Below are 57,671 nucleotides of genomic sequence, written 5' to 3' on the forward strand. Positions count from 1 at the left end.
AGCTTGGCCATCCGGGCCAGCCGGGTGTCGGCGCCCACACCGGTGGCCCGGACCACCAGCCGTCCTCCGCAGTTGACGGTGGCTCCGGTGACCGGATCGCCCGGGGCGACCTCGGTGGGGACGGACTCCCCGGTCAGCAGCGAGGTGTCCACGGCCGAGCTGCCCTCGGCCACGACGCCGTCGGTGGCGATCTTCTCCCCGGGCCGGACCACCAGCAGGTCGCCGACGGCCAGCGCGGAGACCGGCACCCGTACCTCGCGGCCGTCGCGCAGCACCGCGGCGTCCTTGGCGCCCAGCGACAGCAGGGCGTGCAGCGCGGCGCCGGCCCGGCGCTTCGCCCTGGCCTCCAGGTAGCGGCCGAGCAGGATGAAGGCGGTGACCCCGGCCGCGGTCTCCAGGTAGAGCGTCGAGGAGGCGTCGCCCGCGCCGACCTCCAGGCTGAAGCCGTGGGTCATCCCCGGCATCCCGGCGGTGCCCAGGAACAGCGCCCAGGTGGACCAGCCGAAGGCGGCCAGGGTGCCGAGCGAGACCAGGGTGTCCATGGTCGCGGCGCCGTGGCGCAGATTGGTCCAGGCGGCGCGGTGGAACGGCCACCCCCCGTACGCCACCACCGGTCCGGTGAGCGCGAAGGAGAGCCACTGCCAGTTGCGGAACTGGAGCGCGGGGACCATGGCCAGCAGCACCACCGGCAGGCTGAGGGCGACGGTGACCAGCAGCCGCTGCCGCAGCGCGGCGAGCCCGTCGGGGGCGGCACCGGTGTCGCCGGCCGGATCGGGTCCGGCCTCGGGCTCCGGCCGCGGGGCCTCGGCGGTGTAGCCGGTGCGCTCGACCGTGGCGATCAGGTCGTCCACGGCCAGACTCGGGGCGTAGCTGATGCTGGCCCGCTCGGTGGCGTAGTTGACGGTGGCCTCGACGCCGTCCATGCGGTTGAGCTTCTTCTCGATCCGCGCGGCGCAGGAGGCACAGGTCATCCCGCCGATGGACAGCTCGACCCGGGTGCGGGGAGCGTCGTCGGCGACGGTTCGGGAGTCCGGCAGGCCTATGCCGGGCGTCGCGGTGCTCATGGTGCCCACTCTCCTCTCATGGGGTCCGGCCTCTCATGGGGTCCGGCCTCGCGGGATCGAGGCCCCGGGGCCTCGATCCCCGACCGGTGCTCAGGCCCGGCCGACCAGCTGGTAGCCCGCCTCGTCGACGGCGCTGCGCACGGCCTCGTCCTCCAGCGGCTGCTCGGAGGCGACGGTGACCGTGCCGGCCTTGGCGTCCGCGCTGACCTCGGTGACCCCGGGCAGGGCGCTGATCTCCTCGCTCACCGACTTCTCGCAGTGACCGCAGCTCATGCCCGAGACGGTGAAGACGGCAGTGGACATGTTGTTCCTCCATGAGTCGGTGCTGTGCTCTCTGACCTATCCAACACCATACCCCTAGGGGGTATTTCGACGCAGCGCTGGAAAGTTCGGAAATCCGGATCGGTCGCGGGCTTCCGGTACAGAGGGTAACCAGAGGGACACGATGTGACGGCTTCCGCCCCGGGAAACGCCGTCGGCCCGCCCCCGGGTGGGGACGGGCCGGGCGGGCTTGCGACGGAGGGTGACGGGGCGGCGGGCCGGACCGGCGGGCTCAGCCCAGCGGCAGCAGGTCGGGGCGCTTGGCCGAGACGGCGTCCCCGGAGGACTCGCCGCGGAGCCGGCGGCCGACCCAGGGGAGCAGGTGCTCGCGGGCCCAGTGCAGGTTCTCCCGGCGCAGTTCGGCCGGGGTGTGCACCGGGGTGGCCGGCCAGGGGGCGTCCGGGGCCTCGGCGGTGTCCAGGCCCAGGGCGCGGGCGGCCAGCAGGGCGACCCGCTGGTGGCCCTCGGGGGAGAGGTGCAGCCGGTCCTCGCTCCAGGCCTGCCGGTCCCGCAGCGTCCGCAGTGCCCAGATGTCGGTGACCGCGAGGTCGTTGCGGTCGGCGATGGCGCGCAGATGGGCGTTGTAGGTGGCGATCTTGCCGCGCAGGTGCTTGAGCACGGGGGTGTCGCGGGTGTCGAAGCCGGTGCAGATCAGCACGGTGCCGGCGGAGTCGCGCAGCCGCGCGGCGGCCGCCTCGAAGCGCTCGGCGACCTCGTCCGGGTCGCTGCCGGGCCGCAGGATGTCGTTGCCGCCGGCGGTGAAGCTGACCAGGTCGGGCTGCATCTGCTGGATCCGGGGCACCTGCTCCTCGACGATCTGGTCCAGCAGCCGGCCGCGCACCGCGAGGTTGGCGTAGCGGAAGTCGTAGGGGCCCTCGGGGGTGCGCGGGCGGCCCTCGGCGAGCAGCCGGGCCAGCCGGTCGGCCCAACCGGCGAATCCGCCCTCCGGATCGGGGTCGTTGAGGCCTTCGGTGAAGCTGTCCCCGAGGGCGACGTAGGAAGTGAACGCGGGAGTCTCAGTCTGCGCAGCCATGCCGAAAATACTTCACCACCTCAAGTGACCTACGCCACCGTAGGTGTGGCTTGACGGTGGTGATAAGGACCACGTAAAGGGCGGGAATAGTCGGGAGGGGGTGAAGGGGCCGGATTCTCCGGCCTCCTGCCTGGTCGGGTGGGTGAACACTATGTCCGCGTTCATCCGATATTCAGGTAGATTCGCCGTGTGACAGGGGATCAGCCCGACCGGGCCGAGCAGCGCGGCGACGTGGGGACCTATGCGCTCGGCTACGACGCGGCCGCGCTGCTCAAGGCCAGCCTGTGGAAGCGGCTGCTGGCCCCCTGCCTGGTGATGACCCTGGTCTCGGCGCTGGACATCCTGGCGGGCGACAACACCTACCTCGCCTCGCTGCTGTCCGTGGTCCCCCCGCTGGCCGCACTGACGTTGTACCCGCTGGAACTGGTGCTGACCAGCGGTCTGGGCATGGCGCTGCTGGTGGCCCTGAGCCGCTACGACGGACTCGACCAGCCGTACGACCGGCGGCTCTTCTACGGCACCCTGGTCTCCTACCTCGCGCTGTCCGCCGCCAGCGTCTTCATCTCCTACTTCCGGATCGTCCGCACCCGGCACCTGGTCGCCATGAGCACCGTCGCCGAGGCCGCCCAGCTGGCACTGCTGCGCCCGCCCGGGCCGACCGTCGGCGACATCCGGCTGGCCGCACGCTATGTCTCCGCTGCCGACTCGGCGAAGATCGGCGGGGACCTGTACGGGGTGCTGGACACCCCGTTCGGGGTACGCGCGATCATCGGCGATGTGCGCGGCAAGGGGCTCGCCGCGGTGCAGTCCGCCGCCGTGGTGCTGGGCGCCTTCCGCGAGGCCGCGTACGACGAGGCGGAGCTGACCGGGGTGGCCCGGCGGCTGGAGGCCAGCGTGATGCGGCACGTGCCCTCCGGGGAGTTCATCACCGCGCTGCTGGTGGGCTTCGGCCAGCCCGACAGCGTCGAACTGCTGCACTGCGGGCACGTCCCGCCGCTGCTGGTGCCCGGGAGCGGTACCCCGCGGCTGCTCGACCCGCCGGATCCCTGGGTGCCGCTGGGGCTGGCCCACCTCGCCCCCGGCGGCCCGCGGCCGTGGACGGTGCCCTTCGTCAAGGGCGATGTGCTGGTGCTGTGCACCGACGGGGTGGTGGAGGCCCGGCACCGGGGCGGCGGTGCGTTCTACCCGCTGGCGGAGCGCGCCCCCGCGCTGGTCTCCGAGAGCGGCGCCGACGTGGAGGCGGCCGTCGCCCGCATCTACGCCGACCTGCTCCGGCACGCCGGCGGGTCGCTGCGGGACGACGCCGCGCTGCTGCTGCTGGCCAGGGACGCGCAGGCACTGCCGGCCGACCCGTCACCCGGACGGTCGGCGTCCGAGTGCGAGGGGGATCCCCCGGCCTGACACTTGGGCGACAGGCGATCAAGGAGGAGTCGACATGTTCCAGCTCATTTGGATCATCATCGTGGGCGCCGTGCTGGGCGTCCTGGCGAAGATGCTTCTCCCCGGCAAGCAGGCCATCCCGTTCTGGCTCACGGTGCTCTGCGGCATCGTCGGCGCGCTGCTCGGCAACCTGGTCGCCTCCTGGATCGGAGTCCGCCACACCAGCGGCATCGACTGGATCCGGCACCTGCTGCAACTGGTCGGCGCCCTGGTGGTGGTGGGTGCGGGGGCGACCTTCTGGCCCCAGGTCAGGTCCAAGAACTGACCCTGCGTTCCACCGGGTCCCCCGGCAGGCCGACTCACGGTCTGCCGGGGGACCCGGCGCGCGGTTGGTGCGGAGGCGGGAATGCCGGAACACCTTAATCGTTGATGATGTCAAGTTGTTGCAGTACTCTCGACGGCATGAATCGCACCTCCGAGCCGTCCACCGCCGCCGTCCCGACCAAGGCGGACCTGATCGAGGAGTTCGCCGCCATCGGGGCCGCGTACTACCAGGACTTCGCCGCGGTCGCCGCACGGCACGGGCTGACGTCGGTGCAGGCCAAGGCGCTCGCGGTGCTGGTGCGCCGGCCGCTGCCGATGCGCGGGATCGCCGAGCAGCTGGTCTGCGACGCGTCCAATGTGACCGGGCTCGTCGACCGGCTGGAGGCGCGCGGGCTGGTCCGTCGCGAGGTGGGGGCCAGCGACCGGCGGATCAAGATCGTGGTCGCCACGGACGCGGGTGAAGCCGCGATTCGCGCGGTGCGGGCGGACATGCAGGCTACGCATGAGGCGCTGGATCTGCTCAGCGAGGAGGAGCGGAGCGTGCTGCACGAGTTGCTGACGCGGTTGCGGCCGGTGCTGGAGCAGGGCTGAGCGTGGGCTTTCGGGTGCGGCTCGTGCATGGCTTGTCGCGCAGTTCCCCGCGCCCCCAAACACCAGGGGCGCGGGGAACTGCGCGAACAACCCGCTACGGTCCGCACTCGAAAACGCTACCTGAGGGCCTCGATGGCCTTCAGGATGCGTTGCTCGGAGACCGTGTAGGGGGTGCCGAGCGGCTGAGCCCACAGGCTGACGCGTAGTTCCTCGATCATCCAGCGGATCTGCAGCACGCCCTCCTCGTCGCGACGGTCCGGCGGCAGCTGGGCCAGCAGCTCGGCGTAGGCGTCCTGCATCCGGATCACCGCCACCGTGCGGTCCCGGTCCCGGTGCGGATCGTCCGGGAGCTTGACCAGCCGGCGTTCGATCGCCTTGAGGTAGCGCAGCAGGTCCGGCAGCCGGCGCTGGCCGGTCGTGGCGACGAAGCCGGGGTGGATCAGCTCGGTCAGCTGGGCCCTGACGTCGGTGAGGCCGGTGAGCACCGCCAGGCTGTTGCTGATGCCCTTCAGACGCTCCGTCACCCGGTGGTTCACCGCCAGGATGTTGGCGACCTTGACCACGGTGTCGGCGGTGACGTCGTAGAGCTCGGCGCGGACCGAGTCCCGCAGCCGCTTGTAGGACTCCTCGTCCCAGGCCGGGCCGCCCGCGTCGGCGATCAGCCGGTCCGCGGCGGCGGTCAGGCAGTCGGCGAACAGGGCCTCGGTGCTGCCGTGCGGATTGGCCGCCAGCGCCAGCTTGGCGCCGTTGCCCAGCCGCGACTGGATCGCGTTGACGGGGGAGTTCACCCCGAGCAGCAGCAGCCTGCGGGTGCCGGCCAGCATCGCCCGCTGCTGGGCCCTGGACGTGTCCAGCAGCCGTACCGACACCGAGTCGCCGTCGTCGACCAGGGCCGGGAAGCCCTTGACTGTCTGCGCGCCGCGCTTCTGCTCGAAGGTGTACGGCAGCTCGCCGATGGTCCAGTCGGTCAGCCCGCGCTTCTCCAGGCCGCCGGCGGCCTCGGCGATGGCGGCCTGGGTGCGGCTGCGCAGGTCGAGCTTGAGCGCCTCCAGGTCCTTGGACTCGGCCAGCTTGCGGTTCTTCTCGTCCACCACCCGGAAGGTGATCCGCAGGTGGTCCGGGACCGCCTCGTAGTTCCAGCTCTCCCGGGGCACCGGGATCCCGCGCAGTTCGTGCAGCTGCCACTCCAGCAGTTCCACCAGCGGCTTGTCCTCGGTGGAGGGGGTCGACGGGTCGAGCTTCGCCAGGCCGCGCATCAGGTGCTTGGCGTAGTCCGGGGCCGGTACGAAGTTGCGGCGCAGCGCCTTGGGGAGCGACCGGATCAGCGCGGTGACCAGGTCCTCGCGCAGGCCCGGGATCTGCCAGTCGAAGCCGGTCGGCCGCACCTGGTTGAGCAGGGTCAGCGGGATGTGGACGGTCACGCCGTCCGCCTCCGCGCCGGGCTCGAACTGGTAGGTGAGCGGCAGCGCGATGTCGCCCTGGTGCCAGACGGACGGGTAGTCCCGCTCGGTGACCGTCGCCGCGTTGTCGTTGACCAGCAGGTCCGGGGTGAAGGTCAGCAGGTCGGGGCGGGTGCGGTGGGTCTTCTTCCACCAGCTGTCGAAGTGCGCCCCGGACACCACCTCGGAGCCGATCCGCTGGTCGTAGAAGTCGAACAGGGTCTCCTCGTCGACCAGGATGTCCCGGCGGCGGGCCCGGTTCTCCAGCTCCTCGACCTCGTCCAGCAGCTTGCGGTTGTCGTGGAAGAAGCGGTGGTGGGTGCGCCACTCGCCCTCGACCAGGGCCCGGCGGATGAACAGCTCCCGGGAGAGCTCCGGGTCGATGGAGCCGTAGCCGACCCGGCGCTGGGCGACCAGGGTCACCCCGTACAGGGTGACCTTCTCGAAGGCGACGACCTGGCCCCGGTCCTTCTCCCAGTGCGGTTCGCTGTAGCTGCGCTTGAGCAGGTGGGCGGCCTGCTCCTCGATCCACTCGGGCTCGACCTTGGCGGCGATCCGGGCCCAGAGGCGGGAGGTCTCCACCAGCTCGGCGGCGATCACCCAGCGCGGGGTCTTCTTGAAGAGGGCGCTGCCGGGGAAGATCGCGAACTTGGCGCTGCGGGCGCCGAAGTACTCCTGCTTCTCGGCGTCCTTGAGGCCGATGTGGGAGAGCAGCCCGGCCAGCAGCGAGCGGTGCACGGCGTCGCCGTCCACCTCGTCGGCGGGGTGGCCCAGCTCGATCTCCAGTGACCTGGCCACCTGGCGCAGCTGTGCGTCGATGTCCTGCCACTCGCGTATCCGCAGGTAGTTCAGGAACTCCGACTTGCACATCCGGCGGAACTGGCTGGAGGACAGAGCCTTCTGCTGGTCCTTCAGATAGCGCCAGAGGTTGAGGTAGGTGAGGAAGTCCGAGGTCGGGTCGGTGAACCGGGCGTGCAGCTGGTCGGCGTGCGCCCGCTTCTCCACCGGGCGCTCGCGCGGGTCCTGGATGGACAGCGCCGCGGTGATCACCATGACCTCGCGGACCACGCCGTGCTTCTCGGCCTCCAGCACCATCCGGGCCAGCCGGGGGTCCACCGGCAGCGCGGAGAGCTTGCGGCCGACCGGGGTGAGGGTGTTGACCCTGCCGCTGGTCTGCAGCGCGCCCAGCTCCTGGAGCAGGTCCACGCCGTCCTTGATGTTGCGCCGGTCCGGCGGCTCCAGGAACGGGAAGGCGCCGATGTCGCCCAGACCGGCCGCGGTCATCTGCAGGATGACCGAGGCGAGGTTGGTGCGCAGGATCTCCGGGTCGGTGAACTCGGGGCGGGAGAGGAAGTCCTCCTCCGAGTACAGCCGGATGCAGATGCCGTCCGAGGTGCGGCCGCAGCGGCCCTTGCGCTGGTTGGCGCTGGCCTGCGAGACCGCCTCGATGGGCAGCCGCTGGACCTTGGTGCGGTGGCTGTAGCGGGAGATGCGGGCGGTGCCGGGGTCGATCACGTAGCGGATGCCCGGGACGGTGAGCGAGGTCTCGGCGACATTGGTGGCCAGCACGATGCGGCGGCCGTTGTGCGGCTGGAAGACGCGGTGCTGCTCGGCGGAGGAGAGCCGGGCGTAGAGCGGCACGATCTCGGTGAACCTGAGGTTCTGCTTCTCCAGCGCGTCGGCGGTGTCGCGGATCTCGCGCTCGCCGGAGAGGAACACCAGGATGTCGCCCTGGCCCTCGCGGCCGAGCTCGTCGACGGCGTCGCAGATCGCCTGGACCTGGTCGCGGTCGCGGTCCGGGCCGTCCTCGGTCTCCTCGTCGCCCTCCTCGATCACCGGGCGGTAGCGGACCTCGACCGGGTAGGTGCGGCCGGAGACCTCGATGATCGGGGCGTCCTCGCCGCTGCGGGGGTCGGCGAAGTGGCGGGCGAAGCGCTCCGGGTCGATCGTCGCCGAAGTGATGACCAGCTTGAGGTCGGGGCGCTTGGGCAGCAGCTGCTTGAGGTAGCCGAGGATGAAGTCGATGTTGAGGCTGCGCTCGTGCGCCTCGTCGATGATCAGGGTGTCGTACTGGCGCAGCAGCCGGTCGTTCTGGATCTCGGCGAGCAGGATGCCGTCGGTCATCACCTTGACCGCGGTCTCTGGACCCACCTGGTCGGTGAAGCGGACCTTCCAGCCGACGGTCCGGCCCAGCTCGGTGCCCAGCTCCTCGGCCACGCGTTCGGCGACGGTGCGGGCGGCGATCCGGCGCGGCTGGGTGTGGCCGATCAGGCCGCGGACGCCGCGGCCCAGTTCCAGGCAGATCTTGGGGATCTGGGTGGTCTTCCCGGAGCCGGTCTCACCGGCGATGATCACGACCTGGTTGTCCCTGATCGCTTCGAGGATGTCCTCGCGGCGGGCGCTGACCGGCAGTGACTCGGGGTAGGTCGGCGTCGGCACCGAGGCGCGGCGGTTGGCGACGCGCAGTTCGGCGGCCTCGATCTCGGCGGCCACGGCGGCCTGGGCGCGTTCGCGCTTCTCGGGCTCTCGCTGCTTGCGCAGGCTCTCCAGCCGGCGGCCGAGCCGCTCCTCGTCGCGCAGGGTCAGCGCGGGGAGCTTGGCGATCAGTTCGGCGAGCGTGCCGGTGGCCAGCCCGGCGTCCCCGCGCGGGGCGTCGGCGCTCCGGCGCGGGCTCCGGGGCTCCCGGCGTGGAGCATCGCTCTCCCCGCGCGCGGCACCGACCTCCCTGCGCTGGGCGTTCCCGCCCTCCCTGTGCTGGGCGTTTCCGCCCTCGCTCCGGCGCCCGCCACCGCGCGAGCGCCCGCCGCGGGGACGGCGCGCGGGGGTGGCCGCGTCCGTGTCCGCGGGCGCGGCCACAGGCGCGCTCGGGGAGGGACTCGCGGGGGTGTCGGGATGTGCGGAATCGCCGGCCGGAGCGGCGGTGGAGGGGGCGACTGCGGAGGAGTCGACGGCGGCGGAGCTCTGCGGGGTACCCATTGCGCCCTCCAGCCTACGCAAGCGGCCCCCTCACCTGTCGACCCGATATCGCCGCAGCCCGTCGGGGTCCTGCTCCGCGCGGGTGAAGCCGCTGCGGGCCAGCACCCGTTGCGAGGCCGTGTTCTCCGGCGTGGTGAGGGCCAGCACGCTGCGGACGGCGGGGTGGGCGAAGGCGAAGGAGGTGAGCGCGTGCACGGCCTCGGTGGCGTGCCCGGCGCCGCGGGCCTCCGGGACCAGGTCGTAGCCGATCTCCACGGTCCCGTCCGCGCCGGGCGGTCCGTGGAAGCCGATGCTGCCGATGGCGTGTCCGTCCTCGCGCCGGATGATCGCGTAGAGGCCCCAGGGCGGACGGTGCCAGCCGACCTCGTCGGCCCGGGCGACCGCGCCCGCCATCGCCCTGGTCCCCTCGCCCGGCCCCTGCCCGAGCCACCACCATCCGCCGCCGCCCCCGAAGGCGAGGTCCAGCGCCGCGGTGGGGCTGACGGCGGGGAGGTGAAGTCGCAGGGTGCTGATCACCCGACCCAGTATGGTCCGTGCCCGGCCCCGGTACGGGGCGTGCAGGTCGGTCCCGGTACGGGTGGTGCCGGTCAGTCGCCGTTGACGCGGAGCAGCAGCTTGCCGGTGCTGCTGCGGCTCTCGACCAGGCGGTGCGCCTCGGCGGCCTGCTCCAGCGGGAACTCGGCGGTGACCGGGAGCCGGACGCCGTCCGCCGCGGCGAGGCCGAAAGCGGTCTCGGTGAGATCGCGCAGGGCCTGCGGGTCGGCGGCGGCCAGGCCCAGGATGCTGAACGCGGAGACCGACAGCGCCTTGGCGGCGAGGTCGGCGAAGCCGGCGCTCCAGGGCTCGGCGTCGCCGGCGTTGCCGTAGGAGACGGCCCTTCCGTAACGGGCGAGCGAGGCGACGCCGCGCCGCCAGGTGTCGCCGCCGACCGGGTCGAGCAGCAGGTCGACGCCGCGTCCGCCGGTGGCACGGGCCACCTGCTCGTCGAAGTCGGCGCCGACGAAGACCTCGTCGTAGCCGAAGTCCAGGGCGTACTTGGCCTTGTCGGGGTGCGAGACCACGCCGTAGACCCTGGCCGCCCCGGCGAGTCTGGCGACCTGCCCGAGCGCCGTGCCGACGCCGCCGGCCGCGCCCTGGACCAGCACCGTCTCGCCGGCGCGGAGCCGTCCGGCGTGGTGCACCAGGGCGTAGGCGGTGGGCAGTACCGAGGGCAGGGTCGCGGCGTCGCGCAGACCGAGCCCGTCCGGGACGGCGAAGGTGCGGGCGGCGTCGGCGACCACCGCCTCGGCGTAGCCGCCGGTGTCCAGCAGCGCGGCCACCTGCTGCCCCGGCCGGAAGCCGGTGACGCCTGCGCCGACGGCGCGGACCAGGCCGGACACCTCAAGACCCGGCACGAAGGGCAGGGTGGTGACCCGGTAGCCGACGGAACGGGCCTTGATCTCGGCGAAGTTGATCCCGGCGTAGGCGGTGTCGATGAGGACCTGCCCCGGTCCCGGTTCGGGCGCCGGAATCTCACGCAGGGTCAGGACCTCAGGTGCACCGAGCTGTTCTACGACGACTGCACGCATGGCATACCCCCGGAGGACGAACCAAAGTGTTCGATGATTTGCGAACAGTGATGAGTGTACGCGTTTGATCGAACACTTCAAGCGAATGCGGTCAGTCCTCGTCGTCCGGGTCGTCGTCGCTGCCGCCCTTGGCATCGAGGTAGCTGACGGCCACATGGGTGTCCAGCGGGAAGTGCACCGGGGTCGCGCCGAACACCAGGCGCCGGGCCTCCTCGCCGGCCTCGGCCACGGCCGCCCGCACCGCGTCGGCGAGCTGCGCCGGAGTGTGCACGATCACCTCGTCGTGCTGGAAGAAGACCAGCCGCGGATGGTCGCCGGGGACGTCCACCGGGATCGCCGCCAGCCGCCGGCGCAGACCGGCGATCAGGGCCAGGGCCCAGTCGGCGGCGCTGGCCTGGATGACGAAGTTGCGGGTGAAGCGCCCCCGGGAGCGGGCGTCGCGTGCGGCACTGCCGCCGCTGCCGTCGGAGGTGGTCCCGAATCCGGTCCCGGTCCCGAATCCGGCTCCGGTTCCGTCGAGGTCGCCGTCGTCGGTGCTGAAGGCGCCCGCCGTCCGGTCCAGCCAGCCGGCCGACGGCGGCGGACAGACCCGGCCGAGCCGGGAGTGGACCACCCCGCCCGCCTCGCCGGTCCGCGCCGCGGCCTCGACCAGGCCCATGGCCTGCGGGAAGCGCCGCCGCAGCACCGCGACCAGCTGGCCGGTCTCGCCCGTGGTCTGCCCGTACATCGCACCCAGCAGGCCCAGCTTGGCCCGGGCCCGGTCGCCCTTGAAGGCCTCGGCCGCCAGCCCGGCGTAGAGGTCCCCGGCGGCGCCGGCGCGGATCATGCCGGGGTCGTCGGACATGGCCGCCAGCACCCGGGGCTCCAGCTGGCCGGCGTCCGCGACCACCAGCCGCCAGCCCGGGTCGGCGACCACCGCGCCGCGCAGGATGCGCGGGATCTGCAGCGCCCCGCCGCCCCGGCTGGCCCAGCGGCCCGACACCACGCCGCCGACCACGTACTCCGGACGGAACCGGCCGTCGCGGACCCAGGCCTCGCGCCAGGCCCAGCCGTGCGCGGCGTGGATCCTGGACAGCTCCTTGTAGCGCAGCAGCAGCGGCGCGGCCGGGTGGTCCAGCTCGCGCAGCACCCAGTTGCGGGTGGAGGTCAGGCTGACGCCCTGTTCGGCGAAGGCCCGCAGCACCTGGCCCGGCGAGTCGGGGTTGAAGGGCTTGCCGCCGAAGAGCCGGTGTCCGCCGAGGGCCTCGTACAGGTCCTGGGCGAGCGCTGCCAGCTTGGCCGGCTGGGCCCCGCCGCGCGGGCGCGGACCCAGCAGGTCGTACAGCAGGTCGTCATGGACCCGGGCGCTCCAGGGCAGCCCGTCGAAACCCATCTCGGCCGCGACCAGGCCGCCCGCGGACTCGGCGGCGCAGAGCAGCCGGGTGCGGCCGGGGTCGGCGCTCGCGGCGATCCGGCGCTGCTGCTCGGCGTGCACGGCGACCAGGGCCTGCAGCGGGTCCGTGCCCGGGGGCAGCCGGGTGCGGTCCGGGGCGAACAGCGAGTCCTGGTCGCCGTCGGAGGCGGCCGGTCCCTCCGGCAGGTCGGCCGGGACCGGCAGTCCGTGCAGCCGGGCCCAGGCTGCGCCGAGGGAGCGCGGCTGCCCGTAGCGGTCCTCCTGGCCGAGGAGCAGCGGCTCGACCAGTTTCACGTCGTGGCAGCGGGCCAGCCGGCCCCCCGGCAGCCGGCGGTCCACCGGCTGACCCTTCGCCAGCCGGGGCAGCAGCCGTCCGTACACCTCGTCCGTCGCGGCCCAGACCCAGCGGGGGGAGTCGGTCGCCTCCAGGTCGGCCATCGCGGCGGCGAGGTCCGGTACCCGCGTCGGACCGGCCAGCGGGGTCCCGCTCTCGTCCAGCGGCTGCAGCCGACCGCCGGGGCCGTCCTGATCCGCCGCCACCGCGACCCGCTGCGCCGCCACCTGCCGTCCTCTCGTCACGCCCGCCCGGTCGTCGTCCGCCCGTCATGTCGTCATCACGTCGTCTGCGGAACGTACCACCGGGTACTGACAGGACCGGGGCCCGGCAGCGGACGCCACGTCAGTTCCGCCGCCAGTCAATGCGGACATATAGTACATATGGTCACTTAGGGTCTTTGTGGGCGCTCAGGCAAGCTGCCCGATTCGACTCCCCTAAGGCGGCCGCATCCATGGTGGACTGGCTCACAGACCACATCTTCAAGCCCTATCCAGAGCTGCTGATCTTCCTCACGGTGGCGCTCGGATTCCTGGTCGGGAAACTCCGCTGGAAGGCGATCGGCCTCGGAGCCGTCACCGGCTGCCTGATCGCCGGACTGTTCACCGGCTGGGCGACCAATGTGAGTGTGAACTCGACCGTCAAGGCGGTCTTCTTCATCATGTTCCTGTTCGCCCTGGGCTACAAAGTCGGGCCGCAGTTCTTCCGCGGGCTGAAGAAGGACGGGCTGCCGCAGGTCGTGACCGCGGTCGTGATGTGCGTCACCGGTCTGCTGGTCTGCTACGGCTTCGCCAAGATGCTCGGCTACGGCACCGGCCTGGGCGCCGGACTGCTCGGCGGCGCGCTCACCCAGTCGGCGGTCATCGGCGTGGCCCAGGACGCCATCGGCAACCTGCCCGGGCTGAGCCACACTCAGATCACCGACCAGCAGAACCTGGTACCGGTCGCCTACGCGGTGACCTACCCGCTCGGCACCATCCTCTGCGCCATCCTCTGCGCCAACATCTTCCCGCGGATGCTGCGGACCGACATGAAGCGTGACAGTGCGATCCTCGCCAAGGAACTGGACGTGCCCAGCGAGGACCCGGACCTGGGCGCGGGCTACTACGAGGTGGTCCTGCGCGCCTTCAACGTGGACGCCGCGTTCCTGGTCGGCCGTACCGTCGAGGACTTCGAGCAGCAGCAGCAGGCACTCGGCCGCCGCATCTACATCACCCGGATCCGCAGGGACGGCCAGATCCTGGACCACGACCAGCGGACCGTCGTGCAGCAGGGCGACATCCTCGCGGTGAGCGCGCTGCGGCACGACCTGGTGGAGTTCGACGCCCGGGTGCACATCGGGTTCGAGGCGGACGACATCGAACTGCTCGGCTACCAGACCGAATCGCTGCACGTGGTGGTCTCCGAGCAGGGGACGATCGGCAAGACGGTCGCACAGCTGCGGGCCGAGCCGGTGATGGTCGGGGTCTTCATCGACCGGATCTACCGCTCCGGCGCGGAGTTCCCGTACCGGCTGTCCACCACCATCGACCGGGGCGACACCCTGGTCCTCAGCGGTCCCAAGCGGCTGGTCGACCCGGCCGGGGAGGCCATCGGCAAGCCGGTGCCGACCAGCTTCGCCACCGACATGATCTGGGTCGGCCTCGGCATCTTCCTCGGCGGCTGCATCGGGATCCCGGCGCTCACCATGGGCGGGGTGCCGATCAGCCTGTCCACCTCCGGTGGCGCGCTGATCATGGGTCTGGTGTTCGGCTGGATCCGCGGCCGCTACCCCACCTACGGCAATGTGCCGCCGGGCGCGCAGTGGTTCATGGACACCCTCGGGCTGTGCATGTTCGTCGCCATCGTCGGCATCAACGCGGGGCCCGGCTTCTCCAGCGGTCTCGCCAGCGCCGGCTGGGGGCTGCTGATCTGGGGTGCGGTGGCCACGGTGGTGCCGCTGTTCGTCGGGGTCGCGGTGGGGCACTACGTGTTCAAGATCCGCACGCCGATCCTGATGGGCGTGGTGGCCGGCGGTCAGACCACCACCGCGGCCATCGGCGCCACCAACGAGGCCGCGGGCAACCAGGTCCCGGTCCTCGGCTACACCATCCCCTACGCCGTGGCCAATGTGCTGCTGACGATCTGGGGCGCGATCATCGTCGCCCTGCTGGCCTGACCCGACCCGATCTGACCCGACCCGACCCGATCTGACTCGACCCGATCTGACTCGACCTGAGTCGATCCGATCTGACTCGACCCGACCTCGCCGAATACCCTCCGATCCTTCCTGGAGTTCCCTGTGCCCAAGTCCAGCGTCACCCGCGAGGAGATGCACCGCCTCGCCACGCTCAGTCCGTTCGAGCTCAAGGGCGAGTTCATCGCGCTCGCCGAGAAGTACCAGGCCGACCAGCCCAGGCAGAAGGAGCGCAGCACCCGGGCGATGCTCAACGCCGGGCGCGGCAACCCCAACTGGGTCGCCACCGGTCCGCGCGAGGCCTACTTCGCCCTGGGCGCCTTCGCGTTGGCCGAGAGCCGCCGGGTCTGGACCGCGGACAACCTCGGCGGCATGCCCGAGCTGAAGGGCGTCGCCGCCAGGTTCGACGCCTTCGCCGCATCGCACCCGGAGCTCCCCGGGATCGCCCTGCTCAAGGACTGCGTCGACCTCGCCGCCGAGCGCTTCGGCCTGGACCGGGACGGCTGGCTGCACGAGCTCACCGACGGCATCATCGGCGACAACTACCCGGTGCCCGACCGGATGCTGGTGAACGCCGAGCAGATCGTCCGCGGCTACCTGCAGGAGGAGCTGATGGACTCCCGGCCGCCGGCCGGGGCGCAGCTCGACCTGTTCGCCACCGAGGGCGGCACCGCCGCCATGTGCTACATCTTCGACTCGCTGCTGAAGAACGGCGTGCTGAAGAAGGGCGACCGGATCGCGCTGATGGTGCCGGTGTTCACCCCCTACATCGAGATCCCCGAGCTCGACACCTACGAGTTCGACGTGGTGAAGGTGGAGGCGTCCAACTTCTCCGAGACCGGTGTCCGGGAGTGGCGCTACCCGGAGGAGGAGGTGGCCAAGCTGGCCGACCCGTCGGTCCGGCTGGTCTGCCTGGTCAACCCCAGCAACCCGCCGTCGCTGGCGCTGTCCCAGCGGGTGATGAGCCAGATCAAGGGCATCGTGGAGACCAGCAACCCGGGCCTGCTGATCGTCACCGACGACGTCTACGGCACCTTCGTCGACGGCTTCCGCACCATCGCCGCCGAGCTGCCGCGCAACACCCTGCTGGTCTACTCGTACTCCAAGCACTACGGCTGCACCGGGCACCGGCTGGGCGTCATCGGGCTGGACCGGGACAACGTCATCGACGAGCAGATCGCCGCACTGCCGGAGGCCGAGCGGGAGCGGCTGCGGAAGCGCTACGGGACGCTCACCCTGGAGCCCGACAAGATCCGCTTCATCGACCGGCTGGTGGCCGACTCGCGCCAGGTCGCGCTCAACCACACCGCCGGGCTGAGCCTGCCGCAGCAGGTGCAGATGACGCTGTTCTCGCTGTTCGCCCTGCTGCCCGCGGGCAAGGAGTACAAGGCGAAGGTGCAGTCCATCGTGCGCCAGCGGCTGGAGCTGCTGCTGGAGGGCTCCGGGATGCGCATCTCCGACGACCCGCAGCGGGCCGGCTACTACATCGAGCTGGATCTGCTGGCCGAGGCCGAGCGGGTGTCCGGCAAGGCCTTCGCCGACTACCTGCTGGCCACCTATGAGCCGGTGGAGCCGCTGTTCCGGCTGGCCGAGCAGACCGGGGTGGTGCTGCTCAACGGCGGTGGCTTCGACGGTCCCGAGTGGTCGGTCCGGGTGTCGCTGGCCAACCTGGACGACCTGGACTACCTGAAGATCGGCCACCACCTGAAGGAGATCTTCGCCGACTACCGGGCGGAGTGGGAGGCTTCGGTGAAGCAGGGCTGACGGTCGTCGGTCCTGCGGGGACGGGGCCAGTGGGACGGGGCCGGCGGCAGCGCGAAGTCGCGTTGCCGCCGGCCCCGTCGTGGTGTCCGGGCGGGGTGGGGTCTGGTCACTCGTCGTCGAGGCGTACCGGCATCAGCAGGGAGAGGGAGCGGCCGTCCTCGCGGCCGTCCTCGGCGTCGGGGAGCCGGATCGCGAGCGGGGCGACCGGTCCGCCGAGCTCCAGGACCAACTGGTCCCGGGCGGTGACGGCGAGGGCGTCCAGCAGGAACTCCCGGTTGACGGCGAAGTGGTCGGCGGGGCGGTCCTCCCTGCTCACGACGGTGAGGGCGCCGTCCGGCGAGACGCCGAGGACGGCGATGTCGAAGTCGCCGCCGTCCTGGTCGCGCCGGCTGCCGTGGACCTCGGCGGTGGACAGCGCGGCACGCAGGGCGGGCACATCCACCGGGACCCGGCGCCCCGGGGCCAGCCGGACCAGCCGGCGGTAGTCGGGGAAGTCGTGCTCCAGCACCGATCCACCGGCCTGGCTGCCGCCGGCTTCCAGGGAGATCCGGTCCAGGTCGAGGGTCAGCACCGCCTCGCCCCCGGAGCCGAGCAGTGCGCGGACGGCGTCGACCAGGGCGGCCGGCACCAGGACCTGCCGTGCCACCGGGGCTGAGCGGGCGTCAAGGGGCAGCTGGGACAGGGCGAGTCGGTAGCGGTCGGTGGCCACCAGGCGCAGGGTCCGGTCCTCCGGGTCCACGTCGAAGCAGACCCCGCCGAGCATCGGCAGTTCAGGATCGGTGCTCACCGCGAAGCGGACGGTGTCCAGGGCGGCTGCGAGCGCCTCGGCCTCCAGGGTCAGTCGTACGGGGGCGGTGTCTGCGGTCTCGGGCATCTGGTGCTCCCTCAGAGCGAGTAGGTCTCGGACTGTGGAGAGCTCACGGCGGGCGTCGTCCAGGCCGTCCTGCAGCCGGAGCAGATGCGCGTCGAGCAGCTTGCCGACCAGGGCGGTGTCCTGGCCGGCCCAGCCGGCGAGGATCAGTCTCAGGTCCGCCAGCGGCATGCCGACCCGGCGCAGCCGTGCCAGCAGCCGGGCCTCGGTGCGTTGGTCGGAGCCGTACCACCGGTAGCCGCTGCCTGGATCGACCTGGACCGGGAGCAGGATCCCCGCTCCGTCGTAGAACCGCAGGGCGCTGACGGTCAGTCCGCTGGCCCTGGCCATCTCGCCGATGCTGAGCAGTTGCTGTCCGGGATCGTCCCTTGTCTCGTTCGCTGTGCTCTCCACAGCGGTGACTCTGCTGGCTCGACCAGGTCGAGGGTCAAGCGGCGACATCGGGGGCATCGGCGACATTGGTGGCATCGGCGACCGGTCGACTCGGCGCGGCCGGGTCAGCGGGTCGGGGACAGGCCGAGGCCGGCGCCCGGGGCGGGGGCCCTGCGGATGATCACGGCCCCGCGCGGGGCGGTGATCCGCAGCCAGGCCGGGTGCCGGTGCAGGGCGACGGTCCTGGACTGCCGGAGCAGGCCGACCAGGTGGGCGGCGTGCACGGCGCGCATGGTCAGCCCGCTGGGGTGGACCTGCCGGGACCAGATCGACTCGGCCAGGGCGTCCGGGTCGGCCCCCTCCTGGCGGAACTCGGTGATCGCCGCCTGGACGGCGGCGTCCAGCAGCGCGGTGTCGAGGTCGGCGACATGCTCCCAGGAGGTGCGCGGCGGCAGCAGCCCGGCCCAGGAGGGGCCGGTGACCGGCGGCGGCAGCACCAGGTCGGCCGCGTTCTCGCCGCCCTCGGCATGTTCGGCGATGCCGTCCAGCAGCTGACCGGCCGAGACGGTGGCGTCCAGGGACTGCGGCTGGGGCTGGGGCTGCGACTGAGTCTGCAGCTGCGACTGCGTCGCCAGCGGTGCGGTTCGGACCACCAGCGGTCCGTTCTCGCCGAGCGGCAGCCGGCCGAAGACGGCCAGTGCCCCGTTCGCGGTCTGCAGCCGGACGACGGCGGCCTTGTCGTACCGGAGCAGCCTGCTGAGGAAGGCGCCCAGGGCGGGGGCCTCCCGGGGGTCGGCGAACCGGATCGCAGTCACTGTGGTCACGCGGCTACCGCTGCGGTTTCCAGGTAGTCGAGGAGGAAGGCGCGCTCGCCGGGGGTGAGCCGGCGCGGCCGGGCCGCCGCCAGGTCGTAGGGGACCACGACCGTGGAGGCCCGGACGTAGACCATGTCCGCGTCCTTGATCTCGTAGGCGACCGTGAACGAGGCGTGGCCGAGCTTGGTCAGCCAGGTCTCGATGGTGACCGGCTCCGGCCGGTAGACCAGTGGACGCAGGTAGTCGACCTCGTGCCGCGCCACAACGGAGCCCTCGGAGAAGGCCTTCTCGCCCGCCTCGCCGGCGTTGGTGAAGGTGAAGTCGATCCGCGCCTCCTCGAGGTAGCGCAGAAAGACCACGTTGTTGACGTGTCCGAACGCGTCCATGTCGGACCAGCGCAGCGGACAGGCGTATATGTGGCGGGGCACGGGGGTCTCCAGAGCGGGAGGGGAGGCGCCGGGGCAGGACGGGCTCGATACTGCCAAGTCCAAGCCTGCCCCGGCGGTGTTGCGGGTGGGTGTCGCCGGAGTCAGCCTCGGGTGAGCTTCTTGTAGGTGGCACGGTGCGGACGGGCCGCGTCGGCACCCAGGCGATCGATCTTGTTCTTCTCGTAGGACTCGAAGTTGCCCTCGAACCAGTACCACTTGGAGTCGCCCTCGTAGGCGAGGATGTGGGTGGCGACCCGGTCCAGGAACCACCGGTCGTGGGAGATGACCACGGCGCAGCCGGGGAACTCCAGCAGCGCGTTCTCCAGCGAGCCGAGGGTCTCCACGTCCAGGTCGTTGGTGGGCTCGTCGAGCAGCAGCAGGTTCCCGCCGACCTTGAGCGTCAGCGCCAGGTTGAGCCGGTTGCGCTCACCGCCGGAGAGGATGCCCGCGGGCTTCTGCTGGTCCGGGCCCTTGAAGCCGAAGGCCGAGACATAGGCCCGGGACGGCATCTCGACCTGGCCGACGTTGATGTAGTCCAGTTCGTCGGAGACGACGGCCCACAGCGTCTTCTTGGGGTCGATGTTGGCGCGGCTCTGGTCGACGTAGGAGACCTTGACGGTCTCGCCGATGCGGACCGTGCCCGAGTCGGGCTGCTCCATCCCGAGCAGCATCTTGAACAGCGTGGTCTTGCCGGCGCCGTTCGGACCGATGATGCCGACGATGCCGTTGCGGGGCAGGGTGAAGCTCAGGTCGTCGACGAGCATCTTGTCGCCGAACGACTTGGAGAGGTTGTTGACCTCCACCACGACGCTGCCCAGACGCGGGCCCGGCGGGATCTGGATCTCCTCGAAGTCCAGCTTCCGCATCTTGTCCGCCTCGGCCGCCATCTCCTCGTAGCGGGCCAGACGGGCCTTGGACTTGGCCTGACGGCCCTTGGCGTTGGAGCGGACCCACTCCAACTCCTCCTTGAGGCGCTTGGCGCGCTTCGCGTCCTTCTGGCCCTCGACCTTGAGGCGGGTGGCCTTGGTCTCCAGGTAGGTGGAGTAGTTGCCCTCGTAGGGGAAGGCCCGGCCGCGGTCCAGCTCCAGGATCCACTCGGCGACGTTGTCGAGGAAGTACCGGTCGTGGGTGACCGCGACGACGGTGCCGGCGTACTTCTCCAGGTGCTGCTCCAGCCACGCGACGGACTCGGCGTCCAGGTGGTTGGTGGGCTCGTCGAGCAGCAGCAGGTCGGGGGCCTCCAGCAGCAGTTTGCAGAGTGCGACGCGGCGCTTCTCACCACCGGAGAGGTTGTTCACCGGCCAGTCGCCGGGCGGGCAGCCCAGGGCGTCCATGGCCTGCTCCAGCTGGGCGTCCAGGTCCCAGGCGTTGGCGTGGTCGAGCTCCTCCTGGAGCGTGCCCATCTCCTCGAGCAACGCGTCCGAGTAGTCGGTCGCCATCAGCTCGGCGATCTCGTTGAAGCGGTCCAGCTTCCCCTTGATCTCGCGGACGCCGTCCTCGACGTTCTCCAGGACGGTCTTGCTCTCGTCCAGCGGGGGCTCCTGCAGCAGCATGCCGACGCTGTAGCCGGGGGACAAGAAGGCGTCGCCGTTGGACGGCTGCTCCAGTCCGGCCATGATCTTCAGCACGGTGGACTTGCCCGCGCCGTTGGGGCCCACGACGCCGATCTTCGCGCCAGGCAGGAAGCTGAGCGTCACGTCGTCAAGGATGACCTTGTCGCCGTGAGCCTTCCGTGCCTTGCGCATGGTGTAGATGTACTCAGCCAAGGTGAACCGTCCGGCGTCGTAGGGGGTTGGTTTACAGCCTTCCATTGTGCCGCACCCGGGGCGGGGCCCCGAACCCCGGTGAGGCAGGGCTCACACTCCCCGCTCGCCGCTCCCCGGGGGAGCGGCGCCGACGAGTACGGGGGCGGAGGCGGTGGCGGTGGCGGTGTTCGACGGAGCGGCGGCCGTCGGGCGCGGATCAGCCGTGATGCCGGCGCCGGGGGCGTCCTCGACCGGCTCGGTCGTCCGCGTCGAAGCCTTGGCCACCAGCTCGGGTCGCCCGCGCACGGCGCGCCGGAAGGCCGAGGTGCCCCGCGAGAGGTCGTGCCCGATCGCCGTGGCCTCGATCTCGGCGGCGTACCCCCGGGGCTTCCCCTCCCCGTTGTCCCACTCCCGGACCCGCATCCGCCCCGTCACCAGCAGCGGATCACCCCGGCCGACCGAGGCCAGCACGTTCTCGGCCAACCATCTCCAGGACCAGACCGTATAGAAACTGGTGTCCCCGTCCACCCAGACCTCTCGCTGCTTGTCGAACCGCCGGTCCGTGGCCGCCAGCCGGAAGCTCGCCACCGGCACCCCGCTCGCCGTCGTCGCGTACCGCACCTCCGAGGCCACGTGCCCCACGACCGTCACCAAAGTGCTGTTCATCGCGCCCTACCCCTGTCCGTGAGCTGCTGTCCGGAACCAGCCTGGAGCAGAACGAGGCCCCGGAGCGGCGCCGGGCGCGGAGCTGTGGACAACCAGGGGGATGTGGAAAAGGCCCTCACTCGATCGGGTGTAGTTGGCGACCGGTGCCCCAGCGTGACGGCAGCGGTGACGATGTTCTCCCGATCGACCCTGACCGTACACGCTCAGTAATCGGCTCCGACCATAACGGCTGAGGCAGCAGCGCCGTAACGAGTGGACAACAGCCCGCCCTCTGGGCTCCCGCACCGCTGCGCCCAAGGATCCCACCTGCGATTATCAGACCGCCCAAGCGGGGGGTTACGGCCTACACCACCCCGCCGGCACACCAGGTGCAGAGCCGACCGGCGCTTATCCTGTCCCACGGCAGGACCCAGCCCGGCCCACCAACCCCGGCCTCTGTCCAGCCCCGCCCCCGTAGCTCAGTGGATAGAGCAGGTGCCTTCTAAGCACTTGGCCGCAGGTTCGAGTCCTGCCGGGGGCACCTCTTCTTCCCTCCTTCGTTACCGCCGTTCAGCCTGGTCAAGGCCCTGGTAGGCCGCTTGCGAGAGCAGCCGGACACCTTCCTATCGAAGGCGCCGGTGTCCGGCCGCGTCCGGTGAAAACCGGCGGGCTGCGGGTGTCCACGGCGTATACGCGGCGAAGTTTGAGGCTCAGCCCTCGGGCGGGGACGCCACGGTGACACCGGTCGTGAGCCGCTTCAGTGCGTCGGCCGCCTAGCCGTCGATCACCTTGGCGTACGTGGTGAGTAGCAGGGCAACGCTGGTCCCGGCCCATTCGGCTACCTGGGCTGGCGGCGTGCGGTTGTTGAGCCACTCCGTCAGGCAGGTGTTGCGGTTGTCGTAGACGCGCCTGCCCAGCGGCGAGGCGCACTCGTGCGGGGTGAGTACCTCCTTACGGGCGCGCGTCCATGCGCGACGGTAGACCCCGCCGGCGAGTGGGCCGCTGAATTCGCCCTTGAACATCAGATCGGTGGGCTTCAGCCGTTCGCGGACGACGTGGGCACGGAGGATCTTGACGACGTCTGGATGAATGGGGACGCCGCGGCTGTCGCCGATCTCGCGTCCCTTCAGCGCTCGCTCGTCATGGCGCTTGCCGGAATCGGTCCAGTGGCGGCCGACTTCCGGCGTGGCGGTGTGGACGATGATCTCGCCCCCAGCCTTCCTCCGGTAGGTGGAAGTCGGCCACGCGCAGGGCCACTGCTTCTTCCGGGCGGCAGCCGCAGTAGCGGAGGGTGGCGAAGAAGGTATGGAGCCGTTTGCCGCCGCGCGGTCGCCTGTAAATCCAGCCCAACAGGGCGGCCCCCCGGCGGCAGCATCCAGGTAAGCCCGCTTGCGGACTCGCTGCCCTCACTCAGCGAGCACATCCAGCAGCACCTCGCCGATCGGACCGTTCCTTGGTGGAACGAGGACCGCGAACCTCACTTCCACTGGCACCGCACGCACACCTTCAAAGCCGAGACACCCGTGTAGCCCTGACGCGGGCAGCGTCCGACTTGGACGTCCCCTATGGGCGCGGTCATGCACGGCACACTCGGGCTTCGATCCGGGGACTGGTGCACCCGTCGAAGGAACGAGCGCTAAAATCGCGAACACTGTGATCCTGTCCTCCTGCGATGTACCGCGCTGGTCGGGAGAAGATCAGTGGCGGAAGTCGAGTTTTGTAACAGGGGGTACAACATGCCGGGCATGCCAAGTAATGCGCAAACCCTCATCATGCGGATTTACGAAGCGTGGAAGGAGGATAACCTTCCGTCTGCTGAGGATGCTGTAGCCTTCGAGGCCTTCGCTTCCGAATTGGCCCTTCGATCGTACGGCCTCGGGCTAGAGGAGGTGGAGGCCGGCATCGTAGGGGGTGGACAGGACGGCGCAATCGATGCTGTCTACGTTTTCTTTGATGACGGCCTGCTGGACGAAGACTCAGATGTGGTCACATCTTCGAGCAAGCCGAGCGACTTCGGGCAAGACAGGAATTTGGAGCTTTGGGTAGTCCAAGCGAAGAGGACGTCGAACTTCACTGAAGAAGCCATTGAGAAGCTGGAAGGAACGTTCCGGCGACTCCTGGACCTTTCACAGGCCCTCGATTCATTTGCAGTTCTGTACAACAGTAAGCTCCTAAAGCGCTTTGGGCTATTTCGCGACGCTTGGGAAAAGTTGCTGGTGCGCCGACCCAAGATCAGCGTCAATGTGATCTATGCCGCCCCAGGTGACTCGCGGAATATCACCCCGCAGCTCGAAGCAAAGATCCATTCGCTCAAGCAGGTGATTCTGAGTACGGTGCCCGCTGCGGAAAAGATTTCCGTAGACCTCCTCGGAGATAAAGAGCTTCTAGCCCGTTACAATGAGCGTCCCCCTTACACGCTCGCTATGAACTACCAGGAGAGCGCCACGAGTGGTCGATCGCACGTGGCACTCGTCAGGCTACGCGACTACTTCAACCTGATTGTCGACGAGCAGGGTAGGCTGCGGCGCCATCTGTTCGAGTGGAATGTCAGAGACTATCAGGGAAATGTCTCGGTCAACCAAGAGATTCGGAAATCGCTTAGGTCTGCGGAGAGTCCCGAGTTTTGGTGGATGAACAACGGCGTCACTCTAATCTGCAGTGAAGCCACCAGTAACGCGAAGACGTATTCGCTGTCGAATATTCAGATCGTCAATGGCCTGCAAACAAGCCACGAGATCTTTGAAACTCTTAGAGACCCGGTTGCGCCGGAGGTCGGGGAGCGGATGCTGCTCGTCCGTATCATTGTCACGGATGTCGCAGCAACGCGAGATATGGTAATCAGGGCCACTAATCGTCAAACCGCCATCACGGACGCCTCCCTGCGCGCGACGGACGAGGTTCAGCGCAACATTGAAGACTACTTCCTAACTCATGGCTGGTACTACGACAGACGTAAAGGCTTCTATAAAAACGAGGGAAAGGATCCGTCGAAGATTGTCAGCATCCAGTTCCTTGGGGCGGCGGTCACGGCGATGGGCCTTTCTCGGCCCGATAAGTCTCGCGGAAAGCCTACTTCCCTCCTGAAGAACAACGACGACTACTCGCAGGTATTTAATGCCAGTGTCGATCTAAGTATCTACCTCTGGGCCGCTCGACTTCAGCGACAAATCGATGGCTTTATTTTGTCAGAGGCTGCCGAGGCGAATATTGTCCAGAAGAGTAACCTCAAATTCCACCTGGCGATGCTCATCGCCGAGCAGCTCAATGGGGGCGAGCGGGTTCGGCGGCCACAGCAGCTGCGCAAGCTTGCAGTCGAAGGGGCTCAGGTTGGCGACGCGCAGCTCAAGTCGGCCTTTGAGGAACTTAAGGTTTGGTCGGCTGACTACCTGGAAGCCGAGCAGATGATTCTGGAGAGGGCCGCGAAAACCCAGGCCTTTAGCAACTACTTGCTTGGTCGAGCAAGCAAAACAAGCGAATAGGCTCAGCTGGCCGTCAGTCCAGAAAGGTCCTGGCCAGAGCCTTGGCCAGGACCCTCCGCGGTCCGGGGATTGCCAGCTGCGGACGCTATATATCTTGCCATCATAAGGCCGGCATCAACAGATCAATATCAGAAGCCAAGTCCTGGCAGATTAGTCTTAAGTCGCCTGTGCAGAGCCGTCAGCACGGCATCTTGACTCCCTTGCCCAGCGACCGCCTTTTGTGGGGCGATATCAAGTGCGGCCTTACTTAGTGTAGCGGCATCGGTTCCGATGACCAATTCGACCGCCAGCGGCGCTGGGCTGCCCGCTTCTCCTGGGAGATTTGCTACATCGAAGACGTAGATCCAATCGCTCGGATCGGATCCCGAACCGTCCCAGAGTCGCTGTGTCCCGTCGGCCTGCTCCACAATTTCAGGATCGCCCAGAAATGGTCTCCATGAATCCCAGACCGGTTTTGGGAGTACGAGAATACATCCTACAGAGGATTCTCGCTTAGTGGCTTGAAACTTAAAAGCTACCTGATAGAAGGTCCGCTTGAAGACGTTGGAAACGTTTGGGCCCTCTACCCTTTTCCCCGCCCATTGAGGGTTTTCGGATAGCTGATGATGAAAATCTTCGGGATGTAGATTGAGTGCATTGGTAAGGGCGTCAACGGTCTGCTTGTAGGTACCGTGCGTATCGGTGGTCTGGAGTTCAATTACACCGTACTTCCCTAGGCTGACGGACTGCATGGATGGATACAGCCCCTCCTGGCCAGGCAGAAGCTCTACCACGGTGACGTCGAAGGACATAGCCGGCGAACCGGATGTCTTGGGGAGGCCGATCTCGCCGCCCAACTTCCCCTGAAAATAGACAAAGACACGAGTTTCGCCGCGGCCTACTTCAGCGATCAACGCGTCCCGCTCTGAGGGTGAATCCAGGACCGGCGCTGGGCGGACGACGACGTGAACCGACTCTCCGATGCTGAAGAGGCGCCGAACCATCTGTCGCATGAGCCTGTTGTCCAATGCGCGGAATGGACAAACCAGCCAGTCCTGACGGCTCCCGTTGCTGGTAGAGCTGATGGTGCACACACCTGCTGAGTTTCGCTTCGCTGGGTCGTCCTCGCTGCTCTTCACGCATCGCTGGGGGGACCCGAGGGCCTGGCTCAGGAACGGGCACCGGTGCGCCTTCTGGTCGCTCAGGGCGGCGGGTGACCCCGAGACCACAGGGAAGACCCGGTGGCCAAACCACTCCGAGACGTGCGGACGGCCGGCGCTGGCGTAGGCGGTGCTCGTTTCGAAGATCGAGTTTGGCATGCGCGCAGCCTATGCCAACTGCTGCGCTCAGTCCGGAGTTTGGTCTAAACAAGAACTCCTTGTTCCACCAGCTCGCCGTGTGAGCCGATCAAGGGCACGGGGCGACGGCGGAAGGGGTGGTCAAGGCGCGATCCGGGGTTGCCTTCGAGGCAGTTCCTGACCTCCGTGGCAATGGCATGGGCGAGCGGCACTGGTACCGCGTTACCCACCTGTTCGTACTGGCTGGACCGAGTGCCCTCAAAGCGGAAGCGGTCTGGGAAGCCCTGGAGACGTGCGGCCTCGCGAATTGAGATGGTCCGATTCTGTTCAGGATGGGTGTATTCGCCCGTTTTGGGATCCCGGAACCGAGTGACAACCGACCGTGGGATGCCTTCCCAGGTCATGCGCCGGTAGCGGCGCGTGTGGTCTTTACGGAGGGCCCGCTGCATCCCCGGTGGCAGCATCTCGTGGGGTAGGTCGCGCCAGTCCTGGCCCGGACGCAGAAGCGCCAGTCGCTCCAGGTTGGCCTGAGTCAGCTTGGCGGCGTAGTGGTTGTAAAGCTCGTCTGAGAGCCCCTCGCGCATGCTCTTCTGGTAAGCGCTCTGGGGTTTGCCGCTATAGAGCTCTACCTGTTCGCCAGCCATGACGGCAGGTAGGTCGCCCAAGGCCTGGCGTGTGGTCACAAAACCGTCCAGCTCGTGCGGACGAATCGTGACGTTGGGAAGGAGTTCCCCGATGCGGTTCTGACCGTGCGTCGGAGAGGGGAAGCCGTACCCGGCTTGGATTTCAAGGTCCCGACGCCACGCGATGATAATCAGACGCCAACGCATCTGAGGTGCTCCGTAGCTGGCCGCCAGTAGCTCTGCGCACGCGGCGCTGTAGCCCCGGGCATTGAGGCCTTCCAGGATGGCGCGGAGGTACGCGCCCCCTGCCAAGCTGACGAGGCCTGGGACGTTCTCGATGACGATGGCTCGGGGCGCGAGCTCTTCGGAGAGTCGTAGGACCTCACGGAATAGGTTGTTGCGCTGATCCCAGACGACCCTGGAGCCCAACATTGAAAAGCCCTGGCAAGGGGGACCAGCGAAGAGTACGTCCAGCTCACCTGGCTTGAGTCCAGCCGTCTGAAACACCTTTTCGGCATCCATGGACCGTAGGTCCGCTGCGATGAACTCGCCAGGAAGATTTGACCCATGGGTTTCGCCGTACACCGGGTCCAGGTCCACGGCCAGGCGCAGATCGAACCCTGCCTGAACCAGTCCGAGCGATGCTCCGCCGGCACCGCTGAACAAGTCGATCGCAGTCGGAGGTGCACTAGCAGCCGTACGACCACTAGTGATCTTGGTGTCATGCATGCCTGATCCTCACTGACTGGACGGTGAGACTGTCGCCGGGCTTGCTGCGCCAGCTGCCCTCCTAGCGTGCCATTCTCACCTGGAACGGTCGTGGTCTCCACCATCACTGGCCACCTGGTGTCCTCTTTGGCGTGAACGGACCATCTACTCACTACCAACCCCAACGCTTGACCAGGACTCCTTGGCCAACCTTGGTCAAGGGTCTTCTGGCTGGCCCAACTGATGCGCCTTGGCAGGAACCAGATCGAGTCCAGGACCGCGGTGGCTTTGGTAACGAAATGATGACATCGCCAAGGTTGGACCCGTCGATCTACCTCAGCGCAAGGGCTGCGGTTCTAGCCGAAGGATGGTTTTCGGGGCCATGTGTGCGCCCCACCCAATCATGCGTGCCAGGGTCCGTAGGCTGGCGAACTGGCAGGAGGTCGTGTCGCGGGGCCTCCTAGGACCGTGCCATCTTCAGGTCAGGTGAGCTCGGACGGCCTCCGCGATGAGGTCGTATGGGCCGATCCCCCGACGCGTCGCTTCCGCGATCAGGCGCTGGTCCAGGTCGTCGTCCCATGCCTTGCGCATGTGTTCGAAGTTCGCCCGTTTGGTGATCCAGCGGCAATTCTCGGGGCTGTAGCCAGCGTCGGGGTCGACGCGGTCGCATTCCAGGCCGTCGGCATAGCCGTGGTCCAGGGCCCAGCCCCGGAAAGTACGGAAGTCCTTGCGCCACTGCTCGCAGACGGTGATACCCCGGCCTCCATAGCGGTGCCAGGCCGGATGCGCGGGCCGTCCGCATCGATCCTTCATGCCCGCCCAGATGGTGTAGAGGCGGATGCTGTCGGCGTCCTTGGCGAGCGTCGCGGCTGCAGGCTCCTCTTTGGCCCGTTTGCGCTTGGCCGTGGTCACCCCGTGGGTGGTCAGCATCTTGGACATGATGTCGCGCTGGAGGCAGCCGCAGGAGCCTGAGCTTCCATTGAGGAGATTGTTGGCGGCCACGGTTTTTGTCTGACCGCAGTCGCATACGCAGTCGACGACGGAGTGGCGGGTTCCGTTGCGTCGCTCCTGGAGATGGGGCGCTCCTAGCGTGGTCCAGCGCTCGAAGCGCGTGCCGACCTTGATCCGCACAGTGCGGTAGTTGCCGGTGCGCTTGGTGCCGGCGAGCGCGGCGATGCTTTCCGCGCGGGCACAGCCGCATGAGCGGGAGCGGTGAAGTACGTTGTGTTCACGAAGTCTGCGCTTCGTCCCGCAGTCGCAAATGCAGTCGTAGAGGGCTCGCTGGGCGTAGGGCCGTCCGGGGATCGGCTCCCAGATTTGGGTCACTCGCGATGGTCGGCCGCCGGAGCGCGTGCGTTAGGGTCTGGGCGGACATCTATCGCACGCTCATGCGATACACCGCCACGTCAATGGGGGATTGACCGCTGATGACCGGTTTCAAGACGCCGCCGCTGGGCGACTTCCAGACCTACTCGGCCTTGCTCAGGCAGCAGGGCGGCCACCTGGCCACCCTCGGCGGGTACGCCACCGGACAGTGCGCGCAGACGGGCGGGCTGGACGGCCTGCTCTACCCGCTGCGCCCGGTGGTCGGGCAGGTCTCGCAGTTCTTCGAGGGCAAACTGGCGCAGTGCGGACGCGGTATGACGCTGGTGGCGGGCAAGGCGGACCGTACTGCCGCTGACTACCGGGCCGCGGACGCCTCCGCCTCCGCCGACCTGCGCCGGATCTACCCCTCCGCGATCAGCGGCTTCCCCGATCTGGGCGCGATCCCGAGCGCGCATCTGGTGGGCAATTTCCAGGACGAGGGGGTCAGCCCCAAGGAGCCGACCAGCGCCGCGGCCGACGAGGCCACCAATATCAAGCACCAACTGCGGGCGCTCAAGCTCCAGTTCAAGGGCGGCGAGCTGGCGGGGGCGGAAAAGCTGTTCAAGTGGTGCACTGGGCAGAGCCTGATCGCGCTGCTGCTGGACCCGCTCGTCGGCGACTACGCCCGACTGCTCTACCTGCACGACGCCTACGTCGAGTTGGGCAACGGCGTCTACACGGTGGCCGGAACGCTGCGCAAGGGCTCCTGGGCGTTGGGCACCGAGTGGACCGGCGCAGCGGCAACCGCCTTCGACTCGTACCTGTTCTCCTGGAGCATGGGCGTCGGCGGCCTGGGCGACGTGGCCCAGCTGACCGCCAAGGTCTACAAGGATGCCTACGACGCGGTGGTGGCCCTGGTCTTCACCGGGCTGGCGATGATCAACTCGGCCATGCACGAGTTCGACGAACTGGCCAAACAGGCAGCCGAGACTGCAGCGGTGGATGCCACCATCGAGGTGGCGGGTGGCGGCCCCGAGGACCCGGTGGCGGATGTGGCCGCTGGAGCGTTCACGATCTGGAAGCTCTACAAGATCTACAAGATCGTCCGCACGATCGTGGGCATCATCAGCAAGATCGAGAAGGTGTACCACGCGATCACCGAGGCGATCGACGCGATACCCAAGGAGGTCAACGCGGTGCTCGCCGCGCTGAACGCGCCGCTGCCCACGGTCGGCAGCCTGATCGACGACGTGGAGAAGAAGGGGTTCACCTTCGAGCAGAGCGGTGGCTGGAGCCCCACGCTGGGCGCGGCCCGACTGGCGATGCTGCCATCGGCCTGACTTCCCGGACCCGACATGTGACGGGTGGTCAGTACCGCCCGGAGCACTACGCCCGACCCCGCCCCGCCCCGCCCCGCCCCCGACTCCACCCGCTGCCCGCTCCTGAGGAGGACCCTGTGCCTGACGACCCGTCCGCATCCAAGGCCGCCCGTGTCGGCGACTACCTGCTGGCCGCTCAGACCGACCGCCAGCGCGACCTGAGTGCCCGCATCTACGATCGGCTCAAGGCCGGCGCCGAAGTGGACGACGTTCGCGATCTGATCGAGGAGCTCAGCCGGACCGGCGCGGAGGACCTGCGCCGCTACCGGGTGGCCGGGCAGCACCAGGGCATGGACCGTGGCAGCAACGGCAACGGGGTGGTCCGGTGAATGACGGCACGGCTCCGTGGGAGCAGGCCACCGAGTTCGAGGTCGTCTTCACCTTCCGGGTGAAGCAGAGCAGTTGGCTGGTCCAGCCGAAGGGCGGTGGGACGCCGCTGCTCAGGGGGGTGCGGCCGGGCGGGCCGGAGTCGGTCCGCGCCTATCTGGTCGATGCCGGTCCGGCACTCGACCAGCGGGTCGGCGCCGTCGGGCTCACCTCCGCCGCGGATGCGGAGGGCACCCGGATCGGCACCGTCAGCCAGATGCCGGGTGCGATGTTCCAGGACGACGTCTGGACGGTTGTGCAGACGGATCTGGGTGCCTTCTCCGCCAAGCCGGTGGGCCTGGCCAGCCGGGCCCGGCACACGCCGCTCACCTGGGGATTCACCGAGAACGTGGCCGATCTGGTGAGCAGGCACCGGCTGCGGTTCAGCAGCGGGGAGAGCAAGGGCTTCGAGGTCGGCCGCCGCGCCGGCCTCCGCTCCCAGTACGACGTGAAGGTGCTCGACTCCCGAGTCAACCGGCTGCTGGTGCTGGCTACCGTCGTCCACTTCGACTCAGCCTACGGCGACGCCAACGTGGGCAAGCTGGTCCCCTCCATCACCGGCCTCTTCCGCCGCTGACAGCTCCGTAGTCCATGGCCGGCCGGTGCGACCTGACCTGAACTGACTGGCGGTCAGGTCAGGTCAGGTCGCGCCCGACTCCTGGGAGGGACGCGGCACCGCCTACGGGGCGGTCCCGTCGGCGGGCCGGATGTTCTGGTTGACGTGGAAGGTGTTGTCGGGGTCGTAGCGGCGCTTGACCTGGGCGAGGCGGTCGTAGTTGCCGCGGTAGGACGCCTTGACCCGGTCCTGGCCCTCGTCCATCAGGAAGTTGACGTAGGCGCCGCCGGCCGAGGTCGGGTGCAGTTCCTGCCAGTAGTCCTGCGCCCACTGCGAGATGAGGCCCGCGTTGGCCGGGTCCGGGTCGACGCCCACGATCACTCCGGCCCAGCCGCCGTCGCGGTAGGCGAAGGCGGTCGCGTCGGTGGGCACCCGGGCGGCGGCGCCGTCGATGGGGTAGAGGTGCATGGTGGAGTGGCCGGTCGGCAACTGCTCGCCGTGCTTCTGGTGGATCTGGATCGCCTCGTCGGAGATCTCGTCGAAGAAGTCCGCCCGCCAGTACCACTGCAGCCCGGCCGGGTAGAGCCCGTCGAACGCGCTCTGCAGCACGTTGAACGGCATCTCGCCGACGCCGACGAGCAACGGCTCGCCGAACGTCCGGACCGGTTCGAGTACCTTGTCGGCCTGGTCGTGCGGTCCCGTGTAGCACCAGACGATGGCGCACGCCTTGCGGCCCCAGAGCGCCTCCGGGAACGGGGCGGCCGGAGGGATGGTGAGCAGTCCGATCCAACCGCTCAGCTCCTCCGGCAGTGACGGCAGCAGTTCCCGGTACCAGCGCATCACCTCGGCCGTGTCGGCGAAGTCGTACAGCACCGGGCCGCCGATGATCGTGCCGCCCTCGCCGATGTCGTGGCAGCGGAACGTGAACGAGGTGACGACGCCGAAATTGCCGCCGCCGCCCCGCAATGCCCAGAACAGGTCACTGTGGGAGCTCTCGTCGGCCGTCACGAACGTGCCGTCGGCGAGCACCACATCGGCGGACAGCAGGTTGTCGACCGTGAGCCCGAAGCGTCGGCTCAGGTAGCCGATACCGCCCCCGAGCGTCAGGCCGGCCACCCCGGTGGAGGCGAGGAAGCCGGAGGGAGTGGCCATGCCGAAGGCCACGGTGGCGTGGTCGACGTCGCCCCAGGTGCATCCGGCGTCGGCGCGGACGGTGTGGCTCTGCGGGCTGACAGTGGTGCTGCGCAGCAGCGAGAGATCGATGACCAGGGCGTCGTCCTGGACTCCGAGACCGGCCGCGTTGTGCGCACCGCCCCGGACGGCGATCTCGACACCGTGCTCGCGGCCGAAGCGCACGCAGGCGATGACGTCGGCGGTGTCCCGGCAGCGGGCGACGGCGGCCGGGCGCTTGTCGATCATGGCGTTGTAGACGGCACGCGCCTCGTCGTACCCGGGGTCCCCCGGCGTGATCAGGTCGCCGCGCAGGACGGCGGACAACTGTTCGTACGCAGTGGCGGCGATGCCGGCCGGTGTGGTGCTCATGTCGCTTCCCCCTTGGATGCGTCGCTCGATACCCGAGCGCCAGCGACGTTAGGCCCCACGGCGTTCCTCCAGCGTTCGTGGGCGTGCCGGGTCAGGACGCCGGGGGAGCGTCGGTGGTCGGGAGCCGAACGCCGTGCTCGGCGAGGTCGCGCTCGCAGCGCCGCAACAGCGCGGTGCTGCCGTGGTCCGAAGCCATCCGGGCTGCTTGGCGCAGCCGGGAGACGGTGGCGGCCGGATCGCTGTCGTGGGCGGCGCGCATCCGCACCACCTCGGGCAGCCACCACAGGTCGTCCCGGGCCTGCCCGCCGACGAGGGCGGCGTCCAGCGTCGCCCGGGCGGCGTCCGGCCGGTCGTGCCGCGTCGACAGGTCGGCCAGCAGCGACAGCCAGTACGGCATGCGGGCGAACGACCCTTCCGCCCTGAGGTTGCGGACGCCGCGTCGGGCCAGGCCGATCCCTGACCCGTCCGTACGGGACCAGCCGTCGAGAATGAGTCCCCACTCCCGGTAGTAGGCGAAGCCGTACCGCTCGCACAGCTCGCGCAGTTCGCCGACGGCGTCCCGCAGCGCGGGGAGGTCGTGGCGCATCTGGTGGGTGACGCTGCCGTACGCCAGGGCCACGGCCAGGTTGTACGGATGCCCGATCTCCCGGGCCAGCCCGATGGCGTCGCGACAGCTCGACCGGGCCTGCTCGTCGTGGCCCAGCAACCAGTGGGCATGCGCGGCGAAGGCCCTGCTGTGCACGTCGGGACGGGTGCCGACGCTCAATGAGACGGCTCCGCTGGTCAGTTCGGCGGCCAGTTCCAGGTGGCGGAGCCCTTCCGTGGGTCTCCCGAGGCTCACCGCCGAGCCGCCGACACCGAAGTGGGCCGGGCCGCTCAGCTCGGAGTCGGCGCCGACGAGGCTCAGCGCGCGGGCGGCCGTCCGGTATCCGTCGGCGGTGCGCCCCTGCACGAACCGTGATGCCCAGAGACCGGCCAGGCCGGTGAGCAACGAGTCCTTGCGGCCGAGGGATTCCGCGAGGGTGATCGAGCGCTCCAGCGCCTGCTGCAGCTCCGGGGACGAGTAGCCGTGCCTGGCGTTGAGCGGTGCCGCCATGGCTTCGAGGACGGCGAGCTCCTGCGCGTCCCTGCTTCCTCCCGCGGGCAGGCCGTTCACGAGGGACAGCGCCTCCCGGTGCAGCCGGATCGCCTCGGTGTGGGCGAACCTGCCCGCTGCGACGTCGGCTGCCCGCCGGTAGTAGGCCACCGCCTGCTCGGTCCGGCCGCCGCGGGCGTACTGCTCCGCGAGCTGAGCCGAGACCAGGTCCGTGTCGGCGGAGTGGAGCAGTTCGAGGCCCTGGGCGATGCGCCGGTGCAGCAGCCAGCGCCTCGGTGGGCTGATCTGTGCGTATGCCGCTTCGCGGAGCAGATCATGGGCGAAGTCGTAGCCTTCTCGGAACTCGCTCACGATCCTGCGCCGCCACAGTTCGTCGACCGCTCCCACCACGGCATCGGCTTCGAGGTCGCTCGCCTCGGTGAGCAGGTCGAGGGTGAAGTTCGTCCCCACCGCCGCGGCGAGGCCGGCCACCTCCTGTGCCGTCGCACTGGCCTGCTCGAGACGGTGGCGCAGTACTCCGGTCAGATCGCCGACGGCCAGGACGCCACGACCGAGATCGATGCTGCTCCGTACTGCCTCGATGACGTGCAACGGGAATCCACCCGTCGTCGCCTGGAGCAGGCCGGTGTCGGCCTCGTCGAGCCGACGCCCGGAGATCGCCTCGGCGAGACGTGCTGTGTCAGCCGGCTCCAACGGGCTGAGTGAGAGCTCGGTGAGCAGTCCGGTGGCCCGCATCCTGACGGTCCAGTCCACGAGTTCCGGATCCTCGTCGAGGTTGTCGTTGCGCAGCGTCCCGGCAACGAGGATCGGGGCGTCGGGGGCCAGTCCCAGGCAGAACGTGAGGAACGTCAGCGTCTCCTGGTCGCACCACTGCACATTGTCCAGGATCAGCAGCATCGGGCGGCCGACAGCGATCAACGCCCGTGCCAGACCTTCGAAGAAGCGGTGGCGCCGCCAGACGTCCACCATCGCGCGCGCACCGGTCTCACGTTCGCCTTCGCGTTCGCGTTCCGCTGGGTCTCCGGACGGCACGAGTCTGCCGACCTCGGCGCGCCAGGCCGGGTCGAGCGACTCCGAGGCCGACTTGACCGCCGGATGTCGTACCCAGTCCGCCACGGGCGCCAGTGCCAGCTGGCGCGACGTACCGAAGCACTGGGTGCCGGCCACCACCGCGCCCTGCAGGCGCGCTGCTTCGGCGACCTCGGCCACCAGGCGGGTCTTCCCGACGCCGGCATTGCCGCGGACCAGGGCGAGACCGGGGCGGCCGGCCGCGGCGGTTCGCCACAGGTCCTGAAGCAGGCCCAGTTCCCGGGCCCGTCCGACGAGTTGTGCTGCGGCGTACCCGGAGCGACCGACGGCGGCCTCGACCGTCGGCGGCCTCGCGTCCGCCGGACCCGCGCCGACCGTCAGGCGCTGGAGCGCCTGCCTCGTCGCCGGGTCCGGGGCGAGGCCGAGCTCACGGTCGAGGACCGATGCGCAGTGGTGGTACGTGCTCACGGCGCCGGCACGGTCCCCCAGGTCGGCCTGCAACTGCATCAGGGTGCGGTAGCCGACCTCCTCCAGCGGCTGCAGCCGGATGCGGTGGCGGGCGGCCTCCACAGCTCCGGTCAGGTCGCCCCGTCGTGCTCGTGTCTCACAGATCAGATCGCACAGGCCCACGCACTGGCGCTCGAGCTCCGACCTGACGTCGAGGAGCCAGTCGTCGTACACGCCGGGCAGGAGTTCACCCCGGTACTCGGCAATGGCCGCGGAGGCGTGCGCGAGGATCCCCTCGCTGTCCTTCGCCGCTGCTGCCGCCAGGGCGGCGCTGCGCTCGCTGTCGAAGACGAGTACGTCGACACGGCACGTCCCGGTCTGACACCAGCTCAGACTCCTTGGCGTCACGACGAGCGCGGGCTCGTCGCCGAGGACGTGACGCAGGTGGTGGAGCTCGCGTCGCAGGTTGGTCAGCGCCTGTGCGTCCGTCGACTCGGGCCAGAACAGTCCGGCGATGCGCTGCCGGGGCTGGGGCGATCCCGCATGGGCCACCAGAAAGGCGACGAGGGCGAGCGCGCGGGACGAACGCGTGAGCACGGTGCCGGCCGGGACATCGGTGATCGCCTGCTGCCCCAAGAGACTGACGTGCAGCATCAGGCCGCGCCTCCTGACCTCTCGGACTGGACGCACCGGCCCGTCCGTCTACCAAGGTAGCGGCGGGCGGCGGGCGGGCCCATGCTTCGACCCGGCGCAGGACCGCCGCCCGCGACGGGAGGGGAGCAATCGGCTGGTGCAGTAGGGCAGAGGTGTGTGGATTTGTTCGCCCGGGGATGTCGAGGGGCGCGGGGTGGCTCCGACTCCTTGTCGAGCAGCCCCGCAGGGGGCGGAACCCGACGCTAGGAGCAAGGACATGAAGTACCTCCTGATCATGCAGGTCAACAAGGAGATCCTGGACGGCCTCTCGGAGGAGGAGCAGAAGTTTGTCATGGAGGGCCACGGCGGGTTCATGAAGACCATTCAGGACTCCGGGGAGTTCATCCTCACCCAGGCGCTCGGCGCTCCGGCGGAGTCGACCGTGGTCGCCGGAACCGGCGGTGCGCCTGCGGTCACCGACGGGCCGTTCATCGAGGCCAAGGAGTTCATGGGCGGCTTCTACCTGGTCGACTGCGCGAGCAAGGAACGCGCGGTCGAGATCGCCGAGCTCATCCCGGACGCCCGGATCAAGGGCCTGTCGATCGAGGTCCGCCCGGTGGTCTTCTCGGCCGGGGCCGGGCTCTGACCGGTCGCCCTTGAGCGGACGGGACCGGGGAGGGCGCGGGGAGGGCCGGGAAGCTGTGTCAGCAGGTTCCCGGCCCCCTTCGCGGTCAGGCCTGCGGGGCCGCAGGGGTGATCTCGCGGGTCTCCTGCCTCACTTCGGTGAGGTCGTCGATCGGGACCTGCGCGCGCCAGGCGTGACGGCCTGCGGAGGCCAGGCCGAGTCGGGCGGCCTCTTCGGCGTTCCCGCTGGTCAGTGCGAGGGTGGCGACCCCGTCGGCGCCGGCCAGGACCTCGAAGTCGCTGTCGCGCCAGGAGGCCAGCATCCGTCGGTAGGACACCGAGTCGCACTGCCCGAACTCCAGTGCGCGGGACATCATCGTGCCGTCGTCGGCGGCCCGGTAGACGGTCGCCTCGCCCGGGTTGGGGCCGAAGTCCGCGAGGTAGGCCGACCCCTGGAAGGTGACGACCAGGCCGCGCGCGGTGCTGCCTGCCGGAGGGGCGGCGACGGGGCCGGAGGTCAGCCCCGTCTCCTTGGCAGCGGGGAAGGACTGCCAGCCGGTGTAGCGGCCCGGGTAGCGGGCCAGTGCCTTCTCGGAGCCTTCGCCGCCGTCCTCGGCGAAGTGCCAGATCTCGGCGCCGACCGGTACGTCGGTCAGCTCCAGCCAGTACTCCGGGACGGCCGCCGGTGCGTACTTGGTGTAGCCGGTGCCGAGGAAGGGCTCGGGGAGCACGAGCGTGGAGTCGAGCCGGGCTGCACCGGCGGTGGTCTGGCCACCGAAGGACGCCTGGAACAGCGCCGGCCAGTGCGTCTGGAAGCGGAGCACGAACAGGCCGTCGCCGGTGGGGAAGTTGGCTTCGTCCTCGGCCAGGCCGTGGAAGGCCCGCGCCTGAGCCCCGGACTCGGCGGCCACGACGTCCACCAGGCGCGAGCAGAGGCCCCACATCAGCGATGGCTCGAACGCACCGGGGACGACGGTGTTGCCCAGGTACTGGCCGGCGAGCTGACGGGTGATCGGGAGCTGGATGACGGTGCGGGGGGACAGGCCGGCGGTGGGGGTGGTCATTGGGATTGCTTTGCCTTCCAGGCCGCGAGCAGGTCGTATCGATCTTCGGTGAGGTCGGTGACCTCTTCCAGGGGAAAGTCGCCCTCGTATTCGATGGCGCCGGTCCGGGTGAGGTACTTGTCGGCGAAGGCTGCCCCCTTGGCGCCCTGGTAGTAGCCGTTGATCCGGCCGTCAACGAGGCCGCCACTGGAGAACAGCTCGCCCTTCCAACGGAAGGTCCAGCTGGCGGCGTACCACGCCGTGACGTCGTGCGGGTCCACCAGATACGAGCCGGCGGGTCCTTGCGGATCGGGCGCCAGTCCTTCCGGCACGGGGTCGTCGCTGTCCACACGGAGCGTGATCATCGGTGCTCGGTCGTCCACCAAGGCTCGGTAGAGATGCCCCTGGAATTCGGCGAACCGCCCCGGTCCGTACTTGCGTGCCTTAGCCATTTGCCTTCGTCCAGATCTCTCCGTTGTAGCGGGCTGCGAGGGACTCCCCGCCGTCCGGGGTCATTCTCCAGATTTCGGCGCCCCTCGGGATATCGCTGCGGACGGCGTCCCACTCGGGGATTCCTCCGCCGGTGTATCCGGTCCCGGTGAAGGGGTCGTGCCAAGGCCTTCCGGCAGTGCTTGCCCCTGCAAGATCCGCGACGTGCTGGGCGGCCACGGGATCGTCCACGGCGCCGAAGGTGGTTGAGGCCTGCAGGTTCTTCGGTGCCTGCAGTCGCAACTGGTATGCCTCCCCGGCCCCCTCGGGGATGGGCGTCCAACCGGCGCCCTTGTCGTCGAGGGAAAGTGCGTCACGCAGCTCGGCGGGGGTGGTGAGGCCGGCGGTGTCGGTGCCGCGGGCGATGGAGCCCCCGAACAAGGTCGGGTCGAACTTGTCCCCGTTGGGCAGATGTTTCGCGTTCTCCAAGTACGACTTGGCGATGTCCGGGCTTAGGACCTTGGTGACGATCTGGCCGTCTGCGATCTTGATGCTGTTGCGGACGTCGACGACCTGTTGGATCTGTTCGTCCGTCAGGTCGTTGGTGGGGCTGGTGCGGAGGCGGTCGTGTTCGGTGCGGTCCAGGCCGCGGGCGTTGAGCTCCTGGTCGATCTGGGTGTTGAAGTCGGGGGAGTCGTGCAGGGCGTCGCGGCCCAGCTGGGGTGCCCCGGCTTCGAGGTCGGGGGCGGCGCCGGAGTCCAGGGCCTGGGAGATCCGTGAGCCGCCGCTGCCCGGTTCGGACGGCTTGGGCTCGGTCAGTGGGTCGTCCTTGGGCATCTTCGAGCGGAAGGCGTCGGAGAGCTCCTGCTCGTTGGCCGCGTGTTCGGCGAGGTTCCTGGTGCCCTTCTCCACCGTCGAGTCGACCAGCCCGGCGTGCTTCTCCGCGATCTTCGGCAGGCTCTTCTCCGCATCCGCCTTCAGTGCGTGGAAGACCGCCTTCTCCTCTCCGCCGGCGCTCATCAGAAGGCCAGCCCGGCCATGCCGCTGCGCAGCACCTGGGCGTGGCCGCGGAGGGTGTCCGCGTGCCCGCTCAGTACCTGCAGGTGCGCTCCGGCGGTGCCGTGGTCGATGGAGAAGCCCTCGCCGAGGTCGCTCCCGCCGCCGGCGGCGCCGCTCTGCGACCAGTCCAGCCCCGACATGGCCGCCTCGACCTTGGCGAAGAGCGGTTTGGCGGCGGCCTCGATGACCTCGCCCATGATGTGCTGGATGATCTGCTGCTTCAGCGTCTCCAGCAGCTTCTTCCCGGTCCCGATGATCACCGGGACGGCGGCCTCCGCCAGCCCGAACGTGGCCACCGCCGCCGCCTGGTCGGCGACGAACGTCGCCGCCATGGCGACGAGCTCGGCCACCGCTTCGACCTTCTGGGCGACGATGTAGTCCGCTGCCAGGTCCAGTGCCTCGGCGAGGAGGCGGCAGCCCTCCACCAGTTCCTGGGTGTGCTGGGCGGACATCTTGGTCCAGCCGGACTGCATCTGCCGGGTGGCCGCCCCCTGGTAGGCCTGCGCGAAGTTGGCCATGGCCGCGGTGGCGTCCTGGTGCGTGGTCTCCACGGCCTGGCCGAACTGCCGGACCATGCCGGCGAAACGGCGCACCTCGTCCTCGTTGAGGTAGGGCCAGGGGACGCCGATGACATTGAGGAAGGTCACCACCGGGCCCGGTAGATCGTCGGCAGCCAAGTTCCGCCCCCGTGTGTGCTGGGATGCTTTCCGATGATTCGTGCTCGGACACGGACCCTACCCGGAACCGGTGACGGAAGGTGACAGCGGGTTCAGGGAGTGCTCTCGGGGAGGCCGAGGAAGTCGGCCATCTCCTCGACGGTGTGGGCGAAGAAACCGTCGGCGGGGGTGACCGATCCGACCAGGTGACCGAAGAGCTCGAAACTGATCATGCCGAAGAGCTGGGTCCAGGCGACCAGTCCGCGGCTGAGGACGCCGGCGTTGACCTCCGGGGCGACCTGGGCGGCCAGGGCGGAGACCTGTTCGGCGAGGATCCCGCGCAGCGGGCGGACCGGGGTGGCCAGCTCGACCCGGTCGGCGCCGGCGCGCAGCACCTCGATCAGCGCCAGCGCGACGCGTGCGGCGGGGGCGACCGTCTCGGGCGGGGCGGCGTAGCCGGGCACCGGGGTGCCGTAGAGGAGTGCGTACTCGTGCGGGTGCTGCTGCGCCCAGCTGCGGACGGCGCCGGACAGGGCCCGCCACATGGCCCGGGGGTCCCCGGGCGGGGCGGTGGAGACGGCGTGTTCGGCGCGCTCGCCCAGGGCGTTGTAGGCGTCGATGATCAGCGCGGTGAGTAGGTCGTCCCGGCTGGGGAAGTAGCGGTAGAGGGCGGAGGACGCCATGCCGAGCTCGCGGGCGACGGCGCGCAGAGAGAGGCGCTGGGCGCCCTCCTCGGCGAGCTGCCGGCGGGCCTCCTTCTTGATCTCACGGGTGAGCTCCTCACGGGCCCGCTCACGCGCGGTTCGGATTGCTGCTGCCATGCCGGAGAGTCTGCCACAGTCGAGAGCGCCGCACCCGTGCGCGTGCGTTGAACATATTCGAGAGCAGTGCTCTTGACAGTGTGCGCCGACCGCGCAATAGTCGTACCAGGCAAACGAGAGCACTGCTCTCGAAAGAGAGCCCCGTCCGCACCACTGTCCATGAGGAGCACATCATGAGCACTGCCACTGCCAACGACACCGCCGCCACTGACGCCGCGACGTCCCGCCTGGTCACCCCGCAGGGCCGGATGATGGTCACCATGGACCGGATCACCCGCAAGGTGATGATCTGGCTGACCAACCGGGGCATCAGCGTCCTCGACTCCCGCGTGCTGGCCGTCCGCGGCCGCAAGAGCGGCGAGTGGCGCACCACCCCGGTCAACCTGCTGACCCTCGACGGGGAACGCTACCTGGTCGCCCCGCGCGGCCACACCCAGTGGGTGCGCAACATGCGCGCCGCCGGCGGCGGTGAGCTGCGGCTCGGCCGGAAGGCCGAGGCCTTCGCCGCGGTCGAGCTGGCCGACGCCGACAAGCCGGTCGTGCTGCGGCACTACCTCAAGCGCTGGGCCTGGGAGGTCGGCTACTTCTTCGACGGCATCACCGCCGACTCCCCGGAGTCGGAGCTGGAGCGCATCGCCCCGGGATTCCCGGTCTTTCGGATCACCGCCGCCTGAGCCGGACCGCACCGGTCACGAATCGAGAAGCGCCGCCACCGGGACCGACCTAGGGTGACCGTCACGGACATGAGCACGGCCCGCCCGACCTGATGGAGTCACGATGAGCAAGGCCACGAGGACGGCCCCGGTGTCGCCGAAGTCGCCGGAGTCCCCGACGTCCCCGGTGTCGCACGCCGCTGACAGCCACGACCTGATCCGCGTGCTCGGTGCGCGCGTGAACAACCTCAGGGACGTGAGCATCGAGATCCCGAAGCGTCGGCTGACGGTGTTCACCGGTGTCTCCGGCTCCGGCAAGAGCTCGCTGGTCTTCAGCACCATCGCCGCCGAGTCGCAGCGTCTGATCAACGAGACCTACAGCGCCTTCGTGCAGGGGTTCATGCCGACACTGGCGCGGCCCGAGGTCGACGTCCTGGACGGGCTGACCACCGCGATCATCGTGGACCAGCAGCGGCTGAGCGCCGACCCGCGCTCCACGGTCGGAACCGCCACCGACGCCAACGCGATGCTGCGCATCCTCTTCAGCCGGCTGGGCACCCCGCACATCGGCTCGCCGAAGGCGTTCTCCTTCAATGTCGCCTCGATCAGCGGGGCGGGGGCGGTCACCATGGACCGCGGCGGCCGGACCGTGAAGGAACGCCGCGAATTCGCCATCGTCGGCGGCATGTGTCCGCGCTGCGAGGGCCGGGGCTCGGTCACCGACATCGACCTGACCGCGCTGTACGACGACAGCAAGTCGCTGAACGAGGGCGCCCTCACCATCCCCGGCTACAGCATGGACGGCTGGTTCGGCCGCATCTTCACCGGCTGCGGCTTCTTCGACCCGGACAAGCCGATCCGCAGGTTCACCAAGCGCCAGCTGCACGACCTGCTGCACCGTGAGCCGACCAAGATCAAGGTCGACGGCATCAACCTGACCTACGAGGGCTTGATCCCGAAGATCACCAAGTCGATGCTGTCCAAGGACGTCGACTCGCTGCAGCCGCACATCCGGGCGTTCGTGGAGCGGGCGGTCACTTTCTCGGTGTGCCCCGACTGCGAGGGCACCCGGCTCAACGAGGCGGCCCGGTCCTCGCGGATCGGCGGGACCAATATCGCCGAGGCGTCCGCGATGCAGATCAGCGACCTGACCGCCTGGGTCCGCGGCCTCGACGAGCCCACAGTGGCGCCGCTGCTCACAGCGCTGCAGCAGATCCTCGACTCGATCGTGGAGATCGGGCTCGGCTACCTCTCGCTGGACCGGCCGTCCGGCACCCTCTCCGGCGGGGAGGCCCAGCGCGTCAAGATGATCCGCCACCTCGGCTCCTCGCTCACCGATGTCACCTACGTCTTCGACGAGCCGACCATCGGCCTGCACCCGCACGACATCAGCCGGATGAACGACCTGCTGCTGCGGCTGCGGGACAAGGGCAACACGGTGCTGGTCGTGGAGCACAAGCCGCAGACCATCGCGATCGCCGACCATGTCGTGGACCTCGGCCCCGGCGCGGGCACCGGCGGCGGCACCATCTGCTTCGAGGGCGGCGTCGAGGGGCTGCGGACCAGCGGCACCGTGACCGGCCGTCACTTCGACGACCGGGCCGCGCTGAAGGAGAAGGTGCGGACGCCCACCGGCGCACTGGAGCTGCGCGGGGCGTCGGCGCACAATCTGCGGGACGTGGACGTCGACATCCCGCTCGGGGTGCTGGTCGTGGTCACCGGTGTCGCCGGCTCCGGCAAGAGCTCGCTGGTGCAGGGATCGTTGGTGAAGGCGGCGCCCGGCGAGGGTGTGGTGTCCATCGACCAGGGCGCGATCCGCGGCTCCCGGCGGAGCAATCCGGCGACGTACTCGGGGCTGCTCGACCCGATCCGCAAGGCCTTCGCGAAGGCCAACGGCGTCAAGCCGGCGCTGTTCAGTGCCAACTCCGAGGGCGCCTGCCCCAACTGCAACGGCGCCGGCGTGGTCTACACCGACCTGGCGATGATGGCCGGGGTCGCCACCACCTGCGAGGAGTGCGAGGGCAAGCGGTTCCAGGCATCGGTGCTCGACTACCACCTCGGCGGCCGCGACATCAGCGAGGTGCTGGCGATGCCGGTGGCCGAGGCCGAGGAGTTCTTCGGTGCGGGCGAGGCCCGTACCCCGGCCGCGCACGCGATCCTGCAGCGGCTCGCCGACGTCGGGCTCGGCTACCTCACCCTGGGCCAGCCGCTCACCACGCTGTCCGGCGGCGAGCGGCAGCGGCTCAAGCTGGCCGCGCACCTGGGTGAGAAGGGCGGCGTCTACGTCCTGGACGAGCCGACCACCGGCCTGCATCTGGCCGACGTCGAGCAGTTGCTCGGCCTGCTGGACCGGCTGGTCGACTCGGGCAAGTCGGTGATCGTCATCGAGCACCACCAGGCCGTCATGGCGCACGCCGACTGGATCATCGACCTCGGTCCCGGGGCCGGTCACGACGGCGGCCGGATCGTCTTCGAGGGCACCCCCGCCGACCTGGTCGCCGACCGCACCACCCTCACCGGTGAACACCTGGCGGAGTACGTCGGCGGTTGAGCCGCCCCGATGCGACCTGCCTATGGCACGATTCCGAGAGTGACCGGCAAACCCGACGAGACACAGCGCCTGCGCGACCTGGTGCGGCTGCGCCGGATCCGTGACCGGATCGACCGGGAGTACGCGCAGCCGCTGGACGTCGAGGCGCTGGCCCGCGGCGAGCACATGTCGGCGGGGCATCTCAGCCGTCAGTTCCGGTCGGCCTACGGGGAGTCGCCGTACAGCTATCTGATGACGCGTCGGATCGAGCGGGCGATGGCGCTGCTGCGCCGCGGCGACCTCAGCGTCACCGACGTCTGCTTCGCGGTGGGCTGCTCGTCGCTGGGCACCTTCAGCACCCGCTTCACCGAACTGGTCGGCATGCCCCCCAGCAGCTACCAGCGCCAGGCAGTTGACGGAGTCTCCGGAATACCGTCCTGCGTGGAGAAGCAGGTGTCCAGGCCGGTGCGGCACAAGGAAGCACCTACCGGCGAGGCCGGTTAGCGGTGGCTGCTGGGACCGGGCAACCTTTTCCGGCGCCGGGACCACTGAGGGATGACCCCCGTCCCTTCCCGCGCACTGGAGATCCGACCCATGAGTCCCGTCCCCGACTCCATCCTCGACCCGCTCCCTGACCCGGTCCCCGGCCCCGGCCCGACCCCGGGTACCGGTCCCCGGCACCGGCTGCTCCGCCGTCCGCGCCGTCTCGCGGCCGTCGGCATCGGCACCGTCACCGCACTGGTGGCCGCCGGGGCGCTGGTGCACGGCGCCGACGCCGCCACCATCACCAAGGGCACCGGGTACAACTTCGGCTCCGGCTACTCGGCGATCAACGGGAGCTTCACCTCGGTCACCGCCAACTGGATCCAGCCGACCGCCGTCTGCACCGGGGGCGACCAGCAGACCGGCTTCTGGGTCGGGCTCAGCGGCGCGGGCACCATCGCGCAGACCGGCACGGCCGCCAACTGCAACGGCACCACGCCCGACTACTACGCCTGGTGGGAGATGTACCCGGCGGCCGGTGTGCCGATGACCGTGAAGACCGCGCCGGGCGACCACATCCACGCTTCGGTCACCTACCAGGGGAACAACGTGTTCACCCTGAAGCTGGCCAATGTCACCCAGGGCTGGACGAAGACCGAGACCGAGACCCAGGTCTCCACCGGCGGCACCCCCACCTCCGCCAATGTCATCGTCGAGGCCAACTCCGACACCGGTGCCGCAGGTTCGTCGGGCAATGTCACCGACTTCGGCTCGGTGACCTTCGGCGGTGCCACCGCCAACGGCCAGAACCTCGGCAACTTCGACCTGTGGACCGGGAACCTCCAGGACATGAAGGGTGTCCAGGAGGACTCGATCTCGGGCCTGACCGGCGGCCGCCTGTTCACCGCCACCTGGTTGAGCACCGGCTGACCGGGAGGCGCGTCCGGGCCGCGGCCAAGTACCGTGGCCAGGACCGCCGCCATGGCGGCCCACCTGACGGCGGACAGTGCCACGACAGCCGAGGAGCAGCGCCATGCCCGGGACCCACCAGTACGAGGTGACCGTGGTCTGGACCGGTAACACCGGTTCCGGCACCAGTGGTTACCGTGACTACGAGCGCTCGCACCGGGTGGACGCCGCCGGCAAGCCGTCCGTCCCCGGCAGTTCCGACCCCTCCTTCCGGGGCGACCCGGAGCGCTGGAACCCGGAGGAACTGCTGGTGGCGTCGCTGTCCCAGTGCCACATGCTGTGGTTCCTGCACCTGTGCTCGGCGGAGGGCGTCGTGGTCACCGAGTACAGCGACCGCCCGCGCGGCACCATGGTCGAGACCGCGGACGGGGGCGGCCGGTTCGCCGAGGTGGTGCTGCGCCCGACGGTCCGCTTCGCCGCCCCCGAGCAGGAGGCCCGGGGCGACGCGCTGCACGAGCGGGCCCACGGGCTCTGCTTCATCGCGAACTCGGTCAACTTCCCGGTCCGCTGCGAACCGGTCCGGTCCGGTCCCCGCCCGTCGTGACCTCGACGGACTCACGTTCCGCTGCGGACGCCTCCGAGGCCTGCTCCGAGGCCTGCTCCGGTGCCTGCTCCGCCGCCTCCAGGGCCAGCCTCGGCAGGATCCGGTCCAGCCTGCGCGGCAGCCACCAGTTGGCCGGCCCGATCAGGTGCATCGCCGCCGGGACCAGCACCGTGCGCAGGACGAAGGCGTCCAGGGCCACCGCCGCCGCCAGGCCCAGGCCGAACTCGGCGACCGGGCGCTGCCCGCTGAGCAGGAACGAGGCGAAGACGCAGATCATGATCGCCGCCGCGGCGCTGACGACCCGTCCGGCGGCACGCTGACCGGTGTTGACGGCGCGTCGGTTGTCCCCGGTGCGGATCCACTCCTCGTGCATCCGGCTGACCAGGAACACCTGGTAGTCCATGGAGAGCCCGTAGAGGATGGCGAACATCACCACCGGGATGAACGGCTCGATCGGACCCGCGCCGCCCACCCCGAGCGGTTCGGAGAGATGGCCCCACTGGAACCCGGCCACCAGGATGCCGAAGGTGGCACCGGCCGCCAGCAGGTTCATCACCGCGGACAGGGCCGGTACGCCCAGGCTGCGGAAGGCCACCGTCAGCAGCAGGAAACCGAGTCCGACCACCACCGCGACGAACCAGAGGATCTTCCCGGAGATGACCCGGGTGAAGTCGTCCAGGGTGGCTCCGTAGCCGCCGAGGTAGATCACCGTTCCGGTGGCGGCCTCGGCCCGGGGCTCCGTCACGGTGCGCAGCCGGTGCAGCAGGTCCGCGGTCGGTGCGGACTGCGGCGCGGTGCCGGGGACCACCTGGACCACCCCTACGGTTGATCCGGGACGCAGCGGCAGCGCGGTGGCCGAGGCGACGCCCGGGGTGGACCGGGCGGCCGCGGCCACGGCGTCGAGGGCGGCCCGGTCGTCGGGGCGGGGAGCGTCGACGACCAGTTGCACCGGGCCGTTGAAGCCCGGCCCGAAGCCCTGCGACAGCAGGTCGTAGGCCTGGCGGGTGGTGCTGCTGGTCGGGTCGTTGCCCTGGTCGGTGATGCCCATCCGGATCGAGCCCAGCGGGATCGCGAGCGCGGCCATCAGCACCACGGCGACCAGGGCCAGCGCCCGCGGCCGCCGCTCCACCACCCGGGCCCAGCGGGCCCAGCCGGGGTTGGTCTCCGGGCCGGCGGCGGTGCGGCGTCCGCGCCGTCCGAGCACCCGGCGTCCGAGAAGGCTGAGCAGCGCGGGCAGCAGGGTGACCGCGGCGAGGACGGTGAACACCACGGTGACGGCGGCCGCGACCGCCAGCCCGTCCAGGAACGACTGGCCCAGTGAGAACATGCCGAGCAGCGCCACGGTCACCGTCGCCCCGGCGAACAGCACCGCGCGGCCGGAGGTGTTCATCGCGGTGACCAGCGCCTGCTCCGGTGCCAACCCCGACCGCAGGCCGCTGCGGTGGCGGGTGACGATGAACAGCGCGTAGTCGATGCCGACGCCCAGGCCGATCAGGGCGCCCAGGGTCGGTCCGAAGTCGCCGATGGCGACGGCATGGCTGAGCAGTGCCACGGTGGCCAGGGCGGCACCCACTGCGGCCACCCCCAGCACGATCGGCAGCACCATGGTGAGCAGCGAGCCGAAGGCCAGGAAGAGCACCACGGCCGCGGCGGCCACCCCGACCAGGGCGGCGTTGGAGAGCGGGCTCTGCTGGGCGTTCTGGACGGCGCCGCCGCCCAGTTCCACCCGCAGCCCGTCCTGCCGTGCGGACTGGGCGGTCCGGATCACCGCCAGCACGTCGGCCTTGGGGATCTGCGCCGCCGGCCGGTCGAATCCGATCTGCGCGTAGGCGATCCGGGAGTCCCGGCTGATCTGTGCCGCACCCCGGGCGTCGTAGGGGCCGGTGACACCGGTGACCGAGGGCAGGTGGGCGATCCGGTCCAGTACGGCGTCCATCCGGGCCACCACGGCCGGGTCGCGCACGGTGCCGGTGCCGCCGGTCCGCTGCCAGACCACGGTGTCGGTGTCCCCGGCCTGGGCCGGGAAGTTCTGCTGGAGCAGGGCGGTGGCCCGGGCGGACTGGGTGCCGGGGAGGCTGTAGTCGTTGTTGTAGGCGCTGCCGACCACCTGCGACGCCCCCATCAGGGCGACCAGGGCGGCCAGCCAGATGAGCAGGACGGCGAGGCGGTGCCGGTGGCACCATCGCGCGAGGGTGGACATGGAAGGTCCCATCCGTGGGGCGGTCAGGGTGATGTGACGGTCAATCAGAGCGCGGCCGCCGCCGTCGGGTTGAGCACCACGGGGGCGGCGGCCGCTATGTCACGATCACAGGCCGGCGGAGTCGCTGTCGTCCTCCACCGGCGGGCCGCCGCGGCTACCGCGGGCGCGGTAGCGCGCCGCCCACCCGGACCAGACCGGTCTCGTAGGCGACGACGACCAGTTGCGCCCGGTCCCGGGCGCCGAGCTTGGTCATCGACCGGTTGACATGGGTCTTCACGGTGAGCGGGCTGAGGTGGAGGGTGTCGGCGATCTCGTCGTTGGTGAGTCCGGTGGCGACCAGGGCGAGCACCTCCCGCTCCCGGTCGGTCAGCGTCTCCAGCCGGACCGGGGAGGTCTCCACCGCGCGTTCCGGCTGGGCCAGGAAACGGGAGATCAGACCCTTGACCGCGTTGGGCGACAGCAGTGCCTCCCCGGCGGCCACCAGCCGTACCGCGTCCAGCAGTTCATGGGCGGCGGCGCCCTTGCCGAGGAAGCCGCTGGCTCCGGCGCGGAGCGCCTCCACCACGTAGTCGTCGATCTCGAAGGTGGTGAGGATCAGCACCCGCACCCCGGCCAGGTCCTCGTCGGCGCAGATCAGCCGGGTGGCGGTGAGCCCGTCCAGTCCCGGCATCCGGATGTCCATCAGCACCACGTCGGCGCGGCGGTCCCGGGCGAGCTCCACCGCCTCGTGCCCGTCGGCGGCCTCGCCGACCACCTCCAGGTCGGGGGCGGAGTCGAGCAGCACCCGGAAGGCGTCCCGGAGCAGCGCCTGGTCGTCGGCGATCAGCACCCGTACGGTCACAATGCGAACTCCCCCTGTCGTATCGGTAGTTCGAGGTGCACCTGGAAGCCGCCGTCGTGGTGCGGACCGGCCACGATGGTGCCGCCGAGCGCAGCGGCGCGCTCCCGCATGCCGACCAGGCCGTGGCCGGTGGTGTTGGGATCGGTGGCGCCGTGGCCGATCGTGCTCTGGCCGGTGGTCCCGGGATCGGTGCTGCCGGGATCGGTGGCCTCCGGCGGCGGTGTGCCCCGGCCGTTGTCCCGGACGGTGACCCGGAGCCGTTCCGGGTCGTAGCCGATGCGGACCTCGACGGCGGACGGCCCGGCGTGCTTCCTGGCGTTGGTCAGCGCCTCCTGGACCACCCGGTAGGCGGTCAGGTCCACCGCGGCCGGCAGTTGCCGCACCGCCCCCTCGGTGACGGTGACCACCCGCAGCCCGGCGCTCTCGCAGTCGTCGGTGAGTTCGTCGAGCGACCCCAGGCCGGGCAGCGGATCGGTGGGGACGGCGTCCTCGGGGCGGCGCAGCAGTCCGACGGTGACCCGGAGTTCGTCCAGTGCGGCCCGGCTGGCCCGCTGGATGTGGCCGAGGGCGGACTTCGCCTGCTCCGGCTGGGCGTCGATGATGTGGGCGGCGACCCCGGCCTGCACGCTGACCAGCGCGATGTGATGGCCCAGCACATCGTGCAGCTCGCGGGCGATCCGCAGCCGCTCCTCGGCGACCCGGCGCAGCGCCTCCTCCTCGCGGGTGCGCTCGGCGCGTGCCGCACGCTCCTCCACCTCGGCCAGGTAGGCCTGCTTGTTGCGCACCGCGTCGCCGCTGGCCACCGCGAGGGCGAGCCAGGGGACCGGGAGGAAGTCGGTGGAGCTGAACGGGTCGTCGGCCTGCGCCGCCATCACCGTCCCCACGATCAGCAGGGTGGCCGCCACCGCCGCGTACACCGCGAACTTCCGCCCCACCAGTCGGGCCACCGAGAACAGCGCCACCGCCACCGCGATCAGCACCGGGCCGTAGGGGTTGCCGGCGCCCAGGTACACCCCCACGCCGACGCAGACCGCGGCCAGTACCGCGGCCGGACGGTCGCAGCGCCAGGCCAGCGCGGCGCACACCAGCACCGAGGGTGCCAGGAACAGGGGCGCGCCGAGGCGCCCCGAGGAAGCGCCCTGGGCCAGGACCAGGGCGAGGATCGCCGCTCCCGGGCCCGCCCGGCGCAGTGAGCGACGGATCTCCACGACTTCACCGTAGGCGGCAGCAGGCGGCGGTCACATCATCCGACGGCAGGAGCGCCCGGATACCACGGTTGCGGTAGGCGGGACTCCCGTCCGCCGTTGCGGTCACATCCGGTGGTCCGCGGGCGACAGGGCGGTGAGGGAGTTCAGTCCTGAGAAGGGAACGCAGATGAAGATCGTCGTCTTCGGCGCCAACGGTCCGACCGGCCGGCAGGTGGTGCAGCAGGCACTCGACGAGGGGCATGCGGTGACCGCCGTCACCCGACGGCCCGAGTCCTTTCCGCCCGGCGGCCCGCTGCTGCGGGTGGTCGGCGCGGACGTGTACGACCCGGTCGCGGTCAAGGAGGCGGTGGCGGGGCAGGACGCGGTGGTCTCGACGCTCGGGGTGCCGTTCGGGCGCAACCCGGTCACGGTGTACTCGGTCGGGCTCACCCACATCACCCGGGCCATGGCCGGGCACGGCGTGGCCCGGCTGGCCTGCGTCACCTCGACCTCGGTCTCGGGGGAGGAGTCCCCCGGCGAGGGGCTGTTCTTCCGCAAGGTGCTGGAGCCGTTCATCGTCGGCTACGTGGGGCGCACCGTCTACGAGGACATGCGCCGCGGCGAGGAGGTCGTCAGCCGCAGCGACTGCGACTGGACCGTGGTCCGCCCGGCCGGGCTCTTCGACGCCCCGGCCGTCAGCCGCTACCGGATGGCCGCCGGGCCGCGGCTGCCCGGCCGGTTCACCTCGCGCAGCGACCTGGCCAACGCGCTGCTGCGCCAGGTCGTCGACGGCCTGGACCCGCGCGCGGTGGTCGAGGTGCGCACCGAGCAGGGGACGCCGAGCTTCCTCGACATCATCCGCAACGAGGCGATGGGCGGGAAGAAGAAGGAGAAGCAGGGGGCGACGGTGGCGGAGGGGACGGCCTAGGCGCCCTCAGCGCGGTGTGAACCGGGCCGCGAGCACGGCGACGTCGTCCTCGGCGTCGGTGCCGTAGCCCATCAGCCGCTCCAGGAGGTCGTCCAGCAGCTGGTCCAGTTCTGGGTCGTCCGGGAGTTGAAGCTCCGTCAGCCGTTGCAGCGAGCGGTCGATGTCCTCGCCGCGCCGCTCCACCAGGCCGTCGGTGTACATCAGCAGGGTGTCCCCGCCGACGCACGGCCGGGTGAACGAGGCGTAGCCGCCCTGCCCGGTGCCCAGCGGCGGACCGGGCGGCACGTCCACCAGCCGCACCCGGTTGCCCCGGTCCACCACCGCGGGCGGCAGGTGGCCGGCGCTGGCGTAGGTGCAGGTGCCGTGCCGGGAGTCGACCAGGGCCAGCAGGCAGGTCGCCGGACGCTCCCCGGCCACCCGGGCCATCAGCGCGTCCATGCGCCGCAGGATCTCGTGCGGCGGCAGCCCCTCGTCGGCGACCACCCGCAGCATCGCGCTGTAGTGGCTCATGTCCACGGCCGCCGCGACGCCGTGGCCCATGACGTCGCCGATCACCAGCAGGGTCCGCTCCTGGGACAGCCGGACGCTGTCGAACCAGTCCCCGCCCACCAGCGCGCTGGTGCCCGAGGGCAGGTAGCGGGTGGCGATCTCCAGGTCCGGGTGCGGATGGCTGGGACCGGACAGCAGGGCGCGCTGCAGCTGCAGCGCGATGTGGTGCTCGCGGGTGTAGCGGCGGGCGTTGTCCAGACTGATCGCGGCGCGCCCGGCCAGGTCCTGGGCGGTGACGACGTCCTGGTCGGTGAAGGCGGGGGAGCCGCCCGAGCGGACCATGGTGAGGGTGCCCACCGGCGCCCCCCGCGCGGAGAGCGGGATCACCATCGCCGAGTGGATGCCCGCCTCCCGGTAGCGGGTGACCCGCTGCGGGTCGGGTGCGGAGCGGCTCAGCGCCTCGTCGTTCGGCAGGTTCTCCACGATCGGCCGGCCGCTGGCCAGGCAGCGGGGGATGGCCGATCCGGGCTGGTAGTCCACGTACTGGCCCGGGGCCTCGAAGGCCCGCGACCGCTCGCGCAGCCGCGGCAGCACCGCCATCGCCGCGCGGCGCAGCCGCAGCACCCCCGGGGGCGGCGGCCGCAGCTCGGTGGTGCCGTCCACCGGGATCACCTCCACCGTGGCGATGTCGGCGACATCCGGCACCAGGAAGGAGGCCAGCTCCTCGCAGGTGGTGTCCATGTCCAGGGTGGTGCCGATCACGGTGGCGGCCCGGTCCAGCATCGACAGCCTGGCCCGGGCCTCCTCCAGGTCGCGCTGCTGCTCCCGGGCGTCGGTGACCTCCAGCACGATGCCGATGACGCCCAGCACCTGGCCGTCGTCCTCGATGCGGTGGTACGCGCCGTGCCAGTAGCGCCGCTCCCGGTCGGATCCGGCCCTGGTGTGGCCGCTGGAGGTGACCTCCCTGGGGATGCCGTCGTCCAGCACCTGGCGCAGTACGTCCTCCCTGGCGTCGATGCCCGGCACCACCTCGCCGATGGTGCGGCCGAGGTGCTGCTCCGAGGGCACCCCGTTCATCAGGGCCAGGGTGGGGTTGACGTAGGAGTAGCGCAGCTCGCGGTCCAGCACCGCGACGCCGGCCGTGGTGCCGTCCAGCATCTGCCGCAGGATCTCCTGGGCCAGCGGCGAGGAGGCGTCGCTCAGCACGGCGGACGGTGCACGACGACGGCCGGCCGCGTTCCGGGAGCGGACCTGCCGCGATCGGACTGCAACCGGGTACAGCTCTCTCGGCCGAGCACTGCGGATCCCTCCTCGCCATCGGATGCCGCCTCACGGTAACCGAACCACCCGCGACCAGCGCTTCTGGCTCGCGGAAAAGCCCGGGAAGCCCGGCAGCCGGGTCTGCTACGGTCGGCGGGCCGGCCGCGGGACTACGGTGCGACTTCCGGAACGTGCCTATGAAGCAATGATTCGCAGTTCGTGCCCCCATTCCCCGGCCGGCACCCGGGGTGACCGGATCGGCCGGGGCGATCGGGGCGGGGACGGCGACGGGGGCCTGATGGATACTCAGCACGATCTGGTCGCGGCCGAGGATGTCCTGCTGTTCGTCAACGCCGCGATCACGGCGACCGGCCAGCGCGAGTTCCACACCGGCGCCGAGGAGCAGCGGCTCTCCCTCGACTTCCTGCACGCCTACATGCTGGGCAACTACCGTGAGCTCTACGCGGCCGCCCTCGCCCTGGACATCAACGACCACAACGCGGCCCTGATCATCCATCGGCTGCTGGCGACCGGGCGCGAGGCCACCGCCGAGCAGCGCCGCGTCGAGGGCCGTCTGATCGCCCGTCGGCTCGTGCTGCTGCCGCCGCAGCGGGTGTACCGGCTGTTCCGGGCGCTGCGGCAGGCCAAGGTCAACAACCGCAGGACCCGGGCCGTCGTCCGGGACTGGATCGCCGCCCGGCCCGACCCGGCGTTCGACGCCGTCAAGTACCGCGGCGGTCTCAAGGAGGCCCTGCGGCACGCCCATCTGGCGCCTGCCTCTGAGGAGTTGGGCACGTTCTTCTTCGCCGCCCGCACCCCGGCCCGGTTCGCCACGCCGATCCTGGACACCTGGCGCCGGGCCCACTACGAGCAGGCCGCCCTGTACGAGCTGCCGTACACCGTGGCCGAGGGCTTCGCCGCCCGGCGCGGCATCGCCAGGGGCGACTTCCTGGAGCGCATCGCGCCCCGGATGACCCGGCTGGAGCAGCTGCGGCTGCAGGAGTCCGGCCGCAGCCACCGGGCCGGGGCGGTCCGGGCCGACCTGTCCCGGATGCCGCTCACCCGGCTGGCCACGTACGTGCTGGCGCTGGCGCCGGCCGACCGGGTGGCCCGCCGCGCCGAGCTGACCGCCGCCCTGCGCAGCGCCGCCCGGCGTGCGGCCGGACCGCAGCAGGGGAGCTGGGGCCGGGTCGCCGCCGTCCTGGACGACAGCTACTCCGCCTCCGGGTCGGGGCAGAAGCGCCGCCGCCCGCTGGCGGTGGCGCTGGCCTGCCACTACCTGCTGCAGGCGCTCGCCGCCGACTACACCCCGCTGTGGACCTCCGGGAGCGACGACCCGCTGCTCAGCCGCCCGTTCGGCGCCACACCGCTGGGGCGGCGGATCGTCGACGCCCTGGACACCCGGCCCGACCGGATCCTGATCGTCTCCGACGGCTGGGACAACGCGCCGCCCGGGCTGGCCGCCGAGGTGCTGCGGATCTGGCGCACCCGGCTGGACCCGGACCGGAGCACCAGCATCGTGCACCTCAACCCGGTCTACGACGCCGAGGGCTTCGACGTGCGCCGACTGGCCCCGACCGTGCCGACCGCCGGCATCCGCGACGCGGAGGACCTCCCGGCCCTGGTCGAACTGGCCGCGTTCGCCGAAGGGCGCACCGGGCTGGCCGAGTTGACGCAGCATCTGGCAGCCAGGACGGCCACGTTCACGGAGGTGACGACATGACCACATCGGACCTGACCACGTCGGACCTGACCACGCTGGACCTGACCGGGCTGACCGCGGGCCCCTCGCAGGTCTGGGGCGGGATCCGGCTGGTCCCGCTGCTGCGCGCGGAGCCGGTCACCGACCTGCGGCTGCACCGGCGGGCCTACGGCGACGGGGTCGGCTTGGTCGAGCTCGCTCCTCGCGATCACTACCTCTCCTACATCCCGCACGGCTTCGTCGCGGACTGGACCGGCGACGGGTCCCCCGTCGCCGCCTACGGCACCCAGCTGGGGACCGACCGGCCGAGCGGCATGCCCCTGCGCTTCCACCGCAAGCTGGCCCGCCGCGAGGAGCGCAACCGGCTGCGCTTCCTGCCGCTGCACCTCGCCCTGGAGGGCTACCTGGCCCTGCACTTCGGCGGTCCCACGGTGGTCTGGGAGCAGTGGTCGCAGCAGGCGGTCCGCCGCGGCCTCTCGCCGCGGGTCGAGGAGGCCTGCACCGGGGCCGAGGTGCGGGGGCTGGCCGACGCGCTCCGGGTGTTCGAGATCCACCCCGGCCAGTGCGGGGTGCTGCTCTACGTGGCCGACTCGCTCACCGCGGCCTTCGCGGTGCCGCACCCCGCCGACTACCGCGCACTGCATCCGACCCTGGTGCAGGACCTCTACGGCGAGCAGGTCCACCACGGCGCCACGCTGATGATGCCGCTGCCGGACTTCCGCGCCCGGATCCGCGACACCGAGGTCCGCTCGCTCGCCGACCTGCGCGCGGCCGCCGAGCGGCAGGAACGGGAGTGGACCGGCTTCCACGACTCGGCCATGGCCGGCGGCCTGCTGGACGCCGCCCACACCTCGCAGCAGGTGTACCGGATGGGCCGCTTCACGCTCTCCCGCTTCCTGCCGGAGTTCCGGCCCAAGCAGGAGAGCCACATCGGCGAGACCATCACCGACGAGTCCGGCCGGGTGGTGTACCTGAAGACCTTCCGGCTCTCCGAGGCCCAGGTCCGCCGCGGCCACCTGCTCGACCGGCTGGCCGCCCACGACTGGCACCTTGGCCGGACCGCAGCCGAACTCTCGATCACCGAGGAGCAGTTGGGCCTGCGCCTGGAGTCGGCGGGCTTCGGCTTCCTGCTCCGCCAGGACATCCTGGACGGCTACCGCAAGCGAGCCCGCGGTTCCGCACCGTTCCGTCCGTCCGCACCCCGGGACTAGGCTCGCGCGCATGACTGCCACCACGCACCGCACCTGCCCGCTGTGCGAGGCGACCTGCGGGCTCACCGTCACCATCGGTCCCGGCCCTGAGGGCGCTGGCGAGGCGATCGGGGTGCGTGGGGACGCCGAGGATCCGTTCAGCCGCGGCTACATCTGCCCCAAGGGCGTCGCCCTCGGCCAGCTGCACGCCGACCCTGACCGGTTGCGCACCCCGCTGGTCCGGCGCGGCAGCAGCTGGACCGAGGTGGGCTGGGACGAGGCGTTCGCCGAGGCCGGACGGCTGCTGGCGCCACTGCTGCGGCAGCACGGCGCCGACAGCGTCGGCGTCTACCTGGGCAATCCGGTGGTGCACAACCTCGGGCTCAGCCTCTACAGCCGGACCCTGATCCAGGCACTGGGCACCGGCTACCGCTTCAGCGCCAGCACCGTCGACCAGATGCCCAAGCAGGTCGCCTCCGGCCTGATGTTCGGGACCGAGCTGTCCATCGCCGTCCCGGACCTGGACCGCACCGACTATCTGCTCGTCCTCGGCGCCAACCCGATGGTGTCCAACGGCAGCCTGCTCACCGCGCCCGACCTGCCGGGCCGGCTGCGGGCGCTGCGCCGGCGCGGCGGACGGCTGGTCGTGGTCGACCCGCGCCGCACCCGTACCGCGGAGATCGCCGACGAGTACCTGGCCATCCGCCCGGGGACGGACGCGCTGCTGCTGGCCGGGATCGCCCGGACCCTGGTGGAGGAGGGCCTGGCCGACCCGGGCCCCCGGGTGACCCCGTACCTCAACGGACTGGCCGAACTCGGCGACGCCCTCAAGCCGTTCACCCCCGAGGCGGTCGCCGTCGCGACCCGGATCCCGGCCGGGACCATCCGCAGGATCGCCGGGGAGCTGGCCGCCGCCCCCAGCGCCGCCGTCTACGGCCGGATCGGGACCACCACCACCGCCTTCGGCACCGCGGCCAGCTGGCTGGTCGACGTCGTCAACACCCTGACCGGGAACCTGGACCGGCCCGGCGGGGTGATGTGGCCCGAGCCGGCGGCCGGCTCGCCCACCACCACCGGCGAGCCCGGACGGGGACGCGGCGTGCGGGTGCCGGGCTCGCGCCGCACCCGGGTCCGCGGACTCCCCAGCGTCTTCGGCGAGTTCCCGGCCGGGGCGCTGGCCGAGGAGATCGACACACCGTCGGCGGCCGACGGCACCCGGCTGCGCGGCCTGGTCACCGTCGCGGGCAATCCGGTCCTGTCGACACCCAACAGCGCCCGCCTCGGCGCGGCGCTGGCCTCGCTGGACGCCATGGTCAGCGTGGACGCCTACCTCAACGAGACGACCCGGCACGCCCACGTCGTGCTGCCGGCCGCCTCGCCGCTCGCGCGCAGCCACTACGACCTGGTGTTCGCCTCCTTCTCGATCCGTAACACCGCCCACTGGTCACCCCCGAGCGTGCCGCTCGGCCCCGGCGAGCTGGACGAGTCCGAGGTGCTGCTGCGACTGGCCGCGGCCGCGCTCGGCGGCAGCGTCACCGCGGAGCAGCTCGACGACCTCACCGCCTCCGACACCGCCCGCCGGATCGCCGCCGACCCCTCCTCCCCGGCCCACGGCCGCGACCCCGGGGACCTGCTGGCCGCCGTCGCCCACCGCACCCGGCAGGAGCGCCTGCTCGACCTGATGCTGCGCGGCGGCCCGTACGGGGACGGCTTCGGTGCCGAGCCGGAGGGCCTCAGCCTGGACGCCCTGGCCGCCGCGCCGCACGGCCTGGACCTGGGACCGCTGCGCCCGCGCCTGCCCGGAGTCCTGCGCACCCCCAGCGGCCGGGTCGAACTCGCGCCGCCGCAGCTGCTCGCCGAGGCCGCCCGGCTGGCCGACCACCTCGCCGAGCTCGACTCGGCACCGGCCGACGGCCTGCTGCTGATCGGCCGCAGGCAGCTGCGCTCCAACAACTCGTGGATGCACAACGTCCCGCTGCTCGCCGGCGGCAGCAACCGCTGCACCCTGCAGCTGCACCCGCAGGACGCCGAACGCCTCGGCATCGACACCGGCGAGCAGGTCCGGGTGCGCTCACGGGTCGGTGAGCTCCACGCCGAGGCGGAGGTCACCGACGCCGTCATGCCGGGCGTGGTCAGCCTCCCGCACGGCTGGGGCCACGACGACCCGGCCACCCGGCTGCCCCTCGCCGCCCGCGAGCCGGGCGTCAACAGCAACCTGCTGACCGACGAGGCGCCGCTTGACGTTCTGTCAGGAACCGCTGTCCTCAACGGAATCCCGGTGGAGGTGGTGCGGGCGGCGGTCGCGGCCGCGCCATGAGCGGTGCCCCGCCCCCCTGGTGGGGGACGGGGCACCTGGTCGGACGGTTCGTGCCGGTCGTCAGGGC

46 protein-coding genes and 1 tRNA gene (1 of these 47 running past the window's edge) are annotated in these 57,671 nt (G+C 70.4%); 20 read left to right on the plus strand and 27 right to left on the minus strand.

What is annotated here, in order from left to right:
* From IF29_RS0105485 to IF29_RS0105495, 3 genes are all read right to left on the minus strand, one after another.
* Positions 1-1,064, minus strand: partial view of a heavy metal translocating P-type ATPase gene (locus tag IF29_RS0105485; RefSeq protein WP_051724927.1) — the 5' end (the start) only. Its footprint begins 1,246 nt before the window's first position; 1,064 of the gene's 2,310 nt are visible here — the first part of the coding sequence; the start codon lies at positions 1,062-1,064; its stop codon lies off the left edge, out of view.
* Between the two features lie 90 nt (positions 1,065-1,154).
* Positions 1,155-1,367: a heavy-metal-associated domain-containing protein gene (locus IF29_RS0105490; protein WP_030250347.1), complete on the minus strand. Its 213-nt coding sequence runs from the start codon at positions 1,365-1,367 to the stop codon at positions 1,155-1,157.
* A gap of 250 nt (positions 1,368-1,617) precedes the next feature.
* Positions 1,618-2,418, minus strand: a complete 801-nt coding sequence (locus IF29_RS0105495; protein ID WP_030250348.1) for an SGNH/GDSL hydrolase family protein — start codon at positions 2,416-2,418, stop codon at positions 1,618-1,620.
* Between the two features lie 189 nt (positions 2,419-2,607).
* Between IF29_RS0105495 and IF29_RS0105500 the strand changes: the two genes are divergently transcribed.
* The 3 genes from IF29_RS0105500 (at position 2,608) to IF29_RS0105510 (ending at position 4,713) form a co-directional block, all read left to right on the plus strand.
* Positions 2,608-3,819 carry a PP2C family protein-serine/threonine phosphatase gene (locus IF29_RS0105500; RefSeq protein ID WP_051724928.1) on the plus strand — a complete coding sequence of 404 codons (1,212 nt, stop codon included), beginning with the start codon at positions 2,608-2,610 and terminating at the stop codon, positions 3,817-3,819.
* Positions 3,820-3,853: 34 nt separating this feature from the next.
* Positions 3,854-4,123: a GlsB/YeaQ/YmgE family stress response membrane protein gene (locus IF29_RS0105505; protein ID WP_030250352.1), complete on the plus strand. Its 270-nt coding sequence runs from the start codon at positions 3,854-3,856 to the stop codon at positions 4,121-4,123.
* A gap of 137 nt (positions 4,124-4,260) precedes the next feature.
* Positions 4,261-4,713, plus strand: a complete 453-nt coding sequence (locus IF29_RS0105510) for a MarR family winged helix-turn-helix transcriptional regulator (RefSeq protein WP_030250354.1) — start codon at positions 4,261-4,263, stop codon at positions 4,711-4,713.
* 116 nt (positions 4,714-4,829) lie between these two features.
* Here the strand turns inward: IF29_RS0105510 and hrpA are convergent, their stop codons facing one another.
* The 4 genes from hrpA to IF29_RS0105530 form a co-directional block, all read right to left on the minus strand.
* The gene (gene hrpA, locus IF29_RS0105515; RefSeq protein WP_084713592.1) at positions 4,830-9,128 is read right to left on the minus strand and encodes an ATP-dependent RNA helicase HrpA; all 4,299 of its coding nucleotides are present in this window, start codon (positions 9,126-9,128) and stop codon (positions 4,830-4,832) included.
* 30 nt (positions 9,129-9,158) lie between these two features.
* Positions 9,159-9,644, minus strand: a complete 486-nt coding sequence (locus IF29_RS0105520; RefSeq protein WP_051724929.1) for a GNAT family N-acetyltransferase — start codon at positions 9,642-9,644, stop codon at positions 9,159-9,161.
* Between the two features lie 71 nt (positions 9,645-9,715).
* Positions 9,716-10,696: a quinone oxidoreductase family protein gene (locus IF29_RS0105525; protein ID WP_030250362.1), complete on the minus strand. Its 981-nt coding sequence runs from the start codon at positions 10,694-10,696 to the stop codon at positions 9,716-9,718.
* A 91-nt stretch (positions 10,697-10,787) separates the two neighbouring features.
* Entirely contained in the window at positions 10,788-12,650 is a 1,863-nt protein-coding gene (locus IF29_RS0105530) for a bifunctional 3'-5' exonuclease/DNA polymerase (RefSeq protein WP_232242035.1), read from the minus strand.
* 227 nt (positions 12,651-12,877) lie between these two features.
* Between IF29_RS0105530 and aspT the strand changes: the two genes are divergently transcribed.
* Entirely contained in the window at positions 12,878-14,581 is a 1,704-nt protein-coding gene (aspT, locus tag IF29_RS0105535; RefSeq protein WP_030250367.1) for an aspartate-alanine antiporter, read from the plus strand.
* A 123-nt stretch (positions 14,582-14,704) separates the two neighbouring features.
* Complete coding sequence (locus IF29_RS0105540) at positions 14,705-16,363, plus strand: bifunctional aspartate transaminase/aspartate 4-decarboxylase (protein WP_030250370.1); 1,659 nt, start codon at positions 14,705-14,707, stop codon at positions 16,361-16,363.
* Positions 16,364-16,469: 106 nt separating this feature from the next.
* On the opposite strand, the gene IF29_RS0105545 is transcribed toward IF29_RS0105540, so the two are convergent.
* The 5 genes from IF29_RS0105545 to IF29_RS0105565 form a co-directional block, all read right to left on the minus strand.
* A complete protein-coding gene (locus IF29_RS0105545) occupies positions 16,470-17,564 on the minus strand; it encodes a DNA polymerase III subunit beta family protein (protein WP_030250374.1) in 1,095 nt (364 codons plus the stop codon).
* 167 nt (positions 17,565-17,731) lie between these two features.
* The gene (locus tag IF29_RS0105550; RefSeq protein ID WP_051724931.1) at positions 17,732-18,430 is read right to left on the minus strand and encodes a DUF8010 domain-containing protein; all 699 of its coding nucleotides are present in this window, start codon (positions 18,428-18,430) and stop codon (positions 17,732-17,734) included.
* Positions 18,427-18,849, minus strand: coding sequence for an acyl-CoA thioesterase (locus tag IF29_RS0105555; protein ID WP_030250381.1), 423 nt, complete (start codon positions 18,847-18,849; stop codon positions 18,427-18,429). Before IF29_RS0105555 ends, IF29_RS0105550 begins: the two co-directional genes overlap by 4 nt.
* 101 nt (positions 18,850-18,950) lie before the next feature.
* Entirely contained in the window at positions 18,951-20,615 is a 1,665-nt protein-coding gene (gene ettA / locus IF29_RS0105560) for an energy-dependent translational throttle protein EttA (RefSeq protein ID WP_030250384.1), read from the minus strand.
* Positions 20,616-20,705: 90 nt separating this feature from the next.
* Positions 20,706-21,260: a single-stranded DNA-binding protein gene (locus tag IF29_RS0105565; protein ID WP_084713598.1), complete on the minus strand. Its 555-nt coding sequence runs from the start codon at positions 21,258-21,260 to the stop codon at positions 20,706-20,708.
* Between the two features lie 447 nt (positions 21,261-21,707).
* Between IF29_RS0105565 and IF29_RS0105570 the strand changes: the two genes are divergently transcribed.
* Positions 21,708-21,780 (plus strand) — tRNA-Arg (locus IF29_RS0105570).
* A 232-nt stretch (positions 21,781-22,012) separates the two neighbouring features.
* Here IF29_RS0105570 and IF29_RS43220 read toward each other — a convergent pair.
* On the minus strand, positions 22,013-22,261 hold the full coding sequence (locus IF29_RS43220; protein WP_051724932.1) for a hypothetical protein: 249 nt from the start codon (positions 22,259-22,261) through the stop codon (positions 22,013-22,015).
* A gap of 678 nt (positions 22,262-22,939) precedes the next feature.
* Here IF29_RS43220 and IF29_RS0105580 point away from each other — a divergent pair.
* On the plus strand, positions 22,940-24,718 hold the full coding sequence (locus IF29_RS0105580; protein WP_030250390.1) for an AIPR family protein: 1,779 nt from the start codon (positions 22,940-22,942) through the stop codon (positions 24,716-24,718).
* A 128-nt stretch (positions 24,719-24,846) separates the two neighbouring features.
* On the opposite strand, the gene IF29_RS45845 is transcribed toward IF29_RS0105580, so the two are convergent.
* From IF29_RS45845 to IF29_RS45850, 3 genes are all read right to left on the minus strand, one after another.
* A complete protein-coding gene (locus IF29_RS45845; RefSeq protein ID WP_157623619.1) occupies positions 24,847-25,611 on the minus strand; it encodes a PDDEXK family nuclease in 765 nt (254 codons plus the stop codon).
* 449 nt (positions 25,612-26,060) lie between these two features.
* Positions 26,061-27,347, minus strand: coding sequence for a DNA cytosine methyltransferase (locus tag IF29_RS0105585; RefSeq protein ID WP_084713600.1), 1,287 nt, complete (start codon positions 27,345-27,347; stop codon positions 26,061-26,063).
* 456 nt (positions 27,348-27,803) lie between these two features.
* Complete coding sequence (locus IF29_RS45850; protein ID WP_157623620.1) at positions 27,804-28,652, minus strand: hypothetical protein; 849 nt, start codon at positions 28,650-28,652, stop codon at positions 27,804-27,806.
* Between the two features lie 101 nt (positions 28,653-28,753).
* Between IF29_RS45850 and IF29_RS0105595 the strand changes: the two genes are divergently transcribed.
* From IF29_RS0105595 to IF29_RS0105605, 3 genes are all read left to right on the plus strand, one after another.
* Entirely contained in the window at positions 28,754-29,971 is a 1,218-nt protein-coding gene (locus IF29_RS0105595; RefSeq protein WP_030250397.1) for a hypothetical protein, read from the plus strand.
* 116 nt (positions 29,972-30,087) lie between these two features.
* Entirely contained in the window at positions 30,088-30,339 is a 252-nt protein-coding gene (locus tag IF29_RS0105600) for a hypothetical protein (protein WP_030250399.1), read from the plus strand.
* Positions 30,336-30,953 (plus strand): hypothetical protein, encoded by a 618-nt coding sequence (locus IF29_RS0105605; RefSeq protein WP_030250402.1) that lies wholly within the window; start codon positions 30,336-30,338, stop codon positions 30,951-30,953. Before IF29_RS0105600 ends, IF29_RS0105605 begins: the two co-directional genes overlap by 4 nt.
* 102 nt (positions 30,954-31,055) lie before the next feature.
* On the opposite strand, the gene IF29_RS0105610 is transcribed toward IF29_RS0105605, so the two are convergent.
* Positions 31,056-32,474 (minus strand): FAD-binding oxidoreductase, encoded by a 1,419-nt coding sequence (locus IF29_RS0105610; RefSeq protein WP_030250403.1) that lies wholly within the window; start codon positions 32,472-32,474, stop codon positions 31,056-31,058.
* Positions 32,475-32,565: 91 nt separating this feature from the next.
* Positions 32,566-35,700, minus strand: coding sequence for an ATP-binding protein (locus IF29_RS0105615; RefSeq protein WP_030250414.1), 3,135 nt, complete (start codon positions 35,698-35,700; stop codon positions 32,566-32,568).
* Positions 35,701-35,956: 256 nt separating this feature from the next.
* On the opposite strand from IF29_RS0105615, the gene IF29_RS0105620 reads away from it, so the two are divergent.
* Positions 35,957-36,325 (plus strand): YciI family protein, encoded by a 369-nt coding sequence (locus tag IF29_RS0105620; RefSeq protein ID WP_030250418.1) that lies wholly within the window; start codon positions 35,957-35,959, stop codon positions 36,323-36,325.
* Between the two features lie 85 nt (positions 36,326-36,410).
* Here IF29_RS0105620 and IF29_RS41605 read toward each other — a convergent pair whose 3' ends face one another.
* From IF29_RS41605 to IF29_RS0105645, 5 genes are all read right to left on the minus strand, one after another.
* Entirely contained in the window at positions 36,411-37,367 is a 957-nt protein-coding gene (locus IF29_RS41605) for a hypothetical protein (RefSeq protein WP_037594414.1), read from the minus strand.
* Positions 37,364-37,798 (minus strand): hypothetical protein, encoded by a 435-nt coding sequence (locus tag IF29_RS0105630; RefSeq protein ID WP_157623621.1) that lies wholly within the window; start codon positions 37,796-37,798, stop codon positions 37,364-37,366. The genes IF29_RS41605 and IF29_RS0105630 overlap by 4 nt, the downstream gene beginning before the upstream one ends.
* Positions 37,791-38,795, minus strand: a complete 1,005-nt coding sequence (locus IF29_RS0105635; protein ID WP_030250422.1) for a hypothetical protein — start codon at positions 38,793-38,795, stop codon at positions 37,791-37,793. The genes IF29_RS0105630 and IF29_RS0105635 overlap by 8 nt, the downstream gene beginning before the upstream one ends.
* On the minus strand, positions 38,795-39,511 hold the full coding sequence (locus tag IF29_RS0105640) for a WXG100-like domain-containing protein (protein WP_030250423.1): 717 nt from the start codon (positions 39,509-39,511) through the stop codon (positions 38,795-38,797). The genes IF29_RS0105635 and IF29_RS0105640 overlap by 1 nt, the downstream gene beginning before the upstream one ends.
* Before the next feature lie 92 nt (positions 39,512-39,603).
* Positions 39,604-40,311 carry a TetR/AcrR family transcriptional regulator gene (locus tag IF29_RS0105645; RefSeq protein WP_030250425.1) on the minus strand — a complete coding sequence of 236 codons (708 nt, stop codon included), beginning with the start codon at positions 40,309-40,311 and terminating at the stop codon, positions 39,604-39,606.
* 248 nt (positions 40,312-40,559) lie between these two features.
* Here IF29_RS0105645 and IF29_RS0105650 point away from each other — a divergent pair, with 248 nt between their 5' ends.
* The 5 genes from IF29_RS0105650 to IF29_RS0105670 all read left to right on the plus strand — a co-directional run bounded on the left by IF29_RS0105650 (position 40,560) and on the right by IF29_RS0105670 (position 45,490).
* On the plus strand, positions 40,560-40,985 hold the full coding sequence (locus IF29_RS0105650) for a nitroreductase family deazaflavin-dependent oxidoreductase (protein WP_030250427.1): 426 nt from the start codon (positions 40,560-40,562) through the stop codon (positions 40,983-40,985).
* Positions 40,986-41,088: 103 nt separating this feature from the next.
* Positions 41,089-43,515: an ATP-binding cassette domain-containing protein gene (locus IF29_RS0105655; protein ID WP_030250430.1), complete on the plus strand. Its 2,427-nt coding sequence runs from the start codon at positions 41,089-41,091 to the stop codon at positions 43,513-43,515.
* A 39-nt stretch (positions 43,516-43,554) separates the two neighbouring features.
* A complete protein-coding gene (locus IF29_RS0105660) occupies positions 43,555-43,998 on the plus strand; it encodes a helix-turn-helix transcriptional regulator (protein WP_030250432.1) in 444 nt (147 codons plus the stop codon).
* Positions 43,999-44,088: 90 nt separating this feature from the next.
* Positions 44,089-44,907, plus strand: coding sequence for a G1 family glutamic endopeptidase (locus IF29_RS43230; protein ID WP_051724936.1), 819 nt, complete (start codon positions 44,089-44,091; stop codon positions 44,905-44,907).
* Between the two features lie 103 nt (positions 44,908-45,010).
* On the plus strand, positions 45,011-45,490 hold the full coding sequence (locus tag IF29_RS0105670; RefSeq protein ID WP_030250438.1) for an OsmC family protein: 480 nt from the start codon (positions 45,011-45,013) through the stop codon (positions 45,488-45,490).
* Here the strand turns inward: IF29_RS0105670 and IF29_RS0105675 are convergent.
* The 3 genes from IF29_RS0105675 to IF29_RS0105685 all read right to left on the minus strand — a co-directional run bounded on the left by IF29_RS0105675 (position 45,438) and on the right by IF29_RS0105685 (position 49,739).
* On the minus strand, positions 45,438-47,690 hold the full coding sequence (locus IF29_RS0105675) for an MMPL family transporter (RefSeq protein ID WP_051724937.1): 2,253 nt from the start codon (positions 47,688-47,690) through the stop codon (positions 45,438-45,440). The genes IF29_RS0105670 and IF29_RS0105675 overlap by 53 nt on opposite strands.
* Before the next feature lie 154 nt (positions 47,691-47,844).
* On the minus strand, positions 47,845-48,531 hold the full coding sequence (locus tag IF29_RS0105680) for a response regulator transcription factor (protein ID WP_030250442.1): 687 nt from the start codon (positions 48,529-48,531) through the stop codon (positions 47,845-47,847).
* Complete coding sequence (locus IF29_RS0105685) at positions 48,528-49,739, minus strand: sensor histidine kinase (protein ID WP_051724938.1); 1,212 nt, start codon at positions 49,737-49,739, stop codon at positions 48,528-48,530. The genes IF29_RS0105680 and IF29_RS0105685 overlap by 4 nt, the downstream gene beginning before the upstream one ends.
* Before the next feature lie 166 nt (positions 49,740-49,905).
* Here IF29_RS0105685 and IF29_RS0105690 point away from each other — a divergent pair, with 166 nt between their 5' ends.
* Positions 49,906-50,646 (plus strand): NAD(P)-dependent oxidoreductase, encoded by a 741-nt coding sequence (locus IF29_RS0105690; RefSeq protein WP_051724939.1) that lies wholly within the window; start codon positions 49,906-49,908, stop codon positions 50,644-50,646.
* Positions 50,647-50,652: 6 nt separating this feature from the next.
* Here IF29_RS0105690 and IF29_RS0105695 read toward each other — a convergent pair whose 3' ends face one another.
* Positions 50,653-52,341 carry a SpoIIE family protein phosphatase gene (locus tag IF29_RS0105695; RefSeq protein ID WP_269664981.1) on the minus strand — a complete coding sequence of 563 codons (1,689 nt, stop codon included), beginning with the start codon at positions 52,339-52,341 and terminating at the stop codon, positions 50,653-50,655.
* A 352-nt stretch (positions 52,342-52,693) separates the two neighbouring features.
* Between IF29_RS0105695 and IF29_RS0105700 the strand changes: the two genes are divergently transcribed.
* From IF29_RS0105700 to IF29_RS0105710, 3 genes are read left to right on the plus strand one after another with little or no spacing between them, the layout of a single operon-like run.
* Complete coding sequence (locus IF29_RS0105700) at positions 52,694-54,118, plus strand: hypothetical protein (protein WP_030250454.1); 1,425 nt, start codon at positions 52,694-52,696, stop codon at positions 54,116-54,118.
* The gene (locus tag IF29_RS0105705; RefSeq protein ID WP_051724940.1) at positions 54,115-55,308 is read left to right on the plus strand and encodes an ARPP-2 domain-containing protein; all 1,194 of its coding nucleotides are present in this window, start codon (positions 54,115-54,117) and stop codon (positions 55,306-55,308) included. The genes IF29_RS0105700 and IF29_RS0105705 overlap by 4 nt, the downstream gene beginning before the upstream one ends.
* A gap of 10 nt (positions 55,309-55,318) precedes the next feature.
* Positions 55,319-57,604 carry a molybdopterin-dependent oxidoreductase gene (locus IF29_RS0105710; protein WP_030250459.1) on the plus strand — a complete coding sequence of 762 codons (2,286 nt, stop codon included), beginning with the start codon at positions 55,319-55,321 and terminating at the stop codon, positions 57,602-57,604.
* Positions 57,605-57,671: the final 67 nt, after the last annotated feature.

The organism is Streptacidiphilus jeojiense, from assembly GCF_000719095.1.
In the GTDB taxonomy this organism is placed as follows: domain Bacteria; phylum Actinomycetota; class Actinomycetes; order Streptomycetales; family Streptomycetaceae; genus Streptacidiphilus; species Streptacidiphilus jeojiensis.

Coding starts and splice junctions, on each gene's coding strand:
- IF29_RS0105710 (WP_030250459.1), top strand. CDS start 55,319: ATGACTGCCACCACGCACCGCACCTGCCCGCTGTGCGAGGCGACCTGC.
- IF29_RS0105675 (WP_051724937.1), bottom strand. CDS start 47,690: ATGTCCACCCTCGCGCGATGGTGCCACCGGCACCGCCTCGCCGTCCTG.
- IF29_RS0105505 (WP_030250352.1), top strand. CDS start 3,854: ATGTTCCAGCTCATTTGGATCATCATCGTGGGCGCCGTGCTGGGCGTC.
- IF29_RS0105700 (WP_030250454.1), top strand. CDS start 52,694: ATGGATACTCAGCACGATCTGGTCGCGGCCGAGGATGTCCTGCTGTTC.
- IF29_RS0105690 (WP_051724939.1), top strand. CDS start 49,906: ATGAAGATCGTCGTCTTCGGCGCCAACGGTCCGACCGGCCGGCAGGTG.
- IF29_RS0105670 (WP_030250438.1), top strand. CDS start 45,011: ATGCCCGGGACCCACCAGTACGAGGTGACCGTGGTCTGGACCGGTAAC.
- hrpA (WP_084713592.1), bottom strand. CDS start 9,128: ATGGGTACCCCGCAGAGCTCCGCCGCCGTCGACTCCTCCGCAGTCGCC.
- IF29_RS0105650 (WP_030250427.1), top strand. CDS start 40,560: ATGATGGTCACCATGGACCGGATCACCCGCAAGGTGATGATCTGGCTG.
- IF29_RS0105495 (WP_030250348.1), bottom strand. CDS start 2,418: ATGGCTGCGCAGACTGAGACTCCCGCGTTCACTTCCTACGTCGCCCTC.
- IF29_RS0105610 (WP_030250403.1), bottom strand. CDS start 32,474: ATGAGCACCACACCGGCCGGCATCGCCGCCACTGCGTACGAACAGTTG.
- IF29_RS0105615 (WP_030250414.1), bottom strand. CDS start 35,700: ATGCTGCACGTCAGTCTCTTGGGGCAGCAGGCGATCACCGATGTCCCG.
- IF29_RS0105545 (WP_030250374.1), bottom strand. CDS start 17,564: ATGGCCAGGGCCAGCGGACTGACCGTCAGCGCCCTGCGGTTCTACGAC.
- IF29_RS0105565 (WP_084713598.1), bottom strand. CDS start 21,260: ATGAACAGCACTTTGGTGACGGTCGTGGGGCACGTGGCCTCGGAGGTG.
- IF29_RS0105655 (WP_030250430.1), top strand. CDS start 41,089: ATGAGCAAGGCCACGAGGACGGCCCCGGTGTCGCCGAAGTCGCCGGAG.
- IF29_RS43230 (WP_051724936.1), top strand. CDS start 44,089: ATGAGTCCCGTCCCCGACTCCATCCTCGACCCGCTCCCTGACCCGGTC.
- IF29_RS0105645 (WP_030250425.1), bottom strand. CDS start 40,311: ATGGCAGCAGCAATCCGAACCGCGCGTGAGCGGGCCCGTGAGGAGCTC.
- IF29_RS0105490 (WP_030250347.1), bottom strand. CDS start 1,367: ATGTCCACTGCCGTCTTCACCGTCTCGGGCATGAGCTGCGGTCACTGC.
- IF29_RS0105585 (WP_084713600.1), bottom strand. CDS start 27,347: ATGCATGACACCAAGATCACTAGTGGTCGTACGGCTGCTAGTGCACCT.
- IF29_RS43220 (WP_051724932.1), bottom strand. CDS start 22,261: ATGTTCAAGGGCGAATTCAGCGGCCCACTCGCCGGCGGGGTCTACCGT.
- IF29_RS0105525 (WP_030250362.1), bottom strand. CDS start 10,696: ATGCGTGCAGTCGTCGTAGAACAGCTCGGTGCACCTGAGGTCCTGACC.
- IF29_RS0105620 (WP_030250418.1), top strand. CDS start 35,957: ATGAAGTACCTCCTGATCATGCAGGTCAACAAGGAGATCCTGGACGGC.
- IF29_RS0105635 (WP_030250422.1), bottom strand. CDS start 38,795: ATGAGCGCCGGCGGAGAGGAGAAGGCGGTCTTCCACGCACTGAAGGCG.
- aspT (WP_030250367.1), top strand. CDS start 12,878: ATGGTGGACTGGCTCACAGACCACATCTTCAAGCCCTATCCAGAGCTG.
- IF29_RS0105705 (WP_051724940.1), top strand. CDS start 54,115: ATGACCACATCGGACCTGACCACGTCGGACCTGACCACGCTGGACCTG.
- IF29_RS0105630 (WP_157623621.1), bottom strand. CDS start 37,798: ATGGCTAAGGCACGCAAGTACGGACCGGGGCGGTTCGCCGAATTCCAG.
- IF29_RS0105595 (WP_030250397.1), top strand. CDS start 28,754: ATGACCGGTTTCAAGACGCCGCCGCTGGGCGACTTCCAGACCTACTCG.
- IF29_RS0105510 (WP_030250354.1), top strand. CDS start 4,261: ATGAATCGCACCTCCGAGCCGTCCACCGCCGCCGTCCCGACCAAGGCG.
- IF29_RS41605 (WP_037594414.1), bottom strand. CDS start 37,367: ATGACCACCCCCACCGCCGGCCTGTCCCCCCGCACCGTCATCCAGCTC.